General features: G+C 67.8%; 53 protein-coding genes, 4 tRNA genes and 1 other RNA gene (1 of these 58 cut by a window edge). 22 read left to right on the top strand and 36 right to left on the bottom strand.

Translation table 11 applies throughout. The annotated features are described in order from the left end of the window. The 3 genes in view from FFS20_RS09075 to FFS20_RS09065 are tightly spaced (at most 4 nt apart) and all read right to left on the bottom strand, a layout consistent with a single transcriptional unit that may run on beyond the window. Positions 1 to 2359, bottom strand: partial view of a bifunctional [glutamine synthetase] adenylyltransferase/[glutamine synthetase]-adenylyl-L-tyrosine phosphorylase gene (locus FFS20_RS09075; RefSeq protein WP_137825523.1) — the 5' portion only. Its footprint begins 788 nt before the window's first position; only the first 2359 of its 3147 coding nucleotides appear in the window; its start codon is at positions 2357 to 2359; the stop codon falls past the left edge of the window. A 4-nt stretch (positions 2360 to 2363) separates the two neighbouring features. After that, on the bottom strand, positions 2364 to 3716 hold the full coding sequence (glnA, locus tag FFS20_RS09070; protein ID WP_137825522.1) for a type I glutamate--ammonia ligase: 1353 nt from the start codon (positions 3714 to 3716) through the stop codon (positions 2364 to 2366). Between the two features lie 3 nt (positions 3717 to 3719). Continuing rightward, a complete protein-coding gene (locus tag FFS20_RS09065) occupies positions 3720 to 3923 on the bottom strand; it encodes a hypothetical protein (RefSeq protein ID WP_137825521.1) in 204 nt (67 codons plus the stop codon). A 357-nt stretch (positions 3924 to 4280) separates the two neighbouring features. Here FFS20_RS09065 and ald point away from each other — a divergent pair, with 357 nt between their 5' ends. Further along, positions 4281 to 5399, top strand: coding sequence for an alanine dehydrogenase (ald, locus tag FFS20_RS09060; RefSeq protein ID WP_137825520.1), 1119 nt, complete (start codon positions 4281 to 4283; stop codon positions 5397 to 5399). 305 nt (positions 5400 to 5704) lie between these two features. Here the strand turns inward: ald and FFS20_RS09055 are convergent, their stop codons facing one another. After that, a complete protein-coding gene (locus FFS20_RS09055) occupies positions 5705 to 6430 on the bottom strand; it encodes an FCD domain-containing protein (RefSeq protein WP_137825519.1) in 726 nt (241 codons plus the stop codon). Positions 6431 to 6560: 130 nt separating this feature from the next. Between FFS20_RS09055 and map the strand changes: the two genes are divergently transcribed. Then, positions 6561 to 7475, top strand: a complete 915-nt coding sequence (gene map / locus FFS20_RS09050; RefSeq protein ID WP_137825518.1) for a type I methionyl aminopeptidase — start codon at positions 6561 to 6563, stop codon at positions 7473 to 7475. Next, a complete protein-coding gene (gene ppgK / locus FFS20_RS09045) occupies positions 7468 to 8301 on the top strand; it encodes a polyphosphate--glucose phosphotransferase (protein ID WP_137825517.1) in 834 nt (277 codons plus the stop codon). Before map ends, ppgK begins: the two co-directional genes overlap by 8 nt. Before the next feature lie 35 nt (positions 8302 to 8336). Here the strand turns inward: ppgK and rnpB are convergent. Beyond that, positions 8337 to 8714: RNase P RNA component class A (gene rnpB / locus FFS20_RS09040), an RNA gene on the bottom strand. Between the two features lie 117 nt (positions 8715 to 8831). Between rnpB and yaaA the strand changes: the two genes are divergently transcribed. Then, entirely contained in the window at positions 8832 to 9608 is a 777-nt protein-coding gene (gene yaaA, locus FFS20_RS09035; protein ID WP_137825516.1) for a peroxide stress protein YaaA, read from the top strand. 10 nt (positions 9609 to 9618) lie between these two features. Here yaaA and FFS20_RS09030 read toward each other — a convergent pair whose 3' ends face one another. Together FFS20_RS09030 and FFS20_RS09025 are read right to left on the bottom strand one after the other, a co-directional pair. Beyond that, entirely contained in the window at positions 9619 to 10347 is a 729-nt protein-coding gene (locus FFS20_RS09030; RefSeq protein WP_137825515.1) for a hypothetical protein, read from the bottom strand. Between the two features lie 30 nt (positions 10348 to 10377). Beyond that, positions 10378 to 11211, bottom strand: a complete 834-nt coding sequence (locus tag FFS20_RS09025; protein WP_137825514.1) for a Nif3-like dinuclear metal center hexameric protein — start codon at positions 11209 to 11211, stop codon at positions 10378 to 10380. Positions 11212 to 11378: 167 nt separating this feature from the next. Here FFS20_RS09025 and FFS20_RS09020 point away from each other — a divergent pair, with 167 nt between their 5' ends. Both FFS20_RS09020 and FFS20_RS09015 read left to right on the top strand, forming a co-directional pair. Beyond that, positions 11379 to 12920, top strand: coding sequence for a fatty acyl-CoA synthetase (locus FFS20_RS09020; protein ID WP_249356752.1), 1542 nt, complete (start codon positions 11379 to 11381; stop codon positions 12918 to 12920). Positions 12921 to 13002: 82 nt separating this feature from the next. After that, a complete protein-coding gene (locus FFS20_RS09015) occupies positions 13003 to 14364 on the top strand; it encodes a solute carrier family 23 protein (protein ID WP_137825513.1) in 1362 nt (453 codons plus the stop codon). On the opposite strand, the gene FFS20_RS09010 is transcribed toward FFS20_RS09015, so the two are convergent. Further along, positions 14358 to 15371, bottom strand: coding sequence for an alcohol dehydrogenase catalytic domain-containing protein (locus FFS20_RS09010; protein WP_137825512.1), 1014 nt, complete (start codon positions 15369 to 15371; stop codon positions 14358 to 14360). The two genes, FFS20_RS09015 and FFS20_RS09010, sit on opposite strands and share 7 nt — an antisense overlap. Before the next feature lie 224 nt (positions 15372 to 15595). Here FFS20_RS09010 and FFS20_RS09005 point away from each other — a divergent pair, with 224 nt between their 5' ends. Continuing rightward, positions 15596 to 16615: an AraC family transcriptional regulator gene (locus FFS20_RS09005; RefSeq protein WP_137825511.1), complete on the top strand. Its 1020-nt coding sequence runs from the start codon at positions 15596 to 15598 to the stop codon at positions 16613 to 16615. Here the strand turns inward: FFS20_RS09005 and FFS20_RS09000 are convergent, their stop codons facing one another. Beyond that, on the bottom strand, positions 16616 to 16945 hold the full coding sequence (locus FFS20_RS09000; RefSeq protein ID WP_137825510.1) for a nuclear transport factor 2 family protein: 330 nt from the start codon (positions 16943 to 16945) through the stop codon (positions 16616 to 16618). It abuts the gene before it with no gap. Positions 16946 to 17143: 198 nt separating this feature from the next. Further along, the gene (locus FFS20_RS08995; protein WP_137825509.1) at positions 17144 to 18703 is read right to left on the bottom strand and encodes an MFS transporter; all 1560 of its coding nucleotides are present in this window, start codon (positions 18701 to 18703) and stop codon (positions 17144 to 17146) included. Between the two features lie 82 nt (positions 18704 to 18785). Between FFS20_RS08995 and FFS20_RS18480 the strand changes: the two genes are divergently transcribed. Further along, a complete protein-coding gene (locus FFS20_RS18480) occupies positions 18786 to 19334 on the top strand; it encodes a TetR family transcriptional regulator (protein WP_137825508.1) in 549 nt (182 codons plus the stop codon). A gap of 26 nt (positions 19335 to 19360) precedes the next feature. On the opposite strand, the gene FFS20_RS08985 is transcribed toward FFS20_RS18480, so the two are convergent. The 5 genes from FFS20_RS08985 to FFS20_RS08965 all read right to left on the bottom strand — a co-directional run bounded on the left by FFS20_RS08985 (position 19361) and on the right by FFS20_RS08965 (position 23005). After that, complete coding sequence (locus tag FFS20_RS08985; RefSeq protein ID WP_137825507.1) at positions 19361 to 20326, bottom strand: DUF5996 family protein; 966 nt, start codon at positions 20324 to 20326, stop codon at positions 19361 to 19363. Positions 20327 to 20477: 151 nt separating this feature from the next. Next, on the bottom strand, positions 20478 to 21725 hold the full coding sequence (locus FFS20_RS08980; protein WP_137825506.1) for a chloride channel protein: 1248 nt from the start codon (positions 21723 to 21725) through the stop codon (positions 20478 to 20480). Next, the gene (locus FFS20_RS08975; RefSeq protein ID WP_137825505.1) at positions 21722 to 22270 is read right to left on the bottom strand and encodes an ion channel; all 549 of its coding nucleotides are present in this window, start codon (positions 22268 to 22270) and stop codon (positions 21722 to 21724) included. Before FFS20_RS08975 ends, FFS20_RS08980 begins: the two co-directional genes overlap by 4 nt. 114 nt (positions 22271 to 22384) lie before the next feature. Then, positions 22385 to 22461, bottom strand: a tRNA-Val gene (locus tag FFS20_RS08970). An 82-nt stretch (positions 22462 to 22543) separates the two neighbouring features. Beyond that, entirely contained in the window at positions 22544 to 23005 is a 462-nt protein-coding gene (locus tag FFS20_RS08965) for a TetR family transcriptional regulator (protein WP_249356751.1), read from the bottom strand. A 110-nt stretch (positions 23006 to 23115) separates the two neighbouring features. Here FFS20_RS08965 and FFS20_RS08960 point away from each other — a divergent pair. Both FFS20_RS08960 and FFS20_RS08955 read left to right on the top strand, forming a co-directional pair. Next, positions 23116 to 23192, top strand: a tRNA-Pro gene (locus FFS20_RS08960). Between the two features lie 63 nt (positions 23193 to 23255). Next, positions 23256 to 23621, top strand: a complete 366-nt coding sequence (locus FFS20_RS08955; protein WP_137825504.1) for a hypothetical protein — start codon at positions 23256 to 23258, stop codon at positions 23619 to 23621. A gap of 26 nt (positions 23622 to 23647) precedes the next feature. Here FFS20_RS08955 and FFS20_RS08950 read toward each other — a convergent pair whose 3' ends face one another. From FFS20_RS08950 to FFS20_RS08940, 3 genes are all read right to left on the bottom strand, one after another. Then, a complete protein-coding gene (locus FFS20_RS08950) occupies positions 23648 to 24076 on the bottom strand; it encodes a DUF1801 domain-containing protein (protein WP_137825503.1) in 429 nt (142 codons plus the stop codon). Positions 24077 to 24114: 38 nt separating this feature from the next. Next, positions 24115 to 24588, bottom strand: coding sequence for an Lrp/AsnC family transcriptional regulator (locus FFS20_RS08945; RefSeq protein ID WP_137825502.1), 474 nt, complete (start codon positions 24586 to 24588; stop codon positions 24115 to 24117). A 111-nt stretch (positions 24589 to 24699) separates the two neighbouring features. Further along, entirely contained in the window at positions 24700 to 26322 is a 1623-nt protein-coding gene (locus FFS20_RS08940; protein WP_137825501.1) for a bifunctional 3-(3-hydroxy-phenyl)propionate/3-hydroxycinnamic acid hydroxylase, read from the bottom strand. A gap of 287 nt (positions 26323 to 26609) precedes the next feature. Between FFS20_RS08940 and FFS20_RS08935 the strand changes: the two genes are divergently transcribed. Together FFS20_RS08935 and FFS20_RS08930 are read left to right on the top strand one after the other, a co-directional pair. Continuing rightward, the gene (locus tag FFS20_RS08935) at positions 26610 to 27809 is read left to right on the top strand and encodes a PLP-dependent transferase (RefSeq protein WP_137825500.1); all 1200 of its coding nucleotides are present in this window, start codon (positions 26610 to 26612) and stop codon (positions 27807 to 27809) included. Between the two features lie 137 nt (positions 27810 to 27946). Next, positions 27947 to 28702 carry a MerR family transcriptional regulator gene (locus FFS20_RS08930; protein WP_137825499.1) on the top strand — a complete coding sequence of 252 codons (756 nt, stop codon included), beginning with the start codon at positions 27947 to 27949 and terminating at the stop codon, positions 28700 to 28702. A 3-nt stretch (positions 28703 to 28705) separates the two neighbouring features. Here FFS20_RS08930 and FFS20_RS08925 read toward each other — a convergent pair whose 3' ends face one another. The 3 genes from FFS20_RS08925 to FFS20_RS08915 all read right to left on the bottom strand — a co-directional run bounded on the left by FFS20_RS08925 (position 28706) and on the right by FFS20_RS08915 (position 30033). Further along, positions 28706 to 29110, bottom strand: a complete 405-nt coding sequence (locus FFS20_RS08925) for an HIT family protein (protein WP_137825498.1) — start codon at positions 29108 to 29110, stop codon at positions 28706 to 28708. A 70-nt stretch (positions 29111 to 29180) separates the two neighbouring features. Further along, positions 29181 to 29648 (bottom strand): redoxin domain-containing protein, encoded by a 468-nt coding sequence (locus FFS20_RS08920; protein ID WP_137825497.1) that lies wholly within the window; start codon positions 29646 to 29648, stop codon positions 29181 to 29183. Positions 29649 to 29661: 13 nt separating this feature from the next. After that, positions 29662 to 30033: a DUF3052 domain-containing protein gene (locus tag FFS20_RS08915; RefSeq protein ID WP_137825496.1), complete on the bottom strand. Its 372-nt coding sequence runs from the start codon at positions 30031 to 30033 to the stop codon at positions 29662 to 29664. Positions 30034 to 30319: 286 nt separating this feature from the next. Between FFS20_RS08915 and aceE the strand changes: the two genes are divergently transcribed. The 6 genes from aceE (at position 30320) to FFS20_RS08885 (ending at position 38140) form a co-directional block, all read left to right on the top strand. Beyond that, positions 30320 to 33115: a pyruvate dehydrogenase (acetyl-transferring), homodimeric type gene (gene aceE / locus FFS20_RS08910; protein ID WP_249356750.1), complete on the top strand. Its 2796-nt coding sequence runs from the start codon at positions 30320 to 30322 to the stop codon at positions 33113 to 33115. A gap of 141 nt (positions 33116 to 33256) precedes the next feature. After that, a complete protein-coding gene (locus FFS20_RS08905) occupies positions 33257 to 34456 on the top strand; it encodes a helix-turn-helix domain-containing protein (RefSeq protein ID WP_137825494.1) in 1200 nt (399 codons plus the stop codon). A gap of 56 nt (positions 34457 to 34512) precedes the next feature. Next, the gene (locus FFS20_RS08900) at positions 34513 to 35448 is read left to right on the top strand and encodes an ACP S-malonyltransferase (protein ID WP_137825493.1); all 936 of its coding nucleotides are present in this window, start codon (positions 34513 to 34515) and stop codon (positions 35446 to 35448) included. Positions 35449 to 35456: 8 nt separating this feature from the next. Further along, positions 35457 to 36458: a beta-ketoacyl-ACP synthase III gene (locus FFS20_RS08895; protein WP_137825492.1), complete on the top strand. Its 1002-nt coding sequence runs from the start codon at positions 35457 to 35459 to the stop codon at positions 36456 to 36458. 120 nt (positions 36459 to 36578) lie between these two features. Further along, entirely contained in the window at positions 36579 to 36830 is a 252-nt protein-coding gene (locus FFS20_RS08890) for an acyl carrier protein (protein ID WP_137825491.1), read from the top strand. A gap of 68 nt (positions 36831 to 36898) precedes the next feature. Further along, positions 36899 to 38140 (top strand): beta-ketoacyl-[acyl-carrier-protein] synthase family protein, encoded by a 1242-nt coding sequence (locus tag FFS20_RS08885; RefSeq protein WP_137825490.1) that lies wholly within the window; start codon positions 36899 to 36901, stop codon positions 38138 to 38140. Between the two features lie 176 nt (positions 38141 to 38316). Here the strand turns inward: FFS20_RS08885 and FFS20_RS08880 are convergent, their stop codons facing one another. Together FFS20_RS08880 and FFS20_RS08875 are read right to left on the bottom strand one after the other, a co-directional pair. Continuing rightward, positions 38317 to 38808: a DUF3145 domain-containing protein gene (locus FFS20_RS08880; protein ID WP_137825527.1), complete on the bottom strand. Its 492-nt coding sequence runs from the start codon at positions 38806 to 38808 to the stop codon at positions 38317 to 38319. Positions 38809 to 38940: 132 nt separating this feature from the next. Continuing rightward, positions 38941 to 39240 (bottom strand): hypothetical protein, encoded by a 300-nt coding sequence (locus FFS20_RS08875; RefSeq protein ID WP_137825489.1) that lies wholly within the window; start codon positions 39238 to 39240, stop codon positions 38941 to 38943. Between the two features lie 150 nt (positions 39241 to 39390). On the opposite strand from FFS20_RS08875, the gene FFS20_RS08870 reads away from it, so the two are divergent. Beyond that, positions 39391 to 40155, top strand: coding sequence for an SRPBCC domain-containing protein (locus FFS20_RS08870; protein WP_137825488.1), 765 nt, complete (start codon positions 39391 to 39393; stop codon positions 40153 to 40155). A gap of 85 nt (positions 40156 to 40240) precedes the next feature. Here the strand turns inward: FFS20_RS08870 and FFS20_RS08865 are convergent. The 3 genes from FFS20_RS08865 to FFS20_RS08855 all read right to left on the bottom strand — a co-directional run bounded on the left by FFS20_RS08865 (position 40241) and on the right by FFS20_RS08855 (position 43244). Next, positions 40241 to 40314, bottom strand: a tRNA-Ile gene (locus FFS20_RS08865). A gap of 122 nt (positions 40315 to 40436) precedes the next feature. Continuing rightward, positions 40437 to 41693: an EAL domain-containing protein gene (locus FFS20_RS08860; RefSeq protein ID WP_137825487.1), complete on the bottom strand. Its 1257-nt coding sequence runs from the start codon at positions 41691 to 41693 to the stop codon at positions 40437 to 40439. 87 nt (positions 41694 to 41780) lie between these two features. After that, positions 41781 to 43244 (bottom strand): MFS transporter, encoded by a 1464-nt coding sequence (locus FFS20_RS08855; protein WP_137825486.1) that lies wholly within the window; start codon positions 43242 to 43244, stop codon positions 41781 to 41783. A gap of 168 nt (positions 43245 to 43412) precedes the next feature. Between FFS20_RS08855 and FFS20_RS08850 the strand changes: the two genes are divergently transcribed. After that, positions 43413 to 44318 (top strand): type II CAAX endopeptidase family protein, encoded by a 906-nt coding sequence (locus FFS20_RS08850; RefSeq protein ID WP_137825485.1) that lies wholly within the window; start codon positions 43413 to 43415, stop codon positions 44316 to 44318. A 133-nt stretch (positions 44319 to 44451) separates the two neighbouring features. Here FFS20_RS08850 and FFS20_RS08845 read toward each other — a convergent pair whose 3' ends face one another. Both FFS20_RS08845 and FFS20_RS08840 read right to left on the bottom strand, forming a co-directional pair. Continuing rightward, the gene (locus tag FFS20_RS08845) at positions 44452 to 45504 is read right to left on the bottom strand and encodes an LLM class flavin-dependent oxidoreductase (protein ID WP_137825526.1); all 1053 of its coding nucleotides are present in this window, start codon (positions 45502 to 45504) and stop codon (positions 44452 to 44454) included. A 145-nt stretch (positions 45505 to 45649) separates the two neighbouring features. After that, positions 45650 to 45722, bottom strand: a tRNA-Asn gene (locus FFS20_RS08840). A gap of 256 nt (positions 45723 to 45978) precedes the next feature. Between FFS20_RS08840 and FFS20_RS08835 the strand changes: the two genes are divergently transcribed. Both FFS20_RS08835 and FFS20_RS08830 read left to right on the top strand, forming a co-directional pair. After that, complete coding sequence (locus tag FFS20_RS08835) at positions 45979 to 46890, top strand: DMT family transporter (RefSeq protein ID WP_249356749.1); 912 nt, start codon at positions 45979 to 45981, stop codon at positions 46888 to 46890. Positions 46891 to 46893: 3 nt separating this feature from the next. Then, positions 46894 to 48108, top strand: coding sequence for a glycosyltransferase (locus FFS20_RS08830; RefSeq protein WP_349290520.1), 1215 nt, complete (start codon positions 46894 to 46896; stop codon positions 48106 to 48108). A 105-nt stretch (positions 48109 to 48213) separates the two neighbouring features. On the opposite strand, the gene gluQRS is transcribed toward FFS20_RS08830, so the two are convergent. From gluQRS to FFS20_RS08790, 8 genes are all read right to left on the bottom strand, one after another. Then, on the bottom strand, positions 48214 to 49161 hold the full coding sequence (gluQRS, locus tag FFS20_RS08825; protein ID WP_137825483.1) for a tRNA glutamyl-Q(34) synthetase GluQRS: 948 nt from the start codon (positions 49159 to 49161) through the stop codon (positions 48214 to 48216). Then, entirely contained in the window at positions 49158 to 49481 is a 324-nt protein-coding gene (locus tag FFS20_RS08820) for a GNAT family N-acetyltransferase (protein WP_349290519.1), read from the bottom strand. Before FFS20_RS08820 ends, gluQRS begins: the two co-directional genes overlap by 4 nt. A 25-nt stretch (positions 49482 to 49506) precedes the next feature. Further along, positions 49507 to 50349 carry an amino acid ABC transporter permease gene (locus FFS20_RS08815; RefSeq protein WP_137825481.1) on the bottom strand — a complete coding sequence of 281 codons (843 nt, stop codon included), beginning with the start codon at positions 50347 to 50349 and terminating at the stop codon, positions 49507 to 49509. Further along, positions 50346 to 51008 carry an amino acid ABC transporter permease gene (locus tag FFS20_RS08810; protein ID WP_137825480.1) on the bottom strand — a complete coding sequence of 221 codons (663 nt, stop codon included), beginning with the start codon at positions 51006 to 51008 and terminating at the stop codon, positions 50346 to 50348. The genes FFS20_RS08815 and FFS20_RS08810 overlap by 4 nt, the downstream gene beginning before the upstream one ends. Positions 51009 to 51100: 92 nt before the next feature. Next, complete coding sequence (locus FFS20_RS08805) at positions 51101 to 51997, bottom strand: glutamate ABC transporter substrate-binding protein (RefSeq protein ID WP_137825479.1); 897 nt, start codon at positions 51995 to 51997, stop codon at positions 51101 to 51103. Between the two features lie 48 nt (positions 51998 to 52045). Further along, positions 52046 to 52774, bottom strand: coding sequence for an amino acid ABC transporter ATP-binding protein (locus tag FFS20_RS08800; RefSeq protein WP_211979286.1), 729 nt, complete (start codon positions 52772 to 52774; stop codon positions 52046 to 52048). Positions 52775 to 52884: 110 nt separating this feature from the next. After that, complete coding sequence (locus FFS20_RS08795) at positions 52885 to 54579, bottom strand: AMP-binding protein (protein ID WP_137825477.1); 1695 nt, start codon at positions 54577 to 54579, stop codon at positions 52885 to 52887. Between the two features lie 64 nt (positions 54580 to 54643). Further along, positions 54644 to 55639 (bottom strand): ATP-binding cassette domain-containing protein (locus FFS20_RS08790; protein WP_249356748.1); only part of this gene is annotated, 996 nt, incomplete at its 5' end.

Genomic DNA, 55639 nt, shown 5'->3' with positions numbered 1-55639 from the left:
AGACGAACATCGCGTCCGCATCGGAGAAGTACCCGATCTCCCGGCCGCCCCACCGGCCCATCGCGACGACGGCGAACTCGTACTCCGGCACCGCGGCGTCGTCGAGGTCGAGGCGCACGGCGCGCAGGGCGCCGTCGACGGTGAGGTCCATGAGGTCGGAGAGGTCCCCGGGCACCTCGGCGCGGTCACCGACATCGAGGACGTCCCGCAGTGCGATCCGCAGCAGTTCGCGACTGTACGTCTCCCGGATCCGGGTGATCGCCTCGGCGCCGTGACGGTGGAGCAGCCCGTCGACCTCAGCGGCGAGCACCTGCTGATCGCGCGCGGCGAGACTCGCGTAGTCGTCGAGCCACGCGACCGCCGCCGGCTGGCGGAGGAGGAGTTCGGTGGCGTAGCCGGAGAGCGTGAGCACCTCGGCCACGGACTTCGCGGCGAGCCCGGAGTCGCGGAGCATCTTGAGGAACCAGCCCGAGGACGACAGCGAATCGGTGAGTCGGCGGAAGGAGAGCAGGGCGGCATCGGGGTCGACGCCGTCGGAGAACCAGTCGAGGAGCGCCGGGAGCACCTGTTTGATGACGAGCGCGGTCCGCGACATGCCCGTGGTCAGCGACTTGATGTGGCCGAGCGCCCCCTGCGGGTCGCGGTAGCCGAACGCGCGGAGGCGGTCAGCTGCCGCTTTGAGACTCGTCCCGCGGTGATGGGCGTCGACGACCTCACCGTGGATGCCGACGGCGGCGTCGAGGATCGGCCGGTAGAAGATCTGCTCGTGGAGCCGGGTGACCTGTTTGGCGAAGTCGCGGCGGTTCTCCTCGAGCCGAGCGCCCGTGCGGGAACCGGAGGGGAATACGGAGCGGGCGAGGGTCCGCAGCTTCGCCTCGTCGTCGGGGATGAGGGCGTTGCGCAGCATCCGCGGGATCTGCACCCGGTGTTCGACGACGCGCATGAACCGGTAGGCCGAGGAGAACACGAGGGCGTCGTCGAGTCCGATGTACCCGTGCTCCCCGAGCTCGTCGAGGGCGCGCAGGGTGTTCGGCGAGCGGATCTCGTCGTCGCTCTGCCCGTGGACGAGCTGGAGGAGCTGCGCGGAGAACTCGACGTCGCGCAGTCCCCCGCGGCCGAGTTTGATCTGCCTCGGGGCCTCGGCGGCGGGGATGAGGTCGACGACACGACGGCGCATCGCCCGGATGCCGTCGATGAACCCCTCCCGGCCGGCAGCCTCCCAGACCAGCGGTGAGAGGGTCTCGGTGAACGCCGCACCGACCGCGGGGTCACCGGCGACCGCACGGGCCTTGAGGAGGGCCTGGAACTCCCAGTTCTTCGCGATGTCGGTGTAGTAGTGCTCGAACTCCGAGAGCGTACGCACGAGCGCGCCGGCCTTGCCTTCGGGCCGCAGAGCGGTGTCGAGCTCCCAGAGAGCCGGTTCGGCACCGGGATCGGAGAGGATCGAGCGCATCCGCTGGGCCACCTCGGTGGCCAGAGTCCGCTGCTCCTCGCTCGCCTCGGAGTCCTGGACGAAGACGACGTCGACGTCGGAGACGTAGTTGAGCTCCCGCGCCCCGGTCTTGCCGAGCGCGATGACGGCCATGCGCACGGTGGACTCCGGGTCGAGTTCGGCTCGCGCGATCGCCTGGGCGGTCTCGATCGCCGCGGCCGCGAGATCGGAGAGGACCGCGGTGACGAGGTCGACGATCTGCTCGGGCTGATCCGAGTAGAGGTCATCGGCGACGAGCCGCAGCAGCACGTCGCGGTAGGCCCGCCGCATCCGCGCGATCCCCTCATTGCCCGTCCGGGCGGCCACCGGTGCGTCGGATTGGGGATCGGCGCCGACGGATTCGAGCAGGGTCGCCCGCAGCGCACTCGCCGAGGCCTGCGGGGTCGAGATCATCAGGTACGGGGAGCGGTCGAGGAGCAGCGGCAGGGAATCCGGGTGCCGCACGAGGTGGTCGACCATCGCCTCCGAGGTGCCGAAGACCCCGAGCAGGCGGGCGAGCATCGGCCGGTCGAGCTCATCCTCGGCGACCGTGCCCGTGCCGGTGACCCGAGCCGCGTCGACGAAGCGCGCGATCCCGCTCGCTGCCGCCTCGGCGCCGGCGGGCGAACCCTCCCCCGCCTCAGCGGTCGTCGTCTCCGGTGCCGCGTCTCCGGTGCCGGTCGCCGCATCCTTCTCGGCGTCCTTCTCGGCTTCTTCGAGGACTCGGAGGAGTCCGAGGGCGCCGGCGTGCGGATCCGGCGTGGCCTCGAGGAGGTCGACGAAGCGGGAATCCGTGGCCAGGGGCTGGCCGAGGAGGTCGTCGATGTCGCCGAGGAAGCGGTTCGCTGAGGCGGTCGTCGCTGGGGTGCGGGAGGTCAGGCGCGCCATGGGATCACATCGACGAGAAGTGCTTGCTGAGCTCGTACGGAGTCACCTGAGCGCGGTAGCCGTCCCATTCCTGTCGTTTGTTGCGGAGGAAGAAGTCGAAGACCTCCTCACCGAGGGTCTCGGCGACGAGGTCGGAGCCCTCCATGATCTCGAGCGCCTCGGCGAGGCTTGCGGGAAGGGCGCGGATGCCCATCGCCCGGCGTTCGGTGTCCGAGAGGAGCCAGACGTTGTCCTCAGCCTCCTCCGGCAGCTCGTAGTCCTCTTCGATCCCCTTGAGCCCGGCGGCGAGGAGCAGCGCGTAGGACAGGTACGGGTTCGCCGAGGAGTCGAGGCCGCGGTACTCGACGCGGGCCGAGGACGATTTGCCGGAGTTGTACTGCGGGACCCGCACGAGTGCGGACCGGTTCCGGTGTCCCCAGCAGATGTAGGAGGGGGCTTCGTGGCCGGTCCACATGCGCTTGTAGGAGTTGACGAACTGGTTCGTCACGGCCGTGATCTCCGCCGCGTGGTGGAGCAGGCCGGCGATGAACTGGCGACCGATCTTCGAGAGCTGATAGGTCGCGCCCGGTTCGAAGAACGCGTTGTTCTCCCCCTCGAAGAGGGACACGTGGGTGTGCATGCCGTTGCCCGGGTGGTCGGCGAGCGGCTTGGGCATGAACGAGGCGTAGACGCCCTGGGCGATCGCGACCTCCTTGATGACCGAGCGGAAGGTCATGATGTTGTCGGCCATCGTCAGCGCGTCGGCGTAGCGCAGGTCGATCTCGTTCTGCCCCGGGCCCGCCTCGTGGTGGGAGAACTCGACCGACAGACCCATCGCCTCGAGCATCGTCACCGCCGAGCGCCGGAAGTCGTTCGCCGTCCCGCCGTTGACGTGGTCGAAGTAGCCGGCGGTGTCGACGGGCACCGGCGCGCCGAGCGTGCCGTTGCCGAGGTCGAGGTTGCCGGAGCGGAAGAGGTAGAACTCCATCTCGGGATGGACGTAGAAGGTGAACCCCTTCTTCGCTGCGCTCTCGAGCGTGCGCTTGAGGACGTTGCGGGGATCGGCCTTCGCCGGTTCCCCGCCGGGCACGTGGATGTCGCAGAACATCCGGCCCGTCGGCTCCGTCTCCCCGCGCCACGGCAGCAGGGAGAACGTCGACGGATCGGGCTTGAGGACCATATCGGCCTCGTAGACCCGGGAGAGTCCCTCGACCGCCGACCCGTCGAATCCGATGCCCTCGGAGAACGCGCCTTCGAGTTCGGCGGGGACGACGGCCACGGACTTCAGTCCGCCGAGTACGTCGGTGAACCACAGCCGGATGAACCGGACGTCACGATCCTCAACGGTGCGGAGGACGAACTCTTCCTGCTTCGACATCGATCAGCCGTTCCACTTCTCGTCGGCCTCGTTCCACTCCTCGTTGCGCTTCTTCGCCTGCTCGAGGGCGTCACGCGCCTCCGCCTCGGTGTCGTAGGGACCCATGCGGTGGGTCCAATCGCTGACGAGACCCTGCTCGACCTCGCCCGTGGCGGTGTTGAAGTACCACTTCGAGTTCGCTTCGTCGATATCGCTGAACAGTCCCATGACAGGCCTTCCGTCGTCGGTGAGATGATGCTCTGACACCGGCCAGCTTACCGGTTCGCGGGCCGCCTGACAGGGAGTTCGCCGAGGTGTCGGCGCGGTGACCGCGGATGTTCCGCGGATGTGCCGCGGCGCTCGCGAGGGGTCCACAGAGGTGCGCTCGATGTGGGACCAGTTCCGCGGATTTCCCCATTCTTTCGCATGGTGGACAACCGATTCCGTAAGATTGATGACGAAATAGGCACGTAAAGGTTTGCCTCGCGAACCTTCACAAGCTTAGAGTGAGATGTACCCTCGGTCGCTGCCCCGCAGAGCCGAATCTGTCCCGTTCCATGGGGCGCCATGAAAGAAGGAATCCCAATGCGCATCTCAGTGCCCACAGAGGTCAAGAACAACGAGTTCCGCGTCGCCATCACCGCTGCCGGCGTCCACGAGCTCGTCTCCCGCGGTCACCAGGTCACCGTCCAGGCCGGAGCCGGCGAAGGATCATTCATCACCGACGATGAGTACATCGCTGCCGGCGCGAAGATCGCCCCCGACGCCGCCGCCACCTGGGCCGCCGGTGACATGGTCCTCAAGGTCAAGGAGCCCATCGCCTCCGAGTACGGCTTCCTCCGCCAGGATCTCATCCTCTTCACCTACCTCCACCTCGCCGCCGACGAAGCGCTGACGAAGGCGCTCATGGAGGCCGGCACCACGGCGATCGCCTACGAGACCGTTCAGCCCGACGGCGGCGGCCTGCCGCTGCTCGCGCCGATGAGCGAGATCGCCGGACGCCTCTCGACGCAGGTCGGCGCCCACAGCCTGCTCAAGGCCGAAGGCGGCCGCGGTGTGCTCCTCTCCGGCGTCCCCGGCACCGACAAGGCCAACGTCGTCGTCATCGGCGCCGGTGTCGCCGGCACGAACGCCGCGCGCATGGCCCTCGGACTCGGCGCCAACGTCGAGGTCATCGACATCAACATCCCGCGTCTGCGCCAGATCGATGAGACCTTCGGCGGAGCGATCGCGACGAAGGTGTCGAACAAGTACGAGATCACGAAGTCGCTCTCGACCGCCGACCTCGTCATCGGCTCGGTCCTCATCCCCGGCAAGAAGGCTCCCAAGCTCGTCACCGACGAGATGGTCGCCGGCATGAAGCCCGGCTCGGTGCTCGTCGACATCGCCATCGACCAGGGCGGATGCTTCGAGGGCTCGCACCCGACGACGCACGATGATCCGACCTACGTCGTCCACCAGTCGATCTTCTACTGCGTGGCGAACATGCCCGGCGCCGTGCCGAACACCGCGACGGCGGCCCTGACGAACGCGACCCTGCCCTTCGCCGTCAAGCTCGCCGACCAGGGCTGGCACGCGGCGCTGTCGAACGACGCCGGCCTCGCCCGGGGACTCAACGTCCACAACGGTCACGTCACCAACGACAACGTCGCCGAGGCGTTCGGCCTCGAGGCCGTCTCCGTCGAGCACGCACTCGCCAACTGAGCGTACGCCGACTGAGCTACGCCGCAGGCCGCTCTCTGCAGCGTCGGGCCCCGGGCGGGTCTGACCGCGGCACCCGGTCCGGCGGCAGTCGTCGCAACAGGCACCCGCAACTCCACACCCTCCCCGTGCACGCGGCGGAGGTGGGGTTGCGGGTGCCTGTCGCTGTGCTCAGGGGTGTGTGTCGAGCGCAGTGGTGTGTGTTCGACTCCGGGTTGCGGTTGCACACCGAGGGTGTCGGCGGCACCCCGCGGAGTCTCGGCGCTCCCCGGAGTCTCGGCGCGCACCGCGGAGTTCCGGAGGCGCGGTCAACCGTGTTCGGGCATCGTCGTCGAGCGGAAGTGCTCTTCGCACAGACGCCCGGCCGCCTCGGCGTCTCCGTTGGCGATCGCCTCGACGATCGCGGCATGGTCGATCACGGCACGGTCGAAGAGCTCATGCGAGAACGGGTCGTGGCGGAAGCCGGCGTTGATCCGGGTGTCGATGTCGATGGCCATGCGCACGAGTTCGGGATTGTGACCGGCCCGGGCGATGGCGAAATGGAACCGCGCATCGGCGGTCCGGGCAGCGGCCGCCTCGGCGCGTTCGGAGTACACCGCCGCGAGCTCCCGGAGTTCGGCGAGCTCGTCATCAGTCCGCCGTGTCGCCGCGGTTGCGGCCAGACCGTTCTGGAACACGGCGCGAGCGTCGAGGAGGTTCTTGCGCTCGGCGTAGAACTCCTCGATGCGTCCGGCCATCGGGGCCAAGGTGGCCGGTTCGACGTTGGCGACGAAGGTGCCGCCGCCGCGACCTCGGCGTCGTTCGACGACCCCGAGGCGCTCGAGCCGTTCGAGCGCAGCCCGCACACTCGAACGCGACACCTGCAGGTCAGCGGCCAGGGCCCGCTCGCCGGGCAGCAGGGTGCCCTCGGGCAGGGCTCCCACGGCGATGCCGGAGAGGATGTGGTCGGCGATCTGCTGAGGTGCGCTCGTCAGGCTCACCACCTCGCTCAGTCCGGAGAACTCCCCACCGGACACATCCGAACGCTCACTCATCACCCCTCCTGCGTCGATTCCGTCGTCATTGCTCACCATCGAGTCTATGCGTCTGCGCCTCCACCCGCGGTCACGGGTGCGGGTGCGCGGTGGAATATCGACACGCCGGGGCTCTAGAATCGTGACCATCATGACAGTCCAGCCTCGCCTCATCACGCCCGGAACGCTCTCTCCCGAACGTCGAGTCCCCGCCTCGATCACCCGCCCCGAATACGTCGGTCGCGCCGACGCCGATGAGGGCCGCGGCGGCAACCACTACACGCCGGAGGAGATCGAGCGCGTCCGCACCGCCGGGACGATCGCGGCGAACGCGCTGGCCGCGGTCGGCGAGATCATCGTCCCCGGAGTCACGACCGATGAGATCGACCGGGTGGCCCACGAGTACATGGCCGACAACGGCGCCTACCCGTCGACCCTGGGCTACCGCGGGTTCCCGAAGTCGGTGTGCACATCGGTCAACGAGGTCATCTGCCACGGGATCCCCGACTCCACCGCGCTCGTCGACGGCGACATCGTCAACGTCGACATCACCGCGTTCATCGGCGGCATGCACGGAGACACGAACTACACGTTCGCCGTCGGCGACATCGACGAGGAGTCCCGTCTGCTCATCGAGCGCACGTGGGAGGCGACGATGCGCGGCATCAAGGCCGTTCGGCCCGGTCGGGAGATCAACATCATCGGCCGCGTCATCGAGAAGTACGCGCAGCGCTTCGGGTACGGCGTCGTCCGCGACTACAGCGGCCACGGGGTCGGACGGGAGTTCCATTCCGGGCTCATCGTCCCCCATTACGACGCCGCCCCCGCCCACGCCGAGGTGATGGAGCCGGGCATGATCTTCACGATCGAGCCGATGCTCAACCTCGGCACCGAGGCCTGGGACGTCTGGGACGACTCCTGGACGGTCGTGACGAAGGACCGGAAGCGCTCCGCCCAGTTCGAGCACACCATCGTCGTCACCGACACCGGTGCCGACATCCTCACCCTCCCCGATCCGGACACGGCGATCGCCGGAGGCCCGAGCCCCAAGGACACGAATGACTGACGACTCCCCCGCCCGGTTCGCGATCGGCATCGACATCGGCGGCACGGGCATCAAAGCCGCGCTCGTCGACACGGCCACCGGTCAGCTCGCGTTCAAGCGCGTCCGGGTGCTCACGCCGAAGCCGAGCACGCCGGTGGCGGTCGCCGATGCCATCGCCGAGGTGGTCGAGCTCCTCGTCGAGCGTGCCCTCGAGCTCGAGGTCGTCGACGACCGGTCGTCCCTCGATGCGCTTCCGCTCGGCTGCGGGTTCCCCGGTGTCGTCCGTGACGACGAGGTCCACTACGCTGCGAACCTCGATCAGAGCTGGATCGGCTCGAACATCCAGTCGATCCTCCGCGAGCACGTCGGCCGGAGGTTCTTCATCATGAACGACGCCGATGCCGCCGGCCTCGCGGAGATGGTCTTCGGCGCCGGCCGGAAGTACCGGAAGAAGACGGTGCTGCTGACGACGCTCGGCACCGGCATCGGCACCGCGCTGTTCACGCAGGGTCGGCTGGTCCCCTACACCGAGCTCGGACACATCGAGATGAACGGCCGCGACGCCGAGACGCAGGCGGCCGAATCGGTCAAGGTCCGCGAGGAGCTCGAGTACGACGAGTGGGCGGCTCGCCTCCAGCAGTACTACTCCCAGGTCGAACTGCTCGTCGCCCCCGACCTCATCATCGTCGGCGGCGGCATCTCGAAGCAGCACGATGAGTTCCTCCCGCTCATCAAGACCCGCGCCCTCATGTGCCCGGCGAAGATGTTCAACAATGCCGGCATCGTCGGGGCCGCGATCCTCGCGGTCAACGACGGCAAGGCGCGGGTGAAGAAGGGCGAGAGCTGAGCGCGGAGCGGTCGTGAGACGACTGGGTGACTGAGGAGGACAGGCCACCGATACGCCGGGTTCTGTCATCGAGTCGGTTGCCCTTCTCGACTGACGGCCATCTATCTGGGACCGCTGTTGCCAGCGGCCTCAAGCAATCCACCCGACGGCTCGGCGAGCAGCCTCGAACGCCGTCTGTCTGATCTTGCTCCGGATGGGGTTTACCCAGCAGCGCCGGTCACCCGGCACTCTGGTGGTCTCTTACACCACCGTTTCACCCTTACCCCGCGACACGATGTGCATCGCCTCGCGTGGCGGTCTGCTCTCTGTTGCACTTGCCCGCGGGTTGCCCCGGGTGGGTGTTACCCACCATCCCTGCTCTGCGGAGCCCGGACGTTCCTCAGCCCGAAGGCCGCGGCCGTCTGGTGACCTGTCCTCACCGACCAGTCTACGCGGATCGGCGGTGGGAGACGGTGAGCGCCCGCCCGCAGGTGACCAAGGCAACACGGACCGGGGGTGGGCGTGTCAGCCCTGCCGCCTACGATGGTGGGGTGAAGATCCTCCTCCCTCCCTCCGAAGGCAAGACCCCACCGGCGACCGGGGCACCGCTCGACCTGGCCGCCCTGTCGTCCCCGGATCTCACCGCCAAGCGCAAACAGGTGCTCGGTGTGCTGAAGAAGGTCTCGAAGCGCAAGGACGCGCTCACCGCCCTCGGCGTCGGCAAGTCACTGGCCGAGGAGGTCGCCCGCAACGTCACCATCGACGAGCAGCCGTGCGCTCCTGCGCTGCTCACCTACACCGGGGTCCTCTTCGAGGCGATGGGCGCGGCCGATCTCGTCGCCCTTGCCGAATCCGATGCGGCGTTCGCTGACCGCCTCCGCGACGTCCATGTCTTCTCCGCGGTGTTCGGGCAGGTCGGCGGCCTCGACCCGATCCCCGCGTACCGTTTGGCGATGAAGACCGACCTCGGCCAGCTCGGCCGTCTCTCCTCGTGGTGGAAGCCGATCCTCGCGAAGTCCTTCACGGTCGATGACGCCGAGGTGATCCTCGACTGCCGCTCGAGCGACTACCGCTCCGCGTGGCCGGGTCCCCACGGGCAGGTCGTCACGCTCGGGGCGGTCAAGGTGGCCGGGGACAAGCGCAGCGTCGTCTCCCACTGGGCGAAGTTCTACCGGGGCGAGTTCGTCGGCCGGCTGCTCCGTGACGGCCGCGCCCTGCCGGAGAGCATCGACGCACTCGTCACCCGCGCCGCAGAGCACTATGAGGTGGAATTCGCCGAGGCGACCGCCACCCGACCGGCGGGGCTGACGATCGTTCTGCGAGACTGAGCCCTCGGCTTCACGCGCGGCGGAGCAGGACCGCTTCGCACTCCTCGCAGGTGTGGACCTCGTTCGGGTCTTCGCTCAGCCACTGGTGCCACGTGGCGCCGCTGATCTCCTGACCGCAGGCCTGGCAGTGGGGGCCGGCGATGATCGCCGCGCCCGGCCCGCCCTCGGCGACGTTGCCCTCGAACCGGCGCACGAGCTCCGGCGGCAGGTCGGCCTTGAGCTGGGACTCCTGGCTGCCGAGCTCGTCCATGTCCTCGGCCAGCGCCGCCTTGCGCTCCTTGATCGCCGTCTGGGTCGTGCGTCCCTGCTCCGTGACCTCGGCGATGCGGGTGTCGATGCCCGCCATCTCCGCCTGTGCGGATTCGAGTCGCTCCATCGTCGCGAGCTCCGTGTCCTCGAACTCGGCGACCTTCGCCTCGTGCGCGGCGATCTCCTCCTGGAGGTGGACGAGGTCGCGGCTCGTCAGTCCCGTGCCGTCATTGAGTTCGGTCGTCTTCTTCGCAATCTGCGCCGTCTGCTTGTCGATCGCGGCAGTGAGCTCGGCGGTCTGGCCCTCGAACCCGGCGATCACCTCGGCGGCGGCGGCCTTCTCCGCACTCAGCGCCTTGTGCCGCTCGATGAGCTCCTGCAGCTTCGGTCCCTCGATGGGGTTCTCGTGTTCGTGGCGCAGGGCCCGTGACTTCGCCGTGAGCTCGATGAGCTCCTCGAGACGGGTGCGCTGATCGGCGGTGAGCTGCATGGTCAGGTCCTAGGGCATTGAGGGCAGAGGTCAGTAGCGTTCGACCCAGGGGTCGGTGTTGACGGCGGAGGCCTGGAGGGCGACGGAGAGACCGCGGGCGGCGAATTCGGCCTCGAGCGCCTCGGCGGCGGCCGCCAGCCAGACTGCCTCCGAAGCCCAATGCGAGACGTCGATGAGCTGAGGGCGGGCGTCGCCGCGATTGCCGGTGTCGAGCGCCTCGGTCGCCGGATGATGGCGGAGATCGGCGGTGACGTAGACATCGGCACCGCTGGCGCGCACGGCTTCGAAGAGGGAATCCCCCGCTCCCCCGCACACGGCAACCCGGGTCACCTCGGCGGCAGGGTCACCGGCGATGCGCACACCGGTCGTCGTCCGCGGCAGTCGACCGGCCAGGATCCTGGCGATGTCGCGGACCGTCGTCGGCTCCCCGAGGTCGCCCACCCGGCCGATGCCGCGTGCCGGATCCGCGGAGTCGGGGACGAGCGGTGAGGAGTCGGCGACGCCGATGAGGTCGATGAGGACATCCGAGACTCCTCCGACGGCGGAGTCGGCGTTCGTGTGGGCGTTGAACTGGGCGATGCCGTTCGTGATGAGCGTGTGGACGGCCCCGCCCTTGAGGGTTCCCGCGCTCACCGACGAGACCGGGCGCAGCATGAGCGGATGATGGGTGAAGAGCAGGTCCGCGCCGAGGACGACCGCCTCGGCGATGACGGCATCGGTGGGATCGAGGGCGAGGAGGATCGAGCGCACCTCGGCGTCCGGATCTCCGACCGCGAGACCGACGGTGTCCCAGTCCTCGGCCAGGGACGGCGGCCACAGGGAGTCGAAGACGTCCACACATTCGCTGACCGTCGGATATCTCATACGCCCACACTAATGCATCGTCACCGGCACTCCGCCTGGGCGATGGAGCGCACGCCCGGCTCCGGTCACGGCGAGCCGCCTGCCACCGGCCCGACGAGGCTGCCCGGCCGCGGCGCCGGATGCGCGAACCTGTTCACGTGCCGCGGCATCGCCGCTAGATTGGCCCCATGACCTCTTCCACGTCGACGATGACGTCGTCCCTCCAGCCCGTCTCCTCCACCGTCGCCGATCTCATCCGGCGCAGCGCCGACCGCTTCGGCTCCCGGACCGCCGTCGAGTTCGGCGACCGCACTTGGTCCTATGCCGAGCTCGATGCCGCGGTCACCGCGCTCGCCCGCGAACTCCGTCGCGTGGGCGCAGGCCCAGGCGACCGGATCGCCGCCTACGGCCGGAACTCGGACCTCTACGCACTCCTCTATCTCGCGTGCGCCCGCGCCGGGTTCATCCACGTGCCCGTGAACTTCCAGCTCACCGGGGACGAACTCGACTACATCCTCGCCAACTCCGGGGCCCGGATCGTCGTCGCCGACTCCGACCTCGCCGCGGCGGTCGCCGCCACCGCGCATGGCGGCAGTGCCCGTCTCGTCGAGTTCGACGACCTCCTCGGTCCCGCCTCGGCGCCGGACATCGCCCCGGCCGGGGAGGGCGAATTCGACGTCGCCGACACCGATGTCGCGCAGCTGCTCTACACCTCGGGGACCACCTCGGCGCCGAAGGGTGCGGTGATGACGCACCGCGCGCTCGTCCACGAGTACCTCTCGTGCCTGACGAGCCTCGACTTCGCCGGCACCGACCGGGTCGTCCATGCGCTGCCGCTCTACCATTCGGCGCAGATGCACGTCTTCCTCCTCCCGCTGCTGGCCGTCGGCGCCCACAACATCATCGTCGCAGCCCCCGTCCCCGACGACCTGCTCGCCCTCTTCGAGGAGCGGCAGATCAACTCGTTCTTCGCCGCCCCGACCGTGTGGGTGGCGCTGGCGAACAGTCCCGACCTGGCGACGAGGAACCTCGACAGCCTCGAGAAGGCCTATTACGGGGCGTCGATCATGCCCGGCCCGGTGCTCGAGAAGCTGCGCGCCCGACTGCCCGGGCTCGGGTTCTACAACTGCTTCGGACAGTCCGAGATGGGTCCGCTGTGCACGGTGCTCCGCCCCGAGGAGCACGACGCCCACCCCGGTTCGGCCGGACGCGCCGTCCTCTTCGTCGAGACCCGGGTCGTCGACGCCGCCGGAGAGGAGGTCGGCCCCGGTGAGCTCGGGGAGATCCTCTACCGCTCCCCGCAGCTGTGCGAGGGCTACTGGGACAGGCCCGAGGCGACCGAGGCCGCCTTCGACGGCCAGTGGTTCCACTCCGGTGACCTCGTGCGGATGGATGCCGACGGTTACGTCGAGGTCGTCGATCGCGTCAAGGACGTCATCAACACCGGTGGGGTGCTCGTGGCCAGTCGTCAGGTCGAGGACGCGATCTTCGCGATGCCCGGAGTCGCCGAGGTCGCCGTCGTCGGCATCGCCGACGAGAAGTGGATCGAGGCCATCAGTGCCTTCGTCGTCCTCCGCGACGACGCCGGTGAGATCGCCGAGGCGGATGTCATCGCCCATGTCAGAGACCGGCTCGCCGGCTTCAAGGTGCCCAAACGGGTGACGTTCGTCGCCGGGCTGCCGAAGAACTCCGCCGGCAAGATCCTCAAGCGGGCGCTGCGGGAGGAATGAGCCGTCGTGCACGGCCGCCTCGGCGCGAATACACTGCACTGGGGCCCGATGAGGGCCCGACGTCGACGGAAGGGTACGCGAGATGGACACGACCGCCAGGTGGCAGTGGAGCCTCCACGGTGACGGCAGGACGATCCGTCCCGGGGAGATCGTCCTTCCCGAGGAGCGGCTGAGCTGGCCGCGGACCATCGGGATCGGCGCCCAGCACGTCGTCGCGATGTTCGGGGCGACGTTCCTCGTTCCTCTGCTCACCGGCTTCCCGCCGTCGACGACGCTCTTCTTCACCGCGATCGGCACGCTTCTCTTCCTCCTCATCACGAAGGGGATGATGCCGTCCTACCTCGGCTCGTCCTTCGGCCTGCTCGCGCCCATCGGCGCGGTCACCGGGTTCGCGGCGACCTCCGGGGAGCGGCTCGACTCGCAGGCGATGGCGCTCGCCCAGGGTGGGATCATCTCCGTCGGGGTGACCCTGGCGCTTGTCGGCATCGTCGTCCACTTCGCCGGGGTGCGGTGGATCGAGGTGACGATGCCGCCGGTCGTCACCGGTGCGATCGTCGCCCTCATTGGCCTCAACCTCGCCCCCGCCGCCTGGGGATGGGTGCAGCAAGCACCGCTGACGGCGGTCATCACGATCGCCGTCATCGTCGTGACCTCCGTGCTCTTCAACGGCATGCTCGGGCGGCTGTCGATCCTCATCGGCGTGCTCGTCGGCTACGCTGCGGCACTCGTCCAGGGGGAGGTGAACTTCTCCACCGTCTCCTCCGCCGCCTGGTTCGGCCTGCCGACCTTCCACGCTCCCGCCTTCGACCTCGGATACCTCGGACTCTTCCTGCCCGTCGTCCTCGTCCTCGTCGCCGAGAACATCGGGCATGTGAAGTCCGTGGCCGCGATGACCGGCCGCGACCTCGACGGGCTGACCGGTCGGGCCCTCTTCGCCGACGGCCTCGCCACGACGCTCGCCGGAGCCGGCGGCGGATCGGGCACGACGACGTACGCGGAGAACATCGGCGTGATGGCCGCGACGAAGATCTACTCGACCGCCGCGTACCTCTGTGCCGCGGTCATCGCCCTCATCCTCAGTCTGCTGCCGAAGTTCGGGGAGATCATCGCGACGATCCCACCCGGTGTGCTCGGCGGGGCGGCGACCGTGCTCTACGGGATGATCGGCCTCCTCGGCGTCCGCATCTGGGTGGAGAACCGGGTCGACTTCGCCAATCCGATCAACCTCAACACCGCAGCGGTGTCCCTCATCGTCGCGATTGCGAACTTCACGTGGACCCCGGCCGGACTCGAGTTCGCCGGGATCGCTCTGGGCACCGCCTCGGCGATCGTCATCTACCAGCTGATGACGCTCATCGCCCGGTGGCGCGGCACTGCGCCGGTCCCCGCCGAGGCGGGGGCCGGCGCGATGGCAGACCAGTCGGAGCCGAAGGGCACTCAGTAGGTGACGACGGCGCGGAAGCGGACGTCTCCGGCGGTGACCTTGGCGACCGCGTCGGTGATGTCCTCCTTGTCGAAGACCTCGATCATCGGCTTGACCTTCCCCGATGCAGCGATCTCGAGGGCTTCGGTGAGGTAGTTGAGCCCGTTGTGGGTGGCGCCGATGACCTTCTGGCGCTGTGCGAAGAACGGCTGCGGTTCGGTGGGAATCGTGAAGTCGTCGAACGGGTCGAGACCGACGAGAACAGCACGACCGTCGTGCCGCAGGCCCTTGAACGCGTCCTTGCCGGATTCGTAGGAGTTCGAGCTCAGAAGCAGAACATCGGCTCCGCCTGCCGCCTGGAGCTGCGCGCCGTCGGCGACGACGAGATCGGCACCGAGGTCGCGGGCCAGGTCATGTTTGTCCGGCGAGTGGGTGACGGCGATCGTCCTGAAGCCGGCTGCCTTCGCGAACTGGACGGCCAGGTGACCGAGACCGCCGATCCCGACGACGGCGATCGTCTCGCCCGGCTGAGGATCAGCCGCCCGCAGTCCGCTCCACACGGTGTACCCGGCACAGAAGATCGGTGCGGCCTCCTCATAGGACAGTCCGTCGGGGATGAGCACGGTGCCGGTGGCGGTGGCCGCGATGTACTCGGCGTGTCCGCCCTGGGTGGTGAACCCGGTGAGCCGGGCATTCGGGCAGTTGACTGCGGCTTGGCCGGACAGGGGCAGGTTCTCGCGGCAGTAGTCGCACCGTCCGCACGTCGACTGCACCCACGTGGTGCCGACCCGGTCGCCGACCTTGCGGCCGGTCACGCCGTCGCCGACTGCGACGATCTCGCCGACGACCTCATGTCCCGGGGTGTTGGGGAACAGATCCCCGGCAGCGCCGCGCGTCGTCCAGATGTCGGTGAAGCAGATGCCGGTGGCATGAACCTTGATGAGGACCTGACCGGGTTCGGCGGTCGGGGTGGGAACCTCCCGCAGCTCCCAGGTGCCGTTGAGTTCGGGAATGACTGCTGCCTTCATGATGGTGACCTTTCAACAGGGTGGTGCTCAGGGGGCGGATCCGGTCGGTGTTCGCCACCGGATCCGTGATGACACCATCGACATTAGAGGTCACAGGACGCCGTGTGACCGGCAGAGCACGCCGAGGTGCTTGCGGATCGCGCCACCGTCGCCTGGCGTCCATTGCGGGTCGACTGGCGCACTGTGCCGGTGGTCAACGCAGCGATCTCGGCTACGCTTCGACCATGGCCGGAACCCGCTTCGATCTCGATCCGAGCATCGCCGTGCTCCTGCGCGATCTCGACATCTCCCCCGCACTCGTCCTCCGTCGGGCAGGACTGCCCGCGGATCTGCTCTCGCGTGGAGCGTCCGAGCTCGACCCCGCGGACTACTACCGCTTCTGGGAGGCGATCGCCCGGGAGGCCGAGCGTCACGGCACCGCGGCGGAGGCGGCCGTCGCGATCGGCGAGGCGATCTCCGTCGAGCACTTCTCCCCACCGCTGTTCGCTGCGCTCTCGAGTCAGGATCTGCGCACGGCAGCCGAGCGCCTGGCTGTCTACAAACTGCTCATCGGTCCGGTTGCCCTCGTCGTCGACAGTGCAGTCGACCTCACCATCGCCTTTCGGTGGCCGACTGCGCAGGAGCCGCCGGTCCTGCTCGCCATGGCCGAAGTCCTCTTCTGGGTTGCGCTCGCCCGCGTCGCGACGCGGGAGCCGGTGCGTCCGGTGCGGGTGACGATGCCGCAGATCCCCACGGATCCGGGCGTGCTCGAAGATCACCTCGGGGCGCGGGTGCGGGTCGGGGACGCATGGTCGGTCACCTTCTCTCAGGCCGATTCCGCACGGCCGTTCCTCACGGAGAATGAGGGGATGTGGCAGGTCTTCGCGCCCGAGCTGCGCCGTCGGCTCGCCGATCTCGACGCGCACGCCAGCACGCGCGACCGCGTGCAGTCAGTCTTGGTCGAGTCGCTGCCGGCGGGAGATCCGTCGATCGGCGCTGTCACCCGGCGGTTGGCGACGAGTCCACGCACTCTGCAGCGGCAGCTCAAAGCCGAGGGGACGTCGTTCCAGGCTGTGCTCGCCGAGACGCGCAGCGACCTTGCACGCCACTATCTCGTCCGCAATGATCTGCGCACTGCCGAGATCGCCTTCCTCCTCGGCTACACCGACACGAATTCGTTCTATCGTGCGTTCAAGACCTGGACCGGGATGACACCGGAGGGTGCGCGAGCGGGCCTCATCGGCGCCCCGGCGGGGCAGCCCTAGTCAGCGGGCGGCGTTGAAGACCGTCTGGATCTCCGCGATCTTCCCGCCCTCGAAGCGCAGCCATGTCGCGGCCGGGATCGCCGGAGAGCCGGAGGTGGCGAGTTCGGACCAGATGAGGGCATTGTCGTCATCGGAGAGCTGGACCTTGACGTCGTCGGAGGTCGTCATCGAGCCCATCTCCGCAAGACCCCGAACCACCTCCTCGGCGCCGGAGGCATGAGCGACGGGCCCGGTGAACGTGACATCGGGAGTGACGAGCGAGCCGAGGGTGTCGGCGTCGCCGCCGACGAGAGCGGTGTGGAACTGCTGGGCGAGATCTGCGGTGGCCATGGTGGTTCCTCTTCCTGAAGCGGTGGTGCTCGGAATGGTGCGGATGTCCCACCGATCATGGCAACATTTCGCCGCCCTGGCAACGGGGCAAGCTCACTTCCCAGCTTCGGAGACCACCGCGGTCGCCCGGGGCAGACCGCTCGCCGGCCCGCTCATCCGGCGGTGCGACAGCGGAAGAGCGGGCCGGACGACAGCGGATCAGGCCTCCTGATCGACGTTCTCGCGGTTGCTCTCGGCGAGATCGGCCTCAGCGGAGACACCGCGGAGCATGATGCCGGCGAAGATCGCCACTGCCACGAGGATCGCCGAGGCGATGCCGCCGGTCAGCGACAGCGCCGTCGTGAAGGACTCCATGGCTGCCGATGCCAGGGCCGCACCGATGTCACCGGAGATCTGCTCCGCGTAGAGCAGCGCCGCCGCAAGGGTCTCCTTGGCGGCCTCGAGGACCTCGCCGGGCAGTCCCGCCGGCACCGAGTCCTCGAGGTTCGTGCGGTAGAAGCCGAGCAGCACGGAGCCGAGGACCGCGATGCCGAACGAGGTGCCGACCTCGTAGCCGGTGTTGCTGATCGCCGCCGCCTGACCGGACTCCTCGGGACGGACCGAGCTCATGATGATGTCGTTGGTCAGCGTCAGCCCCACACCCGCGCCGAGACCGACCAGGGAGAGGGCCACGGCGATGACCCCCGGGTGGGTCTCGGGAGTGAGCGTGAGCAGGATCGCGAACCCGCCCGCGGTGACGAGCATGCCCGCAGTGACGATGATCGATGTCGGAATGCGCTTGACGAGCGCCGCAGCGACGAAGCCGGCACCGGCCGAGACGAGCGCCTGCGGCAGCATCCACAGGGCGGATTCGATGATCGAGAGTCCCGCGACGAGCTGGAGGAACTGCGTGAGCGCGAACATGGCCCCGACCAGGGCGAACACCGAGAGGAAGTTCGTCACCACGGCCCCGGTGAACGCTCGTCCGGTGAAGAGGCGGACGTTGATCATCGGCAGCGGCATCCGCAGCTGCCTGATGACGAAGAGGACGAGGAGAACGAAACCGGCGATGAAGGTGACGACGGCGATGCTGGGTTCATCGCCCTCGGCGAAGGTCTTGACTCCGTAGATGACGGCGATCATGCCGGCCAGGGAGAGGACGATGCTGAGGAGGTCGACGCGACCGGGATCGGGGTTCCTGCTCTCCGGGACGAGGAAGGGCGCGAGGACGAGCAGGAGGATCATGACCGGGATGTTCATGAGGAACGCGGCATGCCAGCTGAACGCCTCGATGAGGGCTCCGCCGACGATGGGTCCGGCAGCGGCCCCGAGGGCTCCGGCCGCCGCCCACACGGCCATCGCGGTGCGGCGTTCATTGCGGTCGAGGAACATGTTGCGGATGAGTGAGAGGGTGCCGGGCATGATCGCGGCACCGGACATGCCGAGGAGGGCCCGGGCGGCGATGAGCATCCAGGCCTCTGTCGACAGGGCGCCGATCACCGAGGCGATCGCGAAGCCGACTGCACCGATGAGAAGCACCTTCCGCCTGCCGAAACGATCGCCGAGTGAGGCCATGGTGACGAGCAGGCCCGCGAGCATGAGCGAGTAGATGTCGAGGATCCACAGCTGCTGCGCACCGGAGGGCTCGAGTTCCGCGGTGATCTCGCCGAGGGCGAAGATCAGCACCATGCTGTCGATGGCGATGAGCAGCATCGGCAGCACGAGCACGGCCAGACCGACCCAGGTGCGGGCTGTGGCCCGAGGGGGTGTGGTGTCCATGAGGTTCCATCTCCTTTCGAGTTACTTCACCAATGAGTGTACTACACCGAAAGGTATACTTATGACATCGAGAGGAGAACCCATGGCACGACCGAGCGCACGACGCAAACTCATCGAGGCGGCACTGACCGTGGTGGAGGAGCGTGGGATCACCGCCCTCACGCTCGACTCCGTCGCCGAGGAGGCGGGGGTGACCAAACGCGGCCTGCTCTACCATTTCGCGAGCAAACACGACCTGCTCGCGGGCATCCATGAGCATCTGGCAGCCCGCATCGAAGAGGACCTCCTCGCCGCCACCGGAAAGGCACCCGAGGAGGCAAGTCTCGTCGAACGCACCCGCGGCTACGTGCGGGCAGCGCTGAAGACGCCGAGCACGGTGGAGTTGCGCCTCATCATGGAGGCGGCGAACGAGCCGGAGTGGATCGCACCCTGGGAGGAGGTCTATCGGCGCTGGTTCCCCGATGACGGCGTCCCCGTCGATGAGCTCGATGACGTGTCGCTGCGGTGCCTGGTCGCGCGGATGGCCGCAGACGGCTCGTGGGGGTATGAGAGCATTCTCACCGCGCCGATGAGCGCGTCAGCGCGCGAACGGCTCATCGGCCGGATCCTCGCCGACCTCGGCGAGGACTGATCCGCCGGGGTGAGGACAGACCTCGCTCAGTGCTCGTGGGAGCTGAGGTCGGCCGGCGGCAGGTACTTGATGAGCCGGTCCTGATCGACGTCGAGGATCGTGCGGTCCCAGTGCGCGAGGTCCGCGGCGCGGTCGTAGACCTCGTCGAGGAATGTCAGCAGCGTGCCCTCGGGATCGTCCGCGGTGCGGACGGTGGCGTAGGGCAGGAGGTACTCCCCGAGGGTCGCGTCGTATCCGCCGGCGGTGAGCTTCCCGTCGTAGTAGCCTTTCGGCGCCGGATACGCGTAGGCGTAGAAGGAGCCTTCGTCGCTGCCGCCGGCCCAGAACCCGACGGCGACGTTCTCCCGGTCCTCGGCCTCGGCCATCACCCAGGGCGGGCAGTTCGGGGGTGAGGCCGTGCTCGGTGGGGCGACTCGTCCCGAATAGCGTGTGGCTGAGAGGTCCATCGACCCCCAGAACAGCTGGACGGGGCTCGCTTTGCCCGCGAATCCGGCGCGCCAGTAGGCGAAGACGTCATCGATGTGCTGCAGCTGTCGCCACCACAGCCGCACGGCGTCGGCATCGTATTCCCTAGGCCGTGTGTCTTCGGCGAACGGGGTGGCCTGGGGCAGCTCGTTCGGCCATGCCCACACCGTGCACGGGGCGCCGAGCCTGGTCAGAGCATCCATCACGGCGGCGTAGAAGTCGGCGACCGACTGGGGCTTCAGAGGCACGGTCTCGATGTCGCCGGTGCTCGCTCGCAGAACGAGTTCGTCGGCGATGAAGTCGAATTCAGCGTCGAACGTCCGCCCCTGTTGGCGCATGAGGATCTGTGTGCGCAGTCCGCGAGCGCTGACGTCATAGGTGACGTTCCACCAGTGGTTGATGAGCGTCGTGGAGACCAGTTCGATCTTGCCGACGATCTGCAGCCACTGGTGCAGGTTCTCCCGCGTTCCCGTCCAGTCATCGACGCGCAGCTGCGGCCACAAGGACCCTGTCTGTTCCGTTGCCATCGCCCACCCGGCCTTCTCGTGGCCACAGGCACGCCTGCGACCGATGGAGTTTCGCTCAACCTAGAAGGTGCACGGTCACCCGTCAAGGCCGGCGCCGGTGGATATGCCCGATCGCGGCGTCGTGGGGTGATCTCATCGTCACCGACGATGGCTAGCGCGTTGCCTCGGGAGACTGCGATTCGCCGTCGCCCTCGTCGTGGGCACCACCGCTGCCGGGGATGAGGAGAGTGACGAGGTAGGCGACGCCGGCTCCGACGATGAGCGGCAGGGCCACCGGGGTGTCGACGAGGAGGACGAGGATGAGAAGGACGGCCAGCGGGCGGCGCCATCCGACGGCGGTCGTCGCCGCCATTCCCGTCGCCATGGCCGCTCCGACAGCGAGGCTCGGGATGAGGACGGCCGCGGCGGCGCCGATGGCCGAACCGATGAAGATCAGCGGGAAGAACTCCCCGCCCCGCCAGCCGCTGACGAGGCAGAGCGACAGCGCGACGATCTTCGCCGCCGCGACGAGAAGCAGCGCAGGCCAGGCCCCGGAGTCGGTGAGCACCTGGAGATCGTGCAGTTCGTGGTGTCCGGAGAAGCGGACGAGGGGCACGGCGGCGGCAAGGACGGCGAAGAGGACCGTGCCGATGGCGATCGTCGCCCAGGTGCGGGAGACGCGCTGCGCTGCAACGTCGAGCACATGGTGGAGGGCACGGAAGGCCAAGCCGGCGGCAGCTGCAGCGCCGGCGACGGCGAGCAGCCACGGGCTGAAGTAGGCGACGTCGACCGGTGGCAGGGAGATGCGTGTACCGCTGCCCTCGGGCATCACCCTCATCACGGCGAGGAAGACGAAGAACCCGGCGAAGGCCGCACCGAACTGGAGGACCTTCTGCGGGCCGAGCTGGTCGCCGTCGATGGCGGCCGCGCCCGGTGGGGACCCGTAGAAGCCGCCGAGGGCGCCGGCGCTGCCGGCCTGGCCGATCGTGCGGCGCATGGCGACGTCTTCGCCGATGAGGTGGGCGACGATCGTCGAGAGCTGCGCGACGACGGCGACGATGCCGGCTTCGGGTCCGATGGCACCGCCGAAGGCGACCGCGACGATCGCGGCGAATGCCGTGGTGAGCACGGCGCGCCGCGGCAGTCCGTCGGGATCGTCGGACTGCTTGAGGAGGGTCTGGAGATCCTCGGTCGGGGCGGCCCGGTCGATGAGGAAGAGCAGCGCACCGCCGACGAGGATGGTCACGAGGATCTGGATCGTCGTCGCATCTCCGAAGAGTTCACCGCCGGCTCCCCAGACGAGGTTCTGGAGGGCGGTCATGCCGCTGAAGGTCAGCGCCGCGACGAGCCCTGCGATGCCGCCGTAGACGATGGCCAGCAGCGTCAGGCGTGGGGTGACACCCCCGAAGCGCGCCCTCATGGGCGATCAGCTGCCGCAGTCGGACCGGCCTGCCTCCGGCTGACGATCCGTGAGAGTTCGCTGGCGAAGAGTCCGAGGAAGACGAGATCGAAGACGAAGACTGCGGAGACGAGGATGCGCGAGAGCTGACCGGTGGCGACGATGTCACCGTAGCCGGTCGTCGTCATCGTCGTCAGCGTGAAGTAGAGGGCGTCGACGCGGGTGTCGATGCCGTCGAACTCGGCGGGATTGTTCGTCGCGACGACGAAGAAGACCGCGGAGAAGGTGGCGGCGACGAGCACGAAGGAGAGGACGAGGAGGGGCAGATTCGTGTCGGTGCGACGCAGTCGGAGCAGGGCGAAGGCGAGGACGGACAGCGCCGCTGCGGTCGCGAGCAGGCGTTCGATCGCGCCCATTTCGGAGCTGGCCAGGGGAACTGTGAAGTAGAGCGCGAGGACGGCCAGGGGTCCGACGATGAGACTGAGCGCGCGCAGCCCTGGGGAGCTCATGAGCTGCTGCCAGGTGCGGCGTCGGCTGGGTGGGCCGTCTGGGGAGGGGTCGTTCACGCCTTGATTGTATGCGGGTGACACGGAATGGACCCCGATGGTGCGCGGCGTGGCCGGGGCGTGGCCGGGGCGCAGGGAGTGAGGAGACGATCCCGTGAAGCGGCATGGTCTGCCTGGTGGGCCCAGAGGGACTCGAACCCCCGACCCTCTCGGTGTAAACGAGATGCTCTAGCCAACTGAGCTATAGGCCCCAAACGCGCGTGTTCAGTATGTCATATCCCCGACCCTCTGCTGAAACCAGTGACGACCGCGTCAATCCCTGCCCACCCCGGGTCAGTCCTGTTGCCGCAGGAGCCCGGCGGCCACCTCGGCGAACCGCTCACCTGCGGCGGCGTCCGCGACGTCGAAGAGGGCGCGGTTCTGTTCGATCGCGACCGCACCGAGGGCGTAGGACAGCACGGCCGCCGAGGTGGTCGCCCCGAGCCGTGCCGGGGTCAGTCCGGCGGGGGTGACGTCGTCCGGAGCGAGCGAGTAGCCGAGCATGAAGATCTCCGCGCCGTCACGGAACCGCAGCAGCACATCGCGCAGCGCCAGAACGGTGACGAGCGGGTCTGCAGTGACCGGGGCGCGGCCGTCGACCTCGGCGCCCATCTTCTTCGCGATGAGCACGAGGAGGTCCTGCTTGTTCTTCACATGCCAATAGAGCGCAGAGGGCTGAACGTCGAGCTCACGGGCGAGGCGACGCATCGACAGATCGCCCAATCCGTAGCGTGAGAGCACGTCGAGTGCGGTCATCGTGATGCTCTCAGCACTCAGCGCCAATGAGACGTACCTTTCACTTTTCGACATTCCCCGCGCTCGATTTCTCAAATGCGCGATCCCCTGGCTATAGTAGTTGCTGGTCACGGGATATGGCGCAGGTTGGTAGCGCGCCTCGTTCGGGACGAGGAGGTCGTGGGTTCAAATCCCGCTATCCCGACCAAGTGAAATCTCGGGGCATCGCACGCGCGATGCCCCGAGATTCTTTCGTTCTAGAGTGGTCCCCATGCCCACTCCCCAGATCGTCGCCGACACCTCCGAACTCGAGGTCCCACCGCGGATGTCCGGTTCCGCCTGGCAGCTGACCCCGCCTGAGCGGGATCTCGACGCGAACATCATCACTCTGCCGGCCGCTGACGAGATCCGCGCCCACACCGGTCCCGACCTCGACGTCCTCATCCATGTCCTCTCCGGTTCGGGAACCCTCGAGACGGCCGCGGACACCCTCGACCTCTCCCCCGGTCTCATCGTCTGGCTCCCCCGCCGTTCGTCCCGCCGATTCCTCGCCGGCCCTTCCGGCCTCACCTACTTCTCCGTCCACCAGCGCAAACCGGGCCTGAGCATCGGATCGCGGCCACCGCTCAGGACCTGAGAGCCACCGGGGCCTGTGCAGAACGCTCACCGCTGCGGTTCGGGGTCGTCCTCCCGGGCGAAGGCGATCGCGATGAGCTGCCGGAGGACCGCCTCGTCGATGTCCTCGAGCTTCTTCACGTACACGCACCCGGCCCCTTCGGTGTACGTCCCGAGCCTCGGCAGCAGAGCCGCACCGTTCGGAAGGTCCTTGAGGCCGTAGAGCGACAGCTGCGCCTTCCGCGGGGAGAACGCAGTCTTCGGCCACACCCCGTGATTGCGCGGGTTGACCGGTGACCGGTAGTGATACTCGCCGTAGCCGACCATCGACGGCCCCCACATCACCGGATCGACCCCGGTCACCTCGGTGAAGATCTCCGCGAGCCGCTGGCCGTCGACACGGCGCTTCGCCGGGGTCGCGGCAGCGATGAAGGCGTGGACATCGGCGTCGGTGGGCTTTGTCTTCTGTTCGGCCATGGATCGATTATCGCCGAGGCGGTCGACCCTGTCAGTGCTCAGCTCTCCGGCAGCCAGTCCGTGCCGTCCTCGACGCGATAGATGAGGTTCGTCCGCGTGTGGGCGACCGCCGGGTACCGGGTGAGGTAGTCGAGGACGAAGGCCTGGACCGCCTCGGTGTCGGGGGCGACGATGTGGAGGAGATAGTCGTCGGCGCCGGCCATGTGGTACATCCGCACGACGCCGGGGAACTTCGGCGCCGCGGCGGTGAAGGCGTCGATCTGCGCCCGGTCGTGCTGGGCGAGGCGGATCGAGATGAGCGCCTGGAGCGGAATTCCGAGCGCCGAGGTGTCGATGTCGACGCTGTAGCCGCGGATGACGCCGCTCGAGCGCAGACGCTTGAGCCGCAGCGACACCGTCGACTCCGAGATCCCGACCTCCGCGGCCAGAGCAGCACCCGACGCGCGGGCATTCTCGCTCAGGGCCGAGAGCAGACGCCGGTCGATGTCATCGAGTTCGATCTTCTGCGACACGGTGCCCGCTCCCCTCAACTGATCCGTCTCGGAGAGTCTACGCACTCGGGCGCGCCAGCTCCCATCCCATCGACGATCCGCGCGTGCCCAGCGCCCGGAGCTGCTGGCCGCTCAGACCTGCGCGGCGGCTTTGTCGTGGACGGCGTCCGCCGCAGGGGACATGGTGAGTGAGGCCCGCTCGGCGAGACGGTCAAGGAGTGCGCCGAGCTCCGCGGAGTTCGCGGCATGACCGAAGACGTAGTAGTCGGGTCGCACGATGACGATCGGTGAGCCGATGTCGCGGAACCAGCGGGAGTAGTCGGCGTCGACGTCGACGACGCTGTGTGCCGAATCGAGTTCGGCCCGACTGACATGGGCGTGGACCATGCCCAGCGCATCGATGATCGCCCGCTGCTCGGCGGTGAGGTCGTCAAGATAGTCACCGCGGGAGGACAGCAGCGTCCACCCTGTGCCGATGACATCGTCGGCCAGGCCGTCCCGGCCCTGCGCCTCCACCCTGGCCTGCAGACCGAGACGTCCGATCACCTCGGTGCTCTCACCGCCGTCGAGGACCCCCTCATACAGCCACGGCAGGACCGGCGGCGGGACCTCCCCGGCGAGGAATGCGGCATCACGGGCCGCGACCTCATCCGGATCCTTCATGCAGACCACCCGGCCGAGCGCCATCGACGCCTCGATGTAGGCCCGGGCATGAGGGCGCCGTTCGACGGTGTAGGCGTCGAGCAGATCGTCACCGGCCCGCGCGGAGAGCACAAGGTCGAGCTTCCATGCGAGATTGACGGCGTCGCGGAGGCCCGAGGACAGCCCCTGCCCCATGAACGGCGGCATGAGATGGGCGGAATCGCCGATGAGCAGTGTGCGATCCCGGCGGAACGTCGAGGCGATGAGCGAGCGGAAGCCGTAGACCTTCTTCCGCACGATCGACGCGTTGTCCGCACTCAGCCCCCATCGCGACAGCAGCGACCAGATCGTCTCCTCCTTCGCCATGTCCTCGGGGCTCTCATCGTCGAGCAGCATGAACTCCCAGCGCGCCGTGTGCCGCCCCAGCCAGCGGAAGAGGGAGACCGGACGCTCCGGGTCGCAGATCTGCCCGGCGTCGGGCATGTCGATGACCATATCGCGATCATGGGGTTCGATGTCGGTGACGAGCCAGTCCTCCTCGAAGCCGAGATCCTCCCATTCGATGCCGACCTGCCGGCGGACAAGGGAGTTCGCGCCGTCGGCACCGATGAGGTAGCGACCGGTGACCGTCTTCTCGTTGCCGGTAGGAGTGAGGCCCGCCTCGGTCTTCTCGACCTCGCGCACGCGCACCTCGACATGGTCGGGATGGTTGGTCACCTCGACGGCCTCCCACCCGAGTTCGACGGTGACACTGGGATGTCTGCCGACCGCGTCGAGCACGGCCGCCTCGAGCTCCGGCTGGTAGAACAGGTAGTCCGACTTCCAGCCCGACGGCGTCGGAGCATTCCAGTCGATCCGCAGCAGCAGCTCCCCCGCCGCATTCACCCAGTCGTAGTCGGGAATCGGAATCGCCTGGAGCCGGAAGGCGTCGGTCGCGCCGATGCCCTGGAGGATCCGCATGATCTCGTGATCGAGATGTCCGGCGCGCGGCAGCGGGTAGGTTCCCGGCCATTTGTCGAAGGCCGCGACCGTGTGTCCCTGCGCCCCGAGCAGTGCTGCGTGCACTTGTCCGACGGGACCGAATCCGACCTGAATGACATCGACATCAACCATGGGGCAACTCCTCCTCGAGTTGGGTCATCATGTGATATTAACCATAATGATTATGTTCAATGAGCTTAGGCACATCGGGTGGCCCGGTCAAGGCATGACCACCACGCAGAGGCTCCTCTCAGCTCCCCGGCACCCGCGCACCGAGGCGAGACGCACCGACGGCAGATCCTGCGGCGCGCGTCACGTCACTGTTCACTTCGTCAAGGATCCTGCCGGAACAGGGTCGAATGCAGAAGATCCTTGATGATTCCTTGCGGTCGTTGAGAGAAACCCGATTGAATTCCGCCATGACCTCTCTTCACCCCGAATCACCCCTTCACCCCGAAACCCTCATGGTCCACGGCGGCATGGACGGCCTCACCGAGGCGGGCGTCCATGTTCCCGCGATCGATCTCTCGACGACGAACCCGGTCGGCGACATCGACACCGGCGGCGAATCGTATGAATGGCTCGCCACCGGCCATCCCCTGCGCGAAGGCGACTCCGCCGTCTACCAGCGTCTGTGGCAGCCCGGCGTCGCCCGCTTCGAATCCGCCCTCGCCGATCTCGAACACGCCGAGGAGGCCGTGGCCTTCGCCACTGGCATGGCGGCCCTGACGGCGGCACTGCTCGCCGCGGTCAGCGCCGGGACCCCGCACATCGTCGCCGTCCGTCCGCTCTACGGCGGCAGCGACCATCTGCTCGACTCCGGTCTGCTCGGCACCACGGTGACGTGGACGACGCCGGAGGGCATCACCTCGGCCGTGCGGGACGACACCGGTCTCGTCATCGTCGAGACCCCAGCGAACCCGAGCCTCGACCTCGTCGACCTCGACGCTGTCGTCGCGGCGGCGGGCGCTGTGCCCGTCCTCGTCGACAACACCTTCTCCACGCCCGTTCTCCAGCGCCCGATCCGGCACGGCGCCGTCCTCGTCCTCCACAGTGCGACGAAGTACATCGGCGGCCACGGCGATGCGATGGGCGGGATCATCGCGACGAACTCGCAGTGGGCGACCCGCTTGCGTCAGGTCCGCGCGATCACCGGCGCCCTGCTCCATCCGATGGGCGCCTACCTCCTCCATCGCGGACTGCGCACGCTCGGGGTGCGGATGCGCGCCGCCCAGGCGACCGCGACGCAGCTGGCCGAGCGCCTCAGCGCCCATCCGGCGATCGCCGCGGTCCGCTATCCCGGACTCGAGGGGCAGGATCCGCACGGTCTGCTCGGTCGGCAGATGGCCGGCCCCGGCGCGATGATCGCCCTCGACATCGCCGGCGGCTTCGAGGCGGCCCGCACCTTCGTCGAGAACTGCCGCCTCGTCGTCCATGCCGTCTCCCTCGGCGGCGCCGACACCCTCATCCAGCACCCCGCGTCGCTGACCCACCGTCCCGTCGCCTCCGAGGCCAAGCCCGGCGACGGACTCGTGCGCCTCTCCGTCGGCCTCGAACACGTCGACGACCTCGCCGAGGACCTCTTCACCGCCCTCGACGCCGTCCGCGCCGCCGCGTGAGCAGGCGTTCGCAGTCACAGACCCGAGGCAATGGAGCCGAGTTCGCGCACATCCCTCGGTTCTGTGACCACTAACGCCGTTGCCGCGCTTGACGGGGTGTTGACATTGACGCGACGTCAACTTCTACGCTGATTCCCATGGACTGGTCCATACAGGAAACAGCGCGACTGACGGGCACGACGAGCCGGACTCTGCGTCACTACGACGCGATCGGCCTGCTGTCTCCGTCGTCGAGGGCAGCCGGTGGCAGCCGACACTACGACGAGGACGCCCTCGTCCGCCTGCAGAGGATTCTCCTCCTGCGGGAGCTCGGCCTGCCGCTGGGTCGGATCGCCGAGGTGCTCGAGACCACCGCGGATCCGATCACCGCCCTCGAGGAGCACGTGCGCGAGCTCGGACGCGAGCGAGCGCGCCTGGAGCGGCAGATCGCCGCCGTCACCGCGACGATGACACGACTGAGAGCAGGTGAACCGCTCATGGCGGAGGAGATGTTCGATGGCTTCGACCATCGAGAGCACGAAGACGAGGTCCGGCAGCGGTGGGGTGATGCCGCCTACGAGACCTCGGAGAAATGGTGGAATGGGATGAACGACGACGAGCGCGCCGGCTGGCAGGTCCGTGTCCGCGACCTTGCCGCCGAATGGTCCCAAGCCGCCGAGGCGGGTGTCGACCCGGATTCGCCCGAGGCGCGGGATCTGTCCCGCCGTTACATCGAGTGGCTGTCCTCGGTCCCCGGGACCCCGGCCGCCGATCCCGACGGTGACACCGACGGCTACGTTCGAGGACTCGCGGAGATGTACGTCGCCGACCCACGGTTCGCCGCGAACTACGGCGGTGAGCAGGGTGCGGAGTTCGTCCGCGCCGCGCTCGTGTCCTACCTCGACGCGAACTGACGCTCAGGACTGCTGGGACAGGGCCTGCCGAATCCTCTCGGCGGGCCCTTCCAGCGTCTGCGCGTCCTGCATCGGGGCCCGGTCGGAGATGTCGAAATCGGCCATCGACGTCGTCGGCCACACATGGATGTGGACGTGGGGCACCTCGTAGCCGACGATCATCATCCCGATCCGCTCGCAGTCGAACGCGGCCTCCTGAGCACGGCCGATCCGCTTCGCGACATTCATGAGGTGATCGAGGAGGTCGTCGTCGAGGTCCGTCCATGCCGAGATCTCCTCGCGCGGGACGACCATCGCATGTCCCTCGGTGAGCGGGGAGACGTCGAGGAAGGCGACACACCGGTCGTCCTCGTAGACGAATGCTCCGGGGATCTCTCCGTTGATGATCTTCGTGAAGATCGTGGCCATGGCGGTCCTCCTCGGTCGAGGGCGGCTGAAAAGCGGCCCGGTGTGCTGCGGTCGCAGCGCTGCCGGTGGCTCAGGCGATGCCGGCGGCGATGCGGGCCTCGATCGCGAAGTCCCGGGTCTCGGTGCGTGCGACCTGGCGGCCGCTTTCGATCGTACCGGCTTTCGTGATGACGAACACACCGCGTTCGGCGACTCCGTGGTCCTCGTCGAAGACGCCGTAGGCACGCGCCACGGCACCGTGGGGCCAGAAGTCCGAGCCGATCGAGAGATTCACGCCCCGTTCGGCACCCCACGCCGCCAGCGTGTACTTCGCATCCGCGGTGATCGCGATGACGGTGAGGTCATCGCCTGCCGCATCGGCGTCATCCTGGATCTCCTGCAGGGCGCGGATCTCGTCGCCGCACACCGGGGAGAAGGCATAGGGCAGGAACGCGAGGATGACCACGGAGCTGCCGGTCGCCTCGGCGAGGGTGATGGTCCGGCCGAACTGATCGGTCACGGAGAAGTCGGGAGCCCGGTCGCCGGGCCCGGGGATCATGGACGGCCTGCGCTCATGAGTAGTTCTTCTTGCCGACGAGGCGGAAGCCCGCCCAATCCTCGGCCGCGGACACGGTCGAGGTGACGTGCATGCCGGCGGTCGGGGCCGCTTCGGAGATCTCTGCCGGAGTGATGTGGCCGGGTCGGTTGGCCTTGGGAGAGAGCAGCCACACGACCCCTCCGTCCTTGAGAGTGACCTGAGCGTCGACGAGCCCGTCGATGAGGTCGTCGTCGTCGGACCTCCACCACATGAGGATGACGTCGAATACGTCATCGACGTCGCCGTCGGCGATCTTCTCTCCGATGATGGTCTCGATCGCCTGGCACAGATCGAGGTCGACGTCGTCGTCGTAGCCGATTTCTTGCACATAGTCCCCCGCTGCCAATCCGAGATTGTGTCCCAGTTCGGTCGGCAGGGTCGACGTGGAAGAGGTCCTTTCAGAAGCGGAGTTGCTCATACCCACATTGTTCCGCCATTTGCAGGCGGGGGCAAATGTCGGCGCGCCCGTTCGCCGGGCCGTTCTGCGGATTCCGTCGTCGTCATCCAGATCACAGGAGACGGCAGAGCGAAGTCGGCCGCCGCGTACTAGGCTGGAATCGAATCCGGTGGACCCTGGGCTCAGTGTCATCACCCGAACCGCATTCCATCGGCAGAACGCGACTTCGCCACCAATGCAGGTCGCGGAGGGAAGAGAGGACCACACTGTGGACAATCGCAATCAGGGCGGACCGATACTCAACGGGCTGCCAAGCCAGGTGCCTGACATCGATCCAGAGGAGACAGAGGAGTGGTTGGCCTCTCTCGACTCCCTCATCGATGAAGGCGGGCGCTCGCGTGCGCGCTACGTCATGCTGCGGATGCTCGAGCGCTCGCGCCAGAAGCAGATCGGCGTGCCCAGCCTCACCGCCACCGACTACGTCAACACGATCGGGCCTGAGAACGAACCGTGGTTCCCCGGTGACGAAGAGGTCGAACGCCGCTACCGCCGGTGGAACCGCTGGAATGCCGCGATGCTCGTCCACCGCGCCCAGCGCCCCGGCATCGAGGTCGGCGGTCACATCTCCACCTACGCCTCCTCGGCGACTCTCTACGAAGTCGGTCTCAACCACTTCTTCCGCGGCAAGGACCACCCCGGCGGCGGCGACCACATCTTCTATCAGGGACACGCCTCCCCCGGCATGTACGCCCGCGCCTTCCTCGAGGGACGGATGAGCGAGGAGGAGCTCGACGGATTCCGTCAGCAGCAGTCCCACCTCATCGACGGCAAGCCCGCCGGCCTTCCGTCGTACCCGCACCCGCGGCAGCTCGAGCACTTCTGGGAGCACCCGACCGTCTCGATGGGCCTCGGCCCGATGAACGCGATCGCCCAGGCCCAGTTCGACAAGTACCTCCACAATCGGGGGATCAAGGACACCTCGCAGCAGCAGACGTGGGCGTTCCTCGGCGACGGCGAGCTCGACGAGCCCGAAAGCCGCGGCATGCTCCACGTCGCCGCCTACGAGGAGCTCGACAACCTCAACTTCGTCATCAACTGCAACCTGCAGCGCCTCGACGGACCGGTGCGCGGCAACGGCAAGATCATCCAGGAGCTCGAAGCGTACTTCCGCGGGGCCGGCTGGAACGTCATCAAGGTCGTCTGGGGCCGCGAGTGGGATGCGCTGCTGGCCAAGGACCGCGACGGCGCCCTCGTCAACCTCATGAACGAGACCCCCGACGGTGACTACCAGACCTACAAGGGCGAGTCCGGCGGGTTCGTCCGCGACAACTTCTTCGGCCGCGATCCGCGGACGAAGGCGATGGTCGAGAACTACTCGGATGAGCAGATCTGGCAGCTCAAGCGCGGCGGCCACGACTACCGCAAGGTCTACGCCGCCTACAAGGCCGCGTTCGAGCACACCGGTCAGCCCACCGTCATCCTCGTCAAGACCGTCAAGGGCTACTCGCTCGGTCCGCACTTCGAGGCGCGCAACGCGACGCACCAGATGAAGAAGATGACGATCGACGACCTCAAGCTCGCCCGCGATCACTTCCAGATCCCGATCTCCGACAAGGAGCTCGAGGAGAACCCGAAGCTGCCGCCGTACTACCACCCGGGCCCCGACGCCCCGGAGATCAAGTACCTCCAGCAGCGGCGGGCCGACCTCGGCGGGTACTCCCCCGAACGGCGCAGCACGTACGTCGACCTCGCCCTGCCCGGCGACAAGGCCTACGAGGCCGGACGCCGCGGCTCCGGCAAGCAGACGATCGCGACGACCATGGGCTTCGTCCGCGTCCTCAAGGACCTCATGCGCGACAAGGAGTTCGGCAAGCGCATCGTGCCGATCATCCCCGATGAGGCCCGCACCTTCGGCATGGACTCGTTCTTCCCGACGGCGAAGATCTACAACCCGCACGGGCAGAACTACATCTCCGTCGACCGCGACCTGTTCCTCGCCTACAAGGAGGCGATGGACGGCCAGCTCCTCCACGTCGGCATCAACGAGGCCGGGGCGACGGCGGCCCTGACCGCGGTCGGCACCTCGTACGCCACCCACGGCGAACCGATGATCCCGTTCTACATCTTCTACTCGATGTTCGGGTTCCAGCGCACCGGTGACTTCTTCTGGGCCGCCGGTGACCAGATGGCCCGCGGCTTCGTCCTCGGCGCCACCGCGGGACGCACGACGCTCGTGGCCGAGGGACTCCAGCACGGTGACGGTCACTCGCACCTGCTCTCCTCGACGTACCCGTCGGTGATCTCCTACGACCCGGCCTACGTCTACGAGATCTCCCACATCGTCAAGGACGGACTCAACCGGATGTACGGGCCCGACGACGGCCGGGACCCCAACGTCCTCTACTACCTGACGATGTACAACGAGCCGATGGTCCAGCCGGCCGAACCCGAGGACCTCGACGTCGACGGCCTGCTGCGGGGCATGTACCTGCTCAAGAAGGGGCCCGACAACGGAGGACCGAAGGTTCAGCTCATGGCCTCCGGCGTCGGTGTGCCGTGGGCCCTGGAAGCCCAGGAGCTCCTCGAGAAGGACTGGGGCGTGTCCGCCGACGTGTGGTCGGTGACCTCGTGGACCGAGCTGCGCCGCGACGGCCTCGCCGCCGACGATGCGCGCCTGCTCGACCCTGAGGCCGAGCCGCGGATCCCGTTCGTCACCGAGAAGCTCCTCGACGCCTCGGGTCCGGTCATCGCGACCTCGGACTTCATGCGTGCCGTGCCCGACCAGATCCGGCAGTACGTGCCCAATCACTTCACGTCGCTGGGCACCGACGGCTACGCGATCTCGGACACCCGTCCCGCGGCGCGCCGGTACTACCTCGTCGACGGTCCCTCGATGGCGACCCAGGCGCTCATCTCGCTTGCGGACACCGGAGTGATCCCGATCGACAAGGCCGCCGAGGCGGCGAAGAAGTACCAGCTCGACGATCCTCGGGCGGGCGCCTCCGGTTCGACCGAAGGTGCAGGTGCGTGAGCCTGAGCAGGTGAGCAGCCGCACACGCTGAGTGACGGAGATGGCCGGAGTCGACAGGACTCCGGCCATTTCTGTTCCCGATGACAGATTTTTGTGCGTTTCGCACAAGCGTTTTGTCCAACAGGCTTTAAGCTGGAGTCCATGACCTCCGACACTGAGACTCTCCGTCGGCGAGCGGAGACGGGTCGACGACTGCGCGCAGGCGTCGGCGTCCTCTCCACCGTGACCCTGCAGCGGCTCGACACCCGGCTGCCCTGGTACCGCTCGATGTCGCCATCGGATCGTTCATGGGTCGGGCTCCTCGCCCAGTCGGGCATCAGCTCGTTCATCGACTGGTACCGTCAGCCCGACACCGATCTGCGGGTCGTCAGCGAGATCTTCAAGTCCGCGCCCCGCGACCTCATCCGCGCCATCAGCCTCCAGCAGACCCTCCAGCTGCTCAAGGTCGTCGTCGAAGTCGTCGAGGAGCGCGTGCCCGACATCGCGCGCACCGCCGAGCAGCCGGCGCTGCGCGAAGCCGTGCTCATCTACTCCCGCGAGATCGCGTTCGCCGCAGCCGACGTCTACGCCCGGGCCGCCGAGGCCCGCGGCAGCTGGGACGCCCGTCTCGAGGCGATGGTCGTCGACGCCCTCGTGCGCGGGGACTCCGTCGACGAACTCGCCAGCCGCACTGCCGCCTTCGGGTGGCAGTCCGAGGAACCGGTCACCGTCCTCGTCGGCCGTGCCCCGCAGCGGTCGGCGAAGAAGGGCATCGAGGTCATCCGCCGCAAAGCCCGGAAATGGGCCGAGGACGCCCTCGTCGGCATCCACGACAACCGCCTCCTCCTCGTCCTCGGCGGCGTCAGCGACCTCGACACCGCAGTCGAGGACCTCTCGGACTGCTTCGGCCCCTCCGAGGTCATCGTCGGTCCCAGCGTGCCGACGCTCGCCGAGGCGGCCACCTCGGCGAAGGCGGCGATCATGGCGCTCAAGGCCGCCACCGCCCGACCCGACTCCCCGCGCCCGGTCAAGGCCGACGAGCTCCTGCCCGAGAGGGCTCTGGCCGGCGACGCCGTGGCCCTGGGTGAACTCATCTCCCGCTACTACGAGCCGCTGACCTCGGGCACCGGCCAGCTGCTCAAGACGGTGAGCGCCTACGTCGAGTTCGGCTCCTCCCTCGAAGCCACCGCGAAGGCGCTGTCCGTCCACCCCAACACCGTCCGGTACCGGCTGCGGAAGATCACCGAGGCGATCGGGCTCGATCCCACCGTCTCCCGGGACGCCTTCGTCATCCACATCGCATTGGTGTACGGACGACTGTCAGATGCCGGGCTATTGTCGCAAGGCGACAAAACGCAATGACGCCCGACAACCATCCGTTAGATTGAACAGCGACGTCGAACGAAAAGAGATTCTCAGTGCTAGTGATCACGTGCCCAGGTCAGGGCGCCCAGAAGTCAGGTTTCCTCGAGTCCTTCCTCGAACTCGAGACCTTCTCAGCACAGATCGATGACCTCGCCGCCGCGTCGGGCATCGACCTGCGCGCACACGGCACGACCTCCGATGACGAGACGATCAAGGACACCGCGCTCGCGCAGCCGCTGCTCGTCGCCGCGGCCATCGCCTGCGCCGCCGAGCTCGGCGTCACCCCCGACGTCGTCGCCGGCCACTCGGTCGGTGAGATCGCCGCCGCACAGATCGCCGGCATCCTCACTCCCGCCGATGCCATGCGCTTCGTCGCTGTGCGCGGCGCCGGCATGGCCGAGGCCGCAGCCGCCACCCCGACCGGGATGTCCGCCGTCGTCGGCGGGGAGCCCGCGGACGTCCTCGCCGCGATCGATGCCGCCGGTGCCGCACCGGCCAACGTCAACGGCGGCGGCCAGACCGTGGCCGCCGGTGCACTGACGAACCTCGAGACCCTCGCGGAGAACCCGCCCGAGCGCGCCCGGGTCATCCCGCTGCCCGTCGCCGGGGCGTTCCACACCGAGTACATGGCTCCGGCTGTGCCGGCGCTGACGGAGACCGCGACCGAGCTGACCGTGACCGATCCGAGCCTGCCGATCCTCACGAATTCCGACGGCAGCGTCGTCGACAGCGGTGCAGCCTACGTCGACCTCCTCGTCACCCAGGTGACCAACCCGGTGCGCTGGGACCTCTGCCAGGAGACGCTGCAGCGCCTCGGCGTCACCGGGCTCATCGAGCTCGTCCCCGGCGGCACGCTCACCGGCATCGCCCGCCGGGCGCTCAAGGGCGTCGAGACCTACCCGATCAAGTCAGCCGCCGACCTCGACGGTGCGCGTGAGTTCGCGGCCGCCCATGCGGGCGCCGCGGCCAACGCCGGAGAAGAAGGATGACCACCGCCATGCCCACACTCAACACCGCACAGACCGGCCGGTTCTCGAAGATCGCCGGCATCGGCGCCTACCGCGCCGAGAACCTCGTGACCAACGACGAGATCGCCGGTCCGATCAACTCCTCGGACGAGTGGATCCGGCAGCGCACCGGCATCGTCACCCGCCGCCGGGCCAGCAAGGACGTCGGCGTGCTCGAGATGTGCGAAGAAGCGGCCCTCGAGGCGATCGCCTCGGCGGGACTCAAGCCCGAGGACATCGGCGGCGTCATCATCTCCACGGTGACCTTCCCCTATTTCACGCCCTCGGCCGCCGCTGCGCTCACCGACCGCATCGGCACCGGACCGGTGCCCGCATGGGACATCAGCGCCGCGTGCGCCGGCTACTGCTACGGCATCGCCCAGGCCGATGCGCTCGTGCGCGCCGGCACGATGGACAACGTCCTCGTCATCGGCGCTGAGAAGCTCTCCGACGTCATCGATCCCACCGACCGTTCGATCTCCTTCATCCTCGGCGACGGGGCCGGCGCGGTCGTCGTCACCTCGGCCGATGAGCCGGGGATCTCGAAGACCGTGTGGGGGTCGAAGGGCGAGAACTGGTCGACGATCCGGATGACCGAATCCCTCATGGATGTCCGCGACGACCGCGACCTGCCGTTCCCCACCCTGCGCCAGGACGGACCCACCGTCTTCCGCTGGGCGGTGTGGGACGGCGCCGAGGTGGCGAAGAAGGCTCTCGAGGAATCCGGAGTCGAAGCCTCCGACCTCGCCGCCTTCATCCCCCACCAGGCGAACATGCGCATCATCGACGAACTCGCCAAGCAGCTGGGTCTGCCCGAGTCCGTCGTCATCGCCCGTGACATCGCCGACAACGGCAACACCTCGGCGGCCTCGATCCCGCTGGCCACCGAACGTCTCCTGCGCGAACAGCCCGAACTCAGCGGCGGACTCGCCCTTCAGATGGGATTCGGCGCCGGACTCGTCTACGGCGCACAGGTCGTTCGCCTGCCCTGAGCGCCCGTGGCGCGGGCGAAATCACCGCGCGAATGACCTAAGATATTCGGCGGGACACTCGTCGATACCGTTCCAATCCGACCGGGGACATCTCGGTTGTCACTAGAAAGTAGGAAAGAAATGGCATTCACCGAAGCTGAAGTCCTCTCCGGACTGGCAGAGATCGTCAACGAAGAGACCGGCCTGGCCGTCGAGGCCGTCGAGCCCTCCAAGTCGTTCACCGACGATCTCGACATCGACTCGATCTCCATGATGACGATCGTCGTCAACGCCGAGAAGAAGTTCGGCGTGAAGATCCCGGACGACGACGTCAAGGACCTCGTCACCGTCCAGGATGCCGTCGACTACATCAACAAGGCCCAAGAAGCCTGAACATCTGAGGACGCACACGGCCCGTCCACCGACGGGCCGTGTCCCACACTATCGACGAGGTTTACACCATGACACCAAAAGTTGTCGTCACCGGGATTGGTGCGGTGACCCCCTTGGGCGCCACTGCCGATGAGACCTGGCAGGCCCTGCTGGCCGGTCAGTCCGGCGTGTCCACGCTCGACAACGACTGGGCCGAGAAGTACGGCCTGACCGTCGACTTCGCTGCGACGGTCGACCCCGAGGTCGTGCCCGAGAAGCTCAAGCGGGTGCAGGCCAAGCGCCTCGACCCCTCGAGCCAGTTCGCTCTCATCTCCGCCCGTGAGGCCATGGCCGACGCCGGTCTCGAGGAGACCGATCCCGAACGCACCGCCGTCTCCTGGGCCACCGGCATCGGCGGCGTGTGGACGCTGCTCGACGCGTGGGACACGCTCAAGGACGAAGGGCCGCGCAGCGTCATGCCCCTGACCGTGCCGATGCTCATGCCCAACGGCCCGGCTGCCGCGATCGGCATGGAGTTCAAGGCGCGCGCCGGTGTGCAGACGATGGTCTCGGCCTGCGCGTCGTCGACCGAGAGCCTCGGTCACGCCTACGACCTCATCGCGAACGGCGACGCCGACATCGTCATCGCCGGCGGATCCGAAGCCGCGATCCACCCGATCACCCTGGCGGCGTTCAATTCGATGCAGGCGCTTTCGCGTCGCACGGATTCCCCCGAGACCGCGTCTCGGCCCTACGACGTCGACCGTGACGGCTTCGTCATGGGCGAAGGCGCCGGCGCGCTCATCCTCGAGACCGAGGAGCACGCGAAGGCCCGCGGGGCGAAGATCTACGCCGAGGTGGCCAGCTGGGGCATCTCGAACGACGCCTACCACATCACCGGCAACGAGCCCGAGGGCAAGTACGCGCTCAAGGCGATGGAGGATGCGCTCGAGGCCGCCGGCCTCACCCCTGCCGACATCAAGCACGTCAACGCGCATGCGACGTCGACGCCGGTCGGTGACATCCCCGAGTCCGTGGCCATCGCCGAGCTCCTCGGCGACTCCGTCGACGACACGCTCGTCAGCGGCACGAAGTCGATGACCGGTCACCTCCTCGGCGGTGCCGGGGCGGTCGAGGCGATCTTCACGGTCAAGGCGCTCGAGACGCGGACCGCTCCTCCGACGATGAACATCACCGAGGTCGATCCCAAGGTGAAGATCAACATCGTCCGGGACACTCCCGCACAGCTGCCCGACGGTGACATCGCCGCCCTGTCGAACTCCTTCGGATTCGGCGGACACAACGCGGTCGTCGCCTTCAAGTCCGTGTGATCGACCGACATACGTCCAGCGACACCAGGAAGGGCCCCAGCTTCGGCTGGGGCCCTTCCTTGTGTCGCCGATGAGGCGCAGACCGATGGGCACGTCGGAGGCAGAGACGCGCCCACCGGTCATCCTGCAGGGTCGCCGCACAGTCGGGGTGCGGAATCGCTGCGAGTGTGCCGGAGTCAGCCGACCTTCGTCAGCCAGCGCACGGGGGCACCCTCACCGGCGTGGCGGAATGCGTCGAGCTCTTCGTCCCACGCTTCGCCGAGGGCGAGGCCCATCTCGTGGGCGAGCTTCGCGGGATCTCCGCCGGCACGCTCCATAACGGAGCGGATGCGGTCTTCGGGCACGAGGATGTTGCCGACGGTGTCGGTCACGGCGTGGTAGATGCCGAGGTCAGGAGTGTGGCTCCACCGTCCGCCGTCGACACCGGCCGAGGGTTCCTCGGTGACTTCGTAGCGCAGGGAGTCCCATCCGCGAAGTGCGGATGCGATGCGAGAGCCCGAACCTGCCGGTGCACGCCAGCAGACTTCGGCGCGCACGAGGCCCGGAGCTGCCGGCTGGGGTGACCAGTCGAAGCGTGCCTGTGCGCCGATCGCCCCGCCCGCTGCCCATTCGATGTGCGGGCAGAGCGCGCGAGGTGCTGAGTGGACGAAGAGTACGCCCTGTGTCATATCCATGTGTGCCTCCTACCTCGGATACGTCTTCCCCTACGATCCGAAAGGAGGTACTCCGCTCATGATAGTCGACAAACACACGTGAGCCAAGTAGCGAAATGCCTGATGACACGCGGTTCTTCAACGCGGTCAGGAGCGGCGGCGATGCATCTGCTCGGTCATCGTCTCCAACCGCGAGAGACCGCTGACGGCGGCCCAGCCGCGCACGGCGGTGACCACCCATCCGTCGAGCCCGAGGTCGTGCCACGCGAGGCGTTCGGCAGCGGGGCACACGGCCCGCCCGATGACGAGGAGAACACCGATCATCATCCCGACCACAATCAGCAGCACCATCATCACCAACTCCTCCCACCTGTGCAGCGACTTTCGCTCCCTTTCAGCATGAACCTCCACGCCCTCAATGAAAAGCAAATCATTGTGAATGATCATCAGGCAGAGATTTAATGATCGAGCTCTCTCCTGGAGACCGATTGCCTTCGCGGTTCCCCGGGCTGGGGTCGCAGCCGACGTCGCTGCCTGGCGAATCGGGTCCATGCCGGGTCTAGACAGGTGACTCATGAGTCACCTATTGTTGCGTCCGTGGCGACTTCCGATGACGACCAGGTCCTCCTGGCGCTCTCCCAACCGAGTCGACGCGCTCTTCTCGACGCCCTCCACGACCGAGACGGGCAGAGCGTGAGCGAGCTCGGGCAGGTCCTGCCCGCACTCGGACGCCATGCCGTCCTCAAGCACGTGGGCGTGCTCGAGGACGCAGGATTGGTCACCTCGCACAAAGCCGGGCGAATCCGCCACTGCTATCTCAATGCCGCACCGCTGGTCGCGCTGGCACACCGCTGGCTCGACGACTACGCCCTCGAGTGGGGGCAGGCATTGAACCAACTGAAGAGCACATCCGAACGGAGACCGGAGATCATGAGCACCACGACACCGCTGCACCGCCACGCCATCGTCATCGACGCCTCACCCGAACGGGTCTGGACCGCACTGACCGAGGAGAGTTCCTCGTGGTACTTCACCACGACGCTCAACTCGTCACTCGAGCCCGGCACCGCGTACACCTACCCTGACGGCCGAACAGCCGCCGAGGGGACGATCATCGCGACCGAACCCGGCCACCGCCTGGAGATGACCTTCTCTCCGGTCTGGGACGACGCCGTCGCTCCGGAGGCCTCTTTCCGCCTCGTGTGGTCCCTCGAGTCCCGCGGCAGATCCACGCTGGTGACGATCGAACACTTCGACCTCGACCCGTCCACTGAGACCGCCCGCCAGGTCGACCACGGCAGCCTGGTCCTCATCTCCAACCTCAAAACCTGGATCGAGACCGGTGCGCCGATGCACAGCTGAGGTCGAGCCTCATTCGCGGCGTCGGGCGACGACGAAGCCCCACACCTCTCACCGCGGTGAGGGCTGCGGGGCGATCGCACAGGGGTGCCCCCGGCCGGACTTGAACCGGCGACCAAAGAATTATGAGTTCCCTGCTCTGACCAGCTGAGCTACGGGGGCGAGCCCTGACCAGATTAGCACCAGAAGCCCGGCAGCTCCCATTTCGCGCGGATCGCGGGAGACCGTCGACGCAGAGCAGTCAGAGCAGGCTCCACGGTGGGATGATCTGACCAGCAGATGGGTCAGTGCGCCGAGGTGCTCGGGGAGATCCGAGTGAGCACGCTGCGGGCGGCATCGACGCACGTGTAACGCTCGGTGGTGATGTAGACGTCGTACTCGACCTGTCCGTCGCTGCCGGGATCGTTGCGGCGCGCGGCGGCCACGAGACCCGACCAGTCAGGTCCGACGACGACCACTCCGTGCTCCTTGCGCATCGGATCGGAGGCGTCGACGACTCCCCCGCGAACTCCAGGCACCGGCGGAGTCGTGAAGCCGCCGGAGAACATCGCTGTGAGGCCGACCGTGTCGCGGATCCGCTCATACCGGTCATAGGTCTCCTGGGAGAACGACTCCTCGTCCCCGAAGACGCCGAGCGTGATCGTCGCCGCACCCGAGGCCAGAGCCCGCTCCTCGAGGGCGGCGATCTGGGCGATGAGCAGTTCGCGGTTCATCACGAGAGGCTCCCGTCGCAACCCCTGCGCAATCGAGTACGGCGTGCCGAGCGCCGGGAGGTTGCGCGAATGGTGATCGGCGAGAGCGTCTTCGACCGGAGGCGCGAACGGCTCGGGCTCACGGGTCGAGCGACCGAAGTACGGACCCGACATGAAACGCGCGCCGAGCGCCTGCACCCGGTCGAGGTCATCCTCGCTCGAGACGCCCTCGGCGAGGATGACCGCGCCGGTCCGCTCGAGATGGGCGTGGAGGAGCCGATTGAGCTCGGCCAGCTGCGCACTGCACTCGATGGTGAGGACGTCGGGGTGGAGTCCGACGACCGAGGGGTTGACGAGCGGCACGAACGACGTGCTGCGCAGGTCGGGTCCCACCGACGACATTCCCACGCCCCACCCCATCGACCGGGCCTGGCGCACTGAGCGGAGGACGGAGGCCGGAGAGGAGGAGACGCGGTCGGCGTCGAGCTGGAGGATGCACGAGCGATCGGGTTCGGCCGTCCGATCCTCGAGCGTGGCGAAGGACTCCTCCTCGGCGTGGAGGAAGAGGCGGTTGGAGTTCGGCAGTCCGGCCGCCTCGGCGGTGCGCAGGGCGGTCGCCCGCATCGAGGCGTCGATGTCGCCGATCATCGCTGAGGCGTGCATGGCCTGGCGCAGATTCTCCGACTCGGCGTGGCCGAGAGCGGGATCGCCGATCGGCGCTTGGAGGATCTGGTAGCCCACGGTGTCGAAGGTGAAGGAGTCGACCACGGGTGCGAAGAAGGTCTCGATTCCTCCCGACCGCACCAGCTCCTCGAGGGCCAGGTCCTGATCGTTCGCCGTGCCTACCACCGTCTGTCCTTCCCTGTGAAAACCTGCGTACACAGTCTTCCACAGTCGTGTCCGGTCAACGGTTTGGATTCGATAACATTATTCCGCTCACAGCTGAGGTCGCCGCGTGCGCCTGACCTCGGCGATCCCGACGATGCCGGCGATGATGACGACAACGGCGATTGCCAGGAATGCGACGATGAGCCCGAGATCCCAGTCGCTGACCGCGACGACGGCGAAGGCGACCGCGGTGAGGATCGCCAACCCCATCGAGGTGCCGATGCGCTGACCCGTCTGCAGCACTCCGCCGGCCGATCCGGCGTACTTGAGTGGCACCTCGTTGAGCGTGAGCGTCTGGTTCGGGCTGATGACCATGCCCTGCGCGATGCCGACGAAACTGAGGGTGAGCAGCAGCCACCATTCGCTGCCGATGCCCTGGGCGAGGAGGGCGACGACGAGGACCGAGGAGAGCAGTCCGAAGAGGCAGGTGACGATGCCCCAGACGACGAGGCGGCGCCCGGCCTGGAAGACGTAGCGCCCGGAGATGTCGGCCGACAGGGCCGAGAGCAGCGCGGCGGGCAGCCCGATGAGCCCCGAGGCCAGCGCGGTGTGACCGAGGCCCTGCTGCATGAACATCGCGACGATCACCCACACACTCGTCACCCCCATGAAGTAGAGGGCGATGATGATCGAGCCGTTGCTGAAGCTCTTGATCGCAAAGAGGTCGAGTTCGACCATCGGGGTCCGGCCACGCGCTTCGTACCGTCGCTCCCATTTCGTCCACGCCCAGATGACGACGAGTCCGAGCGGCAGGGCGAACCATACGAACCAGCCGACGGAGGATTCGACGAACGGCAGAAGGACGAGGAGGACGCCGAGGCCGAGGAGGATGACGCCGACGGGGTCGAGATCGTGCCGGTGCCGACGCTGGGCCGGGGGCATCGCCTCGTCGATGGGGTCGGTCTGGTCGACAGCCGGGCCCCACGCGGACTTCGGCAGCCAGACGATCGCGAAGATCACGGCGAGGATGGCGAACGGGACGTTGACGAGGAACGCCGCCCGCCATCCGAAGGCATTGCCGAAGATCGCGATGAGGACACCGCCGAGCACCGGTCCGATCGCCACCGACAGACCGACGATCGTGCCCATGAGGCCGAAGGCACGACCGCGGCGCGGGCCTTCGAAGTACTGCTGGAGGAGACCGACGACCTGCGGGTTGAGCAGTCCCGAGCCCAGGCCCATGACGACGCGGGCGATGTTGAGGGTGATCGGGTCCGGGGCGAGCCCTGACACGAGCGAGGAGATGCCGAAGAGGCTGACCCCGGCGATGAAGAGCTGAGCCCGGCCGAAGACGTCGCCGGCGCGGCCGGCCGCGACGAGGACGACGCCGAAGGAGAGCGCATACCCGGTGAGGACCCACTGCAGGGCGGAGGTTGAGGCGCCGAGGTCGCGTTCGATCGCCGGGAGGACGACGTTGATGATCGACACCGACAGCAGGGACATGAACAGCGGGACGAGAGCGACGAGGAGGATCCGCTTCTGCACCTGAGTCATTCCGCCGCCAGCAGCCATTCCACACCTTTCGACCGTTCTCGACAGCCGACGTCACCGTCGACCGTCCTCCCGCTGGCGATCCTATCCCCTTGCCCGGCGGCCGGCGCGGTGGGACCACCCGTTGACACCTGCTCGTGAGCGTGTGACGGTAGGGCGACCTCCCCCTCTCTCCGCGACGATCGGAGCATGATGAACCCGAACGGCAACCCAGCTCAGTCCCTGACATTCCCTGCGGCGATGGGTCAGGCCCAGCGGCCGACGGGTCCGATCCTCGGCATCGTCATCGCCACCGTGATCTTCTTCGTCGCCCAGCTCGCGGCCCTGCCGGCCGGTCTGCCGACCGAGGGAGCCGGACTCACCTTCGTCCACCAGGCGGTGCTCACCGGCAGCTTCGGGGTCGGAGCGATCCTCCTCATGCTCTGGGTCCGGTTCAAGGAGCGCAGACCGATCCGCTCGCTCGGCTTCGCCGCGCCCTCGGCGGGGGTGAAGATCCTCCGCGGAGCGCTCATCGGCCTCGTCATGATCTCCGCGGTCGCCCTCATCACCGTCGCGACCGGTCAGGGGACCCTCGGCGCGCCGAACTGGAGTGCGCTGCTTCCCGCGCTCGTCCTCCTCTTCGGCTTCACGATCCAGGGCAGCACCGAGGAGCTCTTCGCCCGCGGCTACCTCGTCCAGGCCGTGTCCTGGAAGTGGGGACTGCTGGCGGCCTTCGTCGTCCAGACGGTGTGGTTCACTCTGCTTCACGGCGCCAACGGCGGCATCACCGTCGTGCCCGTGCTCAACCTCGTCCTCGTGGCGGTGTTCCTCGGCTTCTGGTCGCTCGCCGAGGAGGGGCTCTGGGGCGTCTGTGCGTTCCATGCCGTATGGAACTGGGGTCAGGGCAACCTCTGGGGTGCCCATGTCTCGAACATGGACGTCGAGACCTCCGTCCTCTCCTTCCGCCCGACCCCCGGTGCCAGCGACCTGATCTCGGGCGGATCGTTCGGCTTCGAGGGCAGTCTCGTGTCCTCGCTCATGCTCGCTCTCGGCACGATCGTCGCCGTCATCATGGTCCGCCGGCGGCGGCGTGCGGCGACGGCCGACCCCCACTGAGCAGTCACTGACGGAAAGAAGCATGACCTCGACCATCGCCTCGGCGAGACCGGGCGCACCACCGGCAGCACCGTCATGACGCACAGCAGGGCCCGGTGCACGAGGTGTGCGCCGGGCCCTGCTGTGGAGCGGATCAGATCGGGTAGCCGGTGACCGGGCCCTCCCAGTTCGGCTTCCAGCCCAGTGCCGGAGCGACGTGCTCGGCGAAGGACTGGAGGACGTGGAGATTGTAGTCGACGCCGATCTGGCTGGGGATCGTCAGCATGACCGTGTCGGCGGCTTCGATCGCCGGGTCGTCCTTGAGCTGTTCGATGAGGACGTCCGGGGCCGCCGCATAGGTCTTGCCGAACGTCGAGCGCATGTCATCGATGATGCCGATCTGGTCGCCGTCCTCATGGGAGCGCCGCCCGAAGTAGAGGTCGTCGAGATCGGTGGTGATCGGGAAGATGCTGCGACTCACCGACACTCGCGGGGTCCAGTCGTGACCGGCCTCCTTCCATGCTTCGCGGAACTTGTCGATCTGCTCGCGCTGGAGGTCGGCGAACGAATCGCCGGTCGCCTCGGTGAGCAGGGTCGAACTCATGAGGTTGACGCCCTGTTCGGCCGCCCACTCCCCCGTCGCTCGGGTCGCCGCACCCCACCAGATGCGGCGGTCGAGGCCGGGGGCATGCGGTTCGATGGAGAGCCGGGCACCGGGACCGAACTGCTTCGGATCGGCCGGAGCCATCTTCTCGCCCTTGATCGCGGCCATGAACTTCCCGAACTTCGCGCGGGCGATGTTCGCGCCCTTGGCGTCCTCGGCATCGAGATAGCCGAAGGCCTCCCACCCGCGCTCGGCCGGCTCCGGTGATCCGCGGCTGACGCCGAGGGCCACCCGGCCGTCGGCGAGGATGTCGAGCGCTGCGGCCTCCTCGGCGAGGTAGAGCGGATTCTCATACCGCATGTCGATGACGCCGGTGCCGACCTCGATGTGCTTCGTCTTCGCGGCGATCGCGCTGAGGACGGGAATCGGCGACGCCGCCTGCCGTGCGAAGTGGTGGACCCGGAAGTACGCTCCGTTGACGCCGATCTCATCGGCGCCGACGCCGATCTCGACGGCCTGCTTCAGCGCTTCCTTCGCGCCGTACTCCCCTGGGGCCGCGCCTGGTCCGTAATGGCCGAAACTCAAGAATCCGAATGCCTTCATACTCATGGCAACCTGGTTGACGGTTCAATTATTCCGGCTGGTCACAGATGTCGCGGCGGGCTTGGGCGGCGTCAACTCGCGCCTTCCAGTGCGGGCGCTCAGGGAACGACGAAGGCCCCGTCGCGAACGACGGGGCCTTGCTCTGCTCCCCCGGCTGGGCTCGAACCAGCGACCCTTCGATTAACAGTCGAATGCTCTGCCAACTGAGCTACGGAGGAATGTGGCAGTGACCTGCGCACGAGAAATCAGCATAGCAAAGGTGAGCCGACCTCGCCAAAGCGGCGCCCAGTGCGTTAGGTCACACCAGCGCCGCTCGTGCCGATCCTCGAAGTGCCTGCGGTGGGCACCTCCGGTTTCCCCCACCTCGGCGAAACGGGGAACCGGACAATCGCCCCGCGCGCACGACGCTGCCGCGTACCGCACTGTAACATCGGGGGTGACCCTTTCGAGCCATCCCCGACGGAAGCAGAACACGTGACCATTGTGGCCATCGCCTTAGCCGTTCTGGCAGCTGTGGCCCTCGCGTACGGGGCCCTCTACCAGCACGACGCCGTCGCCGATCAGGACAATTCGCACGACGGTCTGAGCTGGGCGCACTTCAAGGAGCTGCTGGGGAACCGGAAATGGCTGCTCGGGCTCTTCATCCTCGGCCTCGGCACCCTGGGGAACTTCCTGGCGCTGGCCCTCGCCCCCGTCATGGTCGTCCAGCCGATCGGGGCGTTCTCCCTCATCGTCTCCGTCCTCCTCGGCGTGAAGTACCGCGGACTCAAGGTCAACCGCCGCCTCGTCCAGGCCGTCGTGTGGTGCACCGTCGGCGTCACGGTCTTCGTCGCCCTGTCGGCCACGACCGCGCGGACATCGGTCCACCTCGGCGCCGATGCCCTGCCGCTCGTGTGGATCACCGGCGTCATCGTCGCCGCCGGACTCATCGTCATGCTCTTCTTCCGCCACGCCCCGCAGCTCGTCCTCATCACCGCAGCGGGCCTGCTCTTCGCGTGCGTGGCGACGAACGCCCACCTCGTCAGCGTCCAGTTCCTCCGCGCCGGCATCGAGAACGTCACGTGGCTCAACGTCGCCGCCCTCATCATCGCCGCGGCCCTGGGCTCCTGGTTCGTGCAGAACTCGTACGCCGCCGGCCCCCCGGAGATGGTCATCGCCGGGCTCACCGTCGTCGATCCCATCGCCGCGGTCATCCTCGGCTCCGTCGTCCTCGGTGAGGCCCATACGGCTCCCCCGTGGCTCGTCGTTGTCATCACGATCACAGGATTGGTCGCGTGTCTCGGGGTCGTTGTATTGTCGCGGTATCATCCCGATGTCAAGGATCGCGAGGACGAACGCCGCGACGCCCGCCAGACCGATCAGTTGACCGACACCGAGGAGAGTTGAGCTCTGTCCGCACAATCGACCCGTCGCATCCTCATCCCCACCGAGACCTACGCCCCCGAGGTCAACGGAGCGGCGAAGTTCGCCGAACGCCTGGCAGCGGGACTCGCCGCCCGCGGACATGACGTCCACGTCGCCTGTCCGTCGGCGACAGGCACCCCGTCGGTGAGTGTGGAGAACGGCGTCACCGTCCACCGGCTCACCTCCCACCGCTGGATGCTCCACCCCACGTGGACGATCTGCATGCCGTGGGAGACGAAACCGGAGATCGCCCGCCTCCTCGACACCCTCAAGCCCGACGTCGTCCACACGCAGGCGCACTTCGTCATCGGCCGTTACGCGTTCTCCGAATCGCACAAGCGCGGCATCCCCGTCGTCGCGACGAACCACTTCATGCCCGAGAACGTCCGCCCCTACCTCCGGGTGCCCAAGCCGCTCGTCGACGGCGGCACAGCGCTGGCGTGGTGGGATCTGCGCCGGAAGTTCCAGTCCGCGGAGTTCATCACCGTCCCCACGCAGCTCGCCGCTGACCTGCTCACCCAGAACGGCTTCAGCTCCCCCATCCGCGCCGTCTCCTGCGGCATCGACCTCGACCGGTTCTCCCACCTCAAGCAGCCGGCCACCGGTGGGAAGGGCTCCTCGACCGGCACCGAGGCGGCCGCCCCGCGGGTGCTCTTCGTCGGTCGGCTCTCGGCGGAGAAGCACGCTGAGGACATCGTCCGCGCCGTCGCGCTCACCGACCCGGCACTCGGTCTCGAGGCCGACATCGTCGGCGGCGGCGATCAGGAGGAGCCGCTCAAGGCGCTCGCCGCCGAACTCGGCATCGCCGACCGCATCCACGTCCTCGGCAAGATCAGCGACTCCGCGCTCATGGACGCCTACGCCCGGTGCGCGTTCTTCTGCATGCCCTCGACGGCCGAACTCCAGTCGATCGCCACGCTCGAGGCCCTGGCCTCGCGCAAACCCGTCGTCCTCGCCGACGCCGTCGCCCTGCCCCACCTCGTCCGCGACGGCGTCAACGGCTACCTGTTCCCGCCGCGGGACGTCGAGGCCCTCGCCGATCGCTTCACCCGCATCTGCACGCAGACGCCCGAGGAGCGCGAGGCGATGTCCCGGGCCTCTCTCGATGTCGTCGCCACCCATGACATCGAGTACACGCTCGACACGTTCGAGTCGATCTACGCCGACGTCATCGCCGGATACGTCGACACCGCAGCCTGAGACCGGCTCCCTGAGACCGGTTCTCTGAGACCGGTTCTCTGCGACCGGCCTGCCTGAGACGACCTGCCGCTCAGGCTCCGTCGACGGAGTCCATGCGGCCTCGACTCACGCCGCGTCGTCGGCCGGCGGGACGAACACCGTCGGCACCGACCCGAGCCGCGCGAGGTCGAGACCGGCGATGACATCATCGACCGACCGCCACCGGGCACTGCCTCCGGTGGCGCTCGTCGGGTCGGATCCGCCGAGGGACTCCCAGATCCATCCGTAGACATCGGCGACCGTCCAGCCGCGGGCGCGCAGCTGCTCGTAGGTCACGGCCCCGTCGCGTTTGGCCAGCCGAGATCCTGATTCGCTGAGCACGAGGGGAACGTGCAGCCACGCCTGCTCGGGCAGGTCGAGGAGTTCGGCGAGGCGGGCCTGCCGCGGCGCCGAGGAGGCGAGGTCGTCCCCGCGGACCACCTCGGTGATCCCACTGGCAGCATCGTCGACGACGACGGTGAGGTTGTACGCGAACACGCCGTCACCGCGCCGGAGCACGACGTCGTCGACCGGTGCCGTGATCGTGCCGAGGAGAGCATCGGCCACGGTGACCTCCCGGTTCTCCGAGCGCAGCCGCAGGGCCGGTCTGCGGCCCGCGGCGGCAAGAGCTGCCCGCCGCTCGGACCGCCGCTCCGCGGAGAGGTCCCGGCACGTGCCCGGGTACGCACCCGGCGGGGCGTGCGGGGCCGAGGGAGCCTGCTGGATGTCCTTGCGCGAGCAGTAGCATTCGTAGACGAGTCCCGCCTGATCGAGACGGGCGATCGCCTCAGCGTAGACGTCGCGGCGCGCGGACTGCACGAGGGGTTCGTCGTCGGGCACGATCCCGAGGTCGGCGAACACCGCCCGCTGGGACTCCGCCGCGCCCGCTCGGACCCGGTCGAGGTCCTCGACGCGCCAGAGGAAGTGCTGGCCCTGCTGCCGGGCGCGCGCATACGCGAGCACCCCCGTGCGGATGTTGCCGATGTGGAGGTCGCCGCTGGGGCTCGGGGCGAACCGACCGGCTCCCGCCCTCACCTGTCGGCGACGAGATCGGCGTACTGCGGGAACCGCTGCAGGTAGTCCTGGACGTAGGTGCACAGCGGAACGATCGTCTCCCCGTTCGCCCGGATCTCGTCGAGGGCGTGCGTGACGAGGGTGCGGGCGAACCCGCGCCGGGAGAAGTCCTCGGAGATGATCGTGTGCTGGAGCTCAAGCGTGGTGTCGCCGATCCGCTGGTAGGCGAGGAACCCGACAAATGCCTCGGGATCGTCGGTGGTGAAGAGTTCGAAGCGCTCCCGGTCACGGTTGTGGCGCATCGTCACCGGGGTGGCGCTGAGTTCGGGTTCCATCCTCACGTCCCTTTCATCGTCGGTGAGCTGCTCAGCGCACCGGTGCCGTCGTCAGCCCTTCGCCCTCGACGTCGGCGGTGGTCTTGCGCTGCAGTCGCCTCTCGAGCCACCGCGCGAAGCTCGCGACGATCATGTTGATGATGATGAAGAGCGCGGCACCGACGATGAACGTCGGCAGAAGGTTATTGTACTCGCGGCCGATGAGGTTGACCTGGTAGAGAAGGTCCTGGTAGGTGACGATGAAGCCGAGCGCCGAGTCCTTGAGGAGGACGACGATCTGCGCGACGATCGTCGGCATCATCGCCCGCAGCGCCTGCGGCATGAGCACGAGGCTCATCACCTGTCCGGGCCGCAGGCCGATCGCCATCGCCGCCTCCCGCTGGCCCTTCGGCACGGCGAGGATGCCGGCGCGGATGATCTCGGCGAGCACCATGCCGTTGTAGAGCGTGAGGCCGATGACGACGGACCAGAACGGGCCGATGGTGTTCCCGAAGAGGAGGAACGTCGCGAAGATGAGGAGGAGGACCGGCACGCCGCGGAAGAACTCGAGGATGATCGTCGCTGGCACGGAGATGATCCGCTTCGACGACAGGCGCAGGAGGGCGAAGACGACGCCGACGGCCAGCGCCAGCACCGAGGCGACGGCGGCGACCTTGAGGGTCGCGAGCATGCCGTCGAGGAGGACGAGCTGGATCTGGGCGAAGGTGAACGGATACCACTTCTCGGGTTCGAGCTGTCCGGCGTCGGCGAACTTCCAGATGATCCATGCGATGAGTCCGGCGAGCACGATCGTCGAGACGATCGAGAGGATGACGTTGTTGCGGCGGGCCTTCGGGCCCGGGGCGTCGAAGAGGACCTCTGTCGGTGCGCTCATCGGAGGATCACCAGCTTCCGCTCGAGGTAGGAGAAGATGCGCCCGAGGATGAGCGCGAGGATGAGGTAGGCGACGGCGGTGCCGAAGAGGATCGGGATGACGAGGTCGCCGCGGAGCTCGATCGCATTGCGCATCGCGGAGATGAGTTCGCGGTTGTTGAACGCCGAGGCGATCGACGTGTTCTTGAGCATCGCGATGATGACGCTGCCGAGCGGCGGGATGACCGTCCGGAAGGCCTGCGGCAGGATGACCTGAGTGAGGGTCTGGTTGAACGTCAGTCCGATGGCCCGGGCGGCCTCGGCCTGGCCGACGGGGATCGTCGCGATGCCCGCCTTGAGCGTCTCGGCGACGAAGCACGCGGTGTAGGCGGTGAGCGCGAGCGTCGCGTAGACGAAGGAGTTGAACGAACTCGAGTCGCCGAAGCGGATGTCGAGGAAGGGCAGTCCGAAGGCGCAGAAGAACATCACGAGCGTCAGCGGGGTGTTGCGGACGATGTTGATGTACGCCGAGGCGGCGATCCGCAGCACCGGGGTCGGTGAGACCCGCATGGCGGCGAGGATCGTGCCGAGCACCAGCGATCCGACGAGGGTGACGGTGAAGAGCTTGACCGTGCCCCAGACGCCGGAGCCGAAGAGCTCGAGCAGGGCGAGAAAGTCCATCCCGGGTTCCTTAATCGATGCGAGGGCACCGGTCGGTGCCCTCGCATCAGGTCAGTGAGGCAGCCGGTCGGCGGCCTCGGTGCGGCAAGCGGTCAGTAGCGGTCGATCTCCGGCATCTTCACGCCGTCAGCCGAGCCGAGCGTGTACTCGAAGGCCTCGGTCCACTGGCCGTCGTCCATGCTCTTCTGCACGGCGTCGTTGACCGCGTTGCGCAGGGCCGTGTCGTCCTTGGGCAGGCCGATGCCGTAGGGCTCTTCGCTGAAGGGCTTGCCGACGACCTTGAGTTCGCCTTCGTTCTGCGCCGCGTAGCCGCGCAGGATCGCGTCATCGGTCGTCACTGCGTCGACGGCACCGGACTGGAGGTCGGTCACGCACTTCGAGTACGTGTCGTAGGTGACGAGCTCGGCGTCCTTGTACTCGTCCTGGATCCGCTGCGCCGGGGTCGAACCGTCGACGGAGCAGACCTTCCTGCCGGCGAGGTCCTCGGGACCGGCGATGTCGGAGTCGGACTTCACGAGCAGGTCCTGACCGGCGACGTAGTAGGGGCCGGCGAAGTCGACGACCTGCTTGCGCTCGTCGTTGATCGTGTAGGTCGCGACGACCATGTCGACGGTGCCCTGCTGGAGGAAGGGCTCGCGGTTGGCCGAGACGGTCTCGACGAAGTCGATCTGGTCAGGGGCGAAGCCGAGCTGCGCGCCGACCATCTTCGCGATCTCGATGTCGAAGCCCTCCGGGTCCTCGGAACCGGTGGTGACATTGCCGAGACCGGGCTGGTCGAACTTCACGCCGACCTTGAGCTGACCGGCGTCCTTCGCCGCCTGCCAGGTCTTCGAGTCGGCGACATCGGCGCTCTCGTTGACCGGGTATTCGGGGGCCGCGGCCTGCGAACCGCCGTCGGCCGGGTTGTCGGGGGTGCCGCCCTGCCCGCAGCCGCTGAGGGCGAGGAGTCCGACTGCGACCGAGGCGATCGCGACGCTGAGCTTCTTCATGGTTTCTCCTTGGTGGTGTCGAACGGAACAGAAGGTCGAATCAGGGGGTCAGTTCGTGAGGATCTTCGAGAGGAAGTCCTGCGCGCGCCCGCTCTGCGGGTTCGTGAAGAACTCCTCCGGACCGTTGACCTCGACGATCTCCCCGTCGGCCATGAAGACCACGCGATTGCCGGCCTTGCGGGCGAACCCCATCTCGTGAGTGACGACGACCATCGTCATCCCCTCCTTGGCGAGTTCGACCATGACGTCGAGGACTTCGTTGATCATCTCCGGGTCGAGGGCGGAGGTGGGCTCGTCGAAGAGCATGACCTTCGGCTTCATCGCCAGTGCCCTGGCGATCGCGACGCGCTGCTGCTGCCCGCCCGAGAGCTGAGCGGGGTACTTGTCGGCCTGGTGGGCGACCCCGACGCGTTCGAGCAGCGCCATCGCCTGCTTGTCCGCGTCGGCCTTCTTCAGCTTCCGCACCTTGATCGGGCCCAGGGTGACGTTCTCGAGGATCGTCTTGTGGGCGAACAGGTTGAACGACTGGAAGACCATGCCGACGTCCGAGCGCAGCTGCGCGAGTGCCGCACCTTCGGCCGGCAGCTCCTTGCCGTCGATCGTGATCGATCCCGAGGTGATCGTCTCCAACCGGTTGATCGTCCGGCACAGGGTCGATTTGCCCGAGCCGGAGGGACCGATGACGACGACGACCTCACCCTCGTGGATGTCGAGATCGATGTGCTTGAGCGCGTGGAAGTCACCGTAGTGCTTCTCGACGTCGGTCATCGAGACCAGCGGTTGTGATTCAACTCTCATGACCATTGATCTTAGTGAATGACCTGCTCACATGAAAAACGTCAGGTGTTCCCAGGACAACTGCAATGAACTTGTGACCTGGCCGACATTCACACCGTGCTGCCTGCGTGAACGATCCTCTCGCCCTCTTCGCGCAACTCGACTTTCCGGATCTTTCCGGACACCGTCATCGGGAACGAGTCGCGGACCTCGACGTACCGCGGGATCTTGAAATGGGCGAGGCGGCCCTGGGCGAACTCCCTGACGTCGGCGGCGGTGAGGGTGTCGAAGCCGTCCTTGAGGATGACCCAGGCCATGAGCTCCTCCCCGTACTTCTCGTCGGGGACGCCGATGACCTGGACGTCGCTGATCGCCGGATGCTGGTAGAGGAACTCCTCGATCTCCCGCGGGTAGACGTTCTCTCCCCCGCGGATGACCATGTCCTTGATCCGCCCGGAGATGTCGACGTACCCGTCGTCGTCCATGATCGCGAGATCGCCCGTGTGCATCCAGCGGGCGGCGTCGATCGCCTCGGCGGTCTTGTCCGGCTCCTCCCAGTATCCGAGCATCACCGAGTATCCGCGAGTGCAGAGTTCGCCCTTCTGCCCGCGGGGCATCGTCTGGCCCGTCACCGGGTCGACGATCTTCACCTCGACGTGGGGCATGACGCGGCCGACCGTCTGCGTGCGCGCCTCGAGCGAATCGTCGGCGCGGGTCATCGTCGACACCGGCGAGGTCTCAGTCATCCCGTAGCAGATGGCGACCTCGGACATGTTCATGTCGTCGATGACGTGGCGCATCACCTCGACCGGGCACGGGGATCCGGCCATCACCCCGGTGCGCAGGGTCGTCAGGTCGTAGTCGGCGAAGTCGGGCAGGCCGAGTTCGGCGATGAACATCGTCGGCACTCCGTAGAGGGAGGTCGCCCCCTCCTCGGCGACGGCGGTGAGGCTCGCCGCCGGGTCGAAGCCCGGGGACGGGAGGATGACCGAGGCCCCGTGGCTCAGCGCCGCGAGGTTGCCGATGACCATGCCGAAGCAGTGGTAGTAGGGCACGGGCAGGACGACGGAGTCGGCGGGCGAGTACGAGAGCAGCTCGCCGATGAAGTAGCCGTTGTTGAGGATGTTGTGGTGGGACAGCGTCACGCCCTTGGGGAAGCCCGTCGTGCCGGAGGTGTACTGGATGTTGATGGGATCGTCGGCCGAGAGTTCGGCCGCCGCCTGCTCGAGGCGCACCGCGTACTTCGCGCCGGGGTCGGCGAGCAGCTCCCGGCCCTGGGTCAGCAGGCGGGCGAACGATTCGCGCTCCCCGATCGTCGCCGTCCCGGTCAGGTCGTCCGGGACGGTGTCGAGGAAGACGAGATCGAGTCCCGGCACCGAGGCTGCCACCTCGGTGGCCAGGGCGTGGAAGTCCGAATGGGGCGGGGCGGCGATCTGCGAGATGAGCATCGTCATCCCCGACTGGCCCACGACGAATTCGAGTTCGTGTGCGCGGTAGGCGGGGTTGACGTTGACGAGGATCGCCCCGATCTTCGCCGTCGCGTATTGGACGAGCGCCCATTCCCCGACGTTCTGCGCCCAGATCCCGATGCGGTCGCCCTTGCCGAGGCCGCGTTCGATCAGGGCCGCGGCCAGCGCATCGGTGTCGGCGTCGAACTCGGCATACGTCCAGCGCCGGTCGGAGCCGCGGTCGATGAGGGCGATCGCGTCCGGGTGGGCGGCGGCAGTGCGCCGGAAGTTCGCTGGGATCGTCTCCCCGCGCAGGGGTTCGGTCGACGGTCCGGAGGAGTAGGAGAGGTCTGCCACGTCGTTGTCGCCCTTCGTATCCCGTCAGCGTTCACTGACAGCGTGCGGTGTGATCGTCTTCACACTATTCCGGTTCGCTCCGACTCGCAAAGGCGGGGGTCCCCGTCTCGCCGGTCTCCCCGCCGAGGCGGGTGGGGGTGCTGGCGCGGAAGCTGCGGACGAAGTCGTCGTCGATCCCGGGCCCGGCGACGCCGTCGGCCTCGACGAGGCGCGCACGACCGGCGTCGATGAGGACGAGTCCGCGGCTCAGGGCCGCGACGTCGGCGGCGTCATGGGTGATGAGCAGGGCGCTGCGTCCGCGCAGCACATCGGCGAGGACGGCGCGCGTGCTCAGCTTGACGTCGACGTCGAGGGCGGCGAGGGGTTCGTCGAGGAGGAGGAGCGTGGGGTCGATGACGAGCGCCCGCGCGAGGGCGATGCGCGCTCCCTGTCCGCCGGAGACCTCGTCGGGGCGGCGGTCGCCGCAGTGGCCGACGCCGAGGCGATCGAGCATCACCTGCGCGGCGGCGCGGGCGTCGGTGCTCCGGTGCCCGTGGGCGCGGAGCCCGAACGCGACATTGTCGAGGACGCTGAGGTGCGGGAAGAGCAGCGGATTCTGGGCGAGGTGGACGACCCCGCGGGCGTGGATGGGCGGCCAGTGACCGGCGTCGATGTCGAAGATCGTGCGGTCGCCGAGGCGCAGCGCGCCGGACTCGGCGGGCAGGGCGCCGGTGATGATCTGGAAGAGGCTCGATTTCCCGGCCCCGTTGCGGCCGATGAGCGCCGTCGTCTGCCCGGCGGGCACGTCGAGGGCGATGTCGAGTCCGCGCGCGGGCAGCCGGGCGCTCAGGCTCAGTCGCCCGGCGCCGACACTGTCGCGAACACCGTCGCCGGCGCTGCTGTGAACGGCGAGGGACTCCTCCGGGGCCGCCAGCGAAATCGCGGCATCGGTGTCCGCCGGCCCGGAGGCGGGTGCGCCCGTGCGCGCGATGGCGGCACCGGAGGCGCCGGGAGCCGAGGCACGCGGGGCGAAGCGGCGCAGGCGGGGGGCGTGGGGCGAGCGGTAGGCGAGGACGATGAT

It is taken from the genome of Brevibacterium sp. 2SA (assembly GCF_005502845.1).
In the GTDB taxonomy this organism is placed as follows: domain Bacteria; phylum Actinomycetota; class Actinomycetes; order Actinomycetales; family Brevibacteriaceae; genus Brevibacterium.
This window is presented reverse-complemented; position numbering and strand designations above follow the sequence as displayed.

Bases quoted from the DNA above. Each gene is read 5' to 3' on its own strand.
- glnA (WP_137825522.1), bottom strand. From the start codon at position 3,716: ATGTCGAAGCAGGAAGAGTTCGTCCTCCGCACCGTTGAGGATCGTGAC.
- FFS20_RS09065 (WP_137825521.1), bottom strand. From the start codon at position 3,923: ATGGGACTGTTCAGCGATATCGACGAAGCGAACTCGAAGTGGTACTTC.
- ald (WP_137825520.1), top strand. From the start codon at position 4,281: ATGCGCATCTCAGTGCCCACAGAGGTCAAGAACAACGAGTTCCGCGTC.
- FFS20_RS09055 (WP_137825519.1), bottom strand. From the start codon at position 6,430: ATGAGTGAGCGTTCGGATGTGTCCGGTGGGGAGTTCTCCGGACTGAGC.
- map (WP_137825518.1), top strand. From the start codon at position 6,561: ATGACAGTCCAGCCTCGCCTCATCACGCCCGGAACGCTCTCTCCCGAA.
- ppgK (WP_137825517.1), top strand. From the start codon at position 7,468: ATGACTGACGACTCCCCCGCCCGGTTCGCGATCGGCATCGACATCGGC.
- FFS20_RS09030 (WP_137825515.1), bottom strand. From the start codon at position 10,347: ATGCAGCTCACCGCCGATCAGCGCACCCGTCTCGAGGAGCTCATCGAG.
- FFS20_RS09025 (WP_137825514.1), bottom strand. From the start codon at position 11,211: ATGAGATATCCGACGGTCAGCGAATGTGTGGACGTCTTCGACTCCCTG.
- FFS20_RS09020 (WP_249356752.1), top strand. From the start codon at position 11,379: ATGACCTCTTCCACGTCGACGATGACGTCGTCCCTCCAGCCCGTCTCC.
- FFS20_RS09015 (WP_137825513.1), top strand. From the start codon at position 13,003: ATGGACACGACCGCCAGGTGGCAGTGGAGCCTCCACGGTGACGGCAGG.
- FFS20_RS09010 (WP_137825512.1), bottom strand. From the start codon at position 15,371: ATGAAGGCAGCAGTCATTCCCGAACTCAACGGCACCTGGGAGCTGCGG.
- FFS20_RS09005 (WP_137825511.1), top strand. From the start codon at position 15,596: ATGGCCGGAACCCGCTTCGATCTCGATCCGAGCATCGCCGTGCTCCTG.
- FFS20_RS09000 (WP_137825510.1), bottom strand. From the start codon at position 16,945: ATGGCCACCGCAGATCTCGCCCAGCAGTTCCACACCGCTCTCGTCGGC.
- FFS20_RS08995 (WP_137825509.1), bottom strand. From the start codon at position 18,703: ATGGACACCACACCCCCTCGGGCCACAGCCCGCACCTGGGTCGGTCTG.
- FFS20_RS18480 (WP_137825508.1), top strand. From the start codon at position 18,786: ATGGCACGACCGAGCGCACGACGCAAACTCATCGAGGCGGCACTGACC.
- FFS20_RS08985 (WP_137825507.1), bottom strand. From the start codon at position 20,326: ATGGCAACGGAACAGACAGGGTCCTTGTGGCCGCAGCTGCGCGTCGAT.
- FFS20_RS08980 (WP_137825506.1), bottom strand. From the start codon at position 21,725: ATGAGGGCGCGCTTCGGGGGTGTCACCCCACGCCTGACGCTGCTGGCC.
- FFS20_RS08965 (WP_249356751.1), bottom strand. From the start codon at position 23,005: ATGACCGCACTCGACGTGCTCTCACGCTACGGATTGGGCGATCTGTCG.
- FFS20_RS08955 (WP_137825504.1), top strand. From the start codon at position 23,256: ATGCCCACTCCCCAGATCGTCGCCGACACCTCCGAACTCGAGGTCCCA.
- FFS20_RS08950 (WP_137825503.1), bottom strand. From the start codon at position 24,076: ATGGCCGAACAGAAGACAAAGCCCACCGACGCCGATGTCCACGCCTTC.
- FFS20_RS08940 (WP_137825501.1), bottom strand. From the start codon at position 26,322: ATGGTTGATGTCGATGTCATTCAGGTCGGATTCGGTCCCGTCGGACAA.
- FFS20_RS08935 (WP_137825500.1), top strand. From the start codon at position 26,610: ATGACCTCTCTTCACCCCGAATCACCCCTTCACCCCGAAACCCTCATG.
- FFS20_RS08930 (WP_137825499.1), top strand. From the start codon at position 27,947: ATGGACTGGTCCATACAGGAAACAGCGCGACTGACGGGCACGACGAGC.
- FFS20_RS08925 (WP_137825498.1), bottom strand. From the start codon at position 29,110: ATGGCCACGATCTTCACGAAGATCATCAACGGAGAGATCCCCGGAGCA.
- FFS20_RS08920 (WP_137825497.1), bottom strand. From the start codon at position 29,648: ATGATCCCCGGGCCCGGCGACCGGGCTCCCGACTTCTCCGTGACCGAT.
- aceE (WP_249356750.1), top strand. From the start codon at position 30,320: ATGCAGGTCGCGGAGGGAAGAGAGGACCACACTGTGGACAATCGCAAT.
- FFS20_RS08905 (WP_137825494.1), top strand. From the start codon at position 33,257: ATGACCTCCGACACTGAGACTCTCCGTCGGCGAGCGGAGACGGGTCGA.
- FFS20_RS08895 (WP_137825492.1), top strand. From the start codon at position 35,457: ATGCCCACACTCAACACCGCACAGACCGGCCGGTTCTCGAAGATCGCC.
- FFS20_RS08890 (WP_137825491.1), top strand. From the start codon at position 36,579: ATGGCATTCACCGAAGCTGAAGTCCTCTCCGGACTGGCAGAGATCGTC.
- FFS20_RS08885 (WP_137825490.1), top strand. From the start codon at position 36,899: ATGACACCAAAAGTTGTCGTCACCGGGATTGGTGCGGTGACCCCCTTG.
- FFS20_RS08880 (WP_137825527.1), bottom strand. From the start codon at position 38,808: ATGACACAGGGCGTACTCTTCGTCCACTCAGCACCTCGCGCGCTCTGC.
- FFS20_RS08875 (WP_137825489.1), bottom strand. From the start codon at position 39,240: ATGATCATTCACAATGATTTGCTTTTCATTGAGGGCGTGGAGGTTCAT.
- FFS20_RS08855 (WP_137825486.1), bottom strand. From the start codon at position 43,244: ATGGCTGCTGGCGGCGGAATGACTCAGGTGCAGAAGCGGATCCTCCTC.
- FFS20_RS08850 (WP_137825485.1), top strand. From the start codon at position 43,413: ATGATGAACCCGAACGGCAACCCAGCTCAGTCCCTGACATTCCCTGCG.
- FFS20_RS08845 (WP_137825526.1), bottom strand. From the start codon at position 45,504: ATGAAGGCATTCGGATTCTTGAGTTTCGGCCATTACGGACCAGGCGCG.
- FFS20_RS08815 (WP_137825481.1), bottom strand. From the start codon at position 50,349: ATGAGCGCACCGACAGAGGTCCTCTTCGACGCCCCGGGCCCGAAGGCC.
- FFS20_RS08810 (WP_137825480.1), bottom strand. From the start codon at position 51,008: ATGGACTTTCTCGCCCTGCTCGAGCTCTTCGGCTCCGGCGTCTGGGGC.
- FFS20_RS08805 (WP_137825479.1), bottom strand. From the start codon at position 51,997: ATGAAGAAGCTCAGCGTCGCGATCGCCTCGGTCGCAGTCGGACTCCTC.